This is a genomic window from Alkalibacterium olivapovliticus (genome assembly GCF_003003275.1).
Lineage (GTDB): Bacteria > Bacillota > Bacilli > Lactobacillales > Carnobacteriaceae_A > Alkalibacterium > Alkalibacterium olivapovliticum.
This window is the reverse complement of record NZ_PVTO01000015.1, coordinates 1-57,671: the sequence shown is the minus strand read 5'-3', so window position 1 is coordinate 57,671 and position 57,671 is coordinate 1. Positions and strand designations below refer to the sequence as shown.

Below are 57,671 nucleotides of genomic sequence, written 5' to 3'. Positions count from 1 at the left end.
GAACTGGCTAAAACACAGTACGTCACTCTCCCCTCTCATATTATCGAAAAAATACCGTTTACTATGAAGGAATTTACGAAAACTGCCGGCAAACTAAGTTTTATCTGATGAAAAATATTGCCCTGTGATTTCTCAGCACATCCTTTTTCTGTTTGCTCAAGTTTTGACCCTGTTGTCATCAGCCTTAAAAAAAGGTACACTTATTTAGACAATTTTTTAAGTTACAGTAAAGGATGTTTCGGATGAAAAGTAAGTTATGGTTTTCAAGTCTCTGGGTATTTCTACTCGGATTTATTTTAATGATGATGGGTCTGGATGTACTTTACTTTATCGGGATAGCGGTTTTTTTTATTTTCACTTTGTGGTCCACACCACAGGCTGCGCCCTACATCACCAAAGAAGCACATGAGCAGGAAAAAAAGAAAACTAAATGGACTATGGCGTTAGCCTTTGCCTACATTTCAGCTGGATTCCTGGCGCTGATTCTTCAAACGTTTGTACTATAATCCATATAAAAAGACATAAGAGCATTTGCTTTCATCCCTTTTTTATAAAAAGGATGAAGCAGCTCCTATGTCTTTTTTATGCGTTTCTTAGTAAATCCAGCTCTTCGGAAGTCAGCTCGCGGTATGCACCTAATTCTAACTGATCATCCAGTTTTAATGGGCCCATTTCCAGACGTTTCAGGTAAGTGACTTCTTTTCCGACAGAATGCATCATGCGCTTGACTTGATGAAATTTGCCTTCCTGTATCACTAATTTGATTACAGAAGTGTTAGTGTCTTCATTTACAGAAACGATATCCAGTTTGGCGGGTAATGTCTGATAGTCATCTTCAAGGATCACACCCTGTTCAAATACTGTCTGATCCTCTTCCGTCACGATCCCGTCAATTTCTGCATAGTACAGCTTATCAACATGGTGCTTAGGTGACAGCAGACGGTGTGTTAACTTGCCGTCATTTGTCAGAATCAGCAGCCCTTCCGTATCAATATCCAATCGGCCAACTGGATGAGGTTCCTGCAGACTATCCTGCATTTCCAGCAGGTCAAGGACTGTTTCATGCATATTATCCTCAGTTGCACTGATAACGCCTTGAGGTTTATTCATCATTAAATAAATGAATTCCTGATAGTCCAGCGTCTCTCCACTAACGGTTACGTGATCGACATCCAAATCGACATGTATTTTAGGATCAGTGACGATTTCATTGTTGACTTCAACGATTTTTTTCTTCAGTAATTTCTTGACTTCTTTACGTGTGCCTAACCCACTATGGGCAAGCAGTTTATCTAGTCTCATAAAAACTCCTTTAAAATACGGTATGCTTGTTTTTGATTCATTAGATTGTTGTTTTTAACTGATTCTCAATTTATTTCTGACACGTGCAGCTTGTCCACCAATCAGACGGTCAGCGAGTTTCGTTTTAAGAACGAGGTAACCGTAAATAACAATGCCGACAATAGCTAAAATCATGAGCGCTATAAGTGAGTGCACTTTGATTTCATAATTCAGAACAAAGCCTAATCCCCATTTTGCTATGAACGTCCCTATTCCCATGACAATGGAAAAAATAAGAATCAGAAGCGATCGTCTAAATAAACGGTTAGCTGAATAATGTGTGTGCTGATGCATAATTCGCATCATCAATCCACAGCTGACAGCAAATCCTGTGATGGTGGATAAGAGCATGCCGTATGGACCCAAATAGGCAACAAAAATGACTTGAGTGACGATTTTTACAACTAGTCCCAGGAAAAGAGCTTTAATTGCTGGTCTAGTTAGATTTGCTGCCTGCAGCATGTTACCAAGGACAGCATAAAGTGCTACGAAAATACTCATGATTGCTGATACTTGAGTGATGCCTGTTCCTAATGTGTTGTTTCCGTAGAAAATCGTATATAACGGTTCAGCAACCACCATCATGCCGATAGCAGCTGGGAACATGGCAAAGAGTAAAAGCTGAATTCCTTTCGAAAATTGTCTGCGTACTTCATTCATGTTCTTTTTAGCAATCAAGTCACTGATCAGGGGAACAGAAGCGATAGACATAGCCGTTCCAAATGAAGTGAGGACCATAATCAGTTTGTGTGCATTCGCCTGCGTGATTCCGTATGTTTGTTGGATATCAGCTTCGCTCATATTCGAAAATGCCGACATGATTGGGCCATATGAAATCTGATCAACAATCTGGAAAACGATAATGCCTGTTGCAATAACAATAAACGGAATCGACGTTTTGATGATATTGATGATCAGCTGATTAGGCGATACAGACACTTCTCCTTTGCTCTCTTCCGGTTCATAATTGAATGCCGTGTTCATCCGCTTCAGCACATACCCTAGGTAAAGCAGTGAAAACAGTGCTCCTATGAAGGCTGCAAACGTTGAAAAAGCAACGGCTGTAACCACTTCACCGGAATTGACCTGCCTGATGACAAAAACCGTCGACAGTAAAAATATAATACGGGAAACTTGTTCCAGAATCTGTGATATTGCCGATGGAGCCATTGTATTATGTCCCTGAATAAACCCTCTGGTCACACTCTGAGCCGGTATAATCAGTAAAGCTGGCGTAAGCGACCGCATGACTAATATAGCTTCATCTGTATTGGCAGATGGACTTGCTCCAGCTAGTAACGGGGCAATCAGATACATAATGATGGCCGACAAAACACCGGTAAACGCCATTATCTTAAGTCCCTGCTTGTAAATCGATTTGGAAACTTCATATTCTCCCAATGCATTATAGTAGCTAACTTGTTTTGATATGGCACTCGGCACACCTGCTGTAGCCAGAGCCAGGAAAAATCCATATGGTGTGTATCCCATTTGGTAAAGTGCATTTGCAGCATCCCCAGGACCCTGTCCGCCCATCCATGCGTACCATGGAATAATATATAAAGCGCCGAGTATCCTTGATATCATACTACCTGCTGTCATCCAGGCCGTTCCGCTGACCATTTTCTGATCATGTGACATTTCTTTGCCTATTACTTTTGATGTATCTGAATCCATTTACTGAAACCTCTTTTCAATCGTTTCCACTTTGCTTAAATTGTAAAAGTGGGGATGCTGCTTTTTCTTTAGTTTTGGTCGAAGAAAAAAGGAGCCTGATGCTCCTTTGTAACAGAGTCTATTATACTTCTTTATCTCAAAAGGTGCAATCTTTTAGACAAAAGATTCACCTTTTTCTCCTGTTCTTCGTCAAAATGTCACATCATTCATTCTTTAACTGCTGGTGGGCAAACGATCGGTACAAGGGGTGTGTCTTTAATAGTTCGTCGTGTTTTCCGACACCTGTCAGCTGCCCGTTTTCAATAAAGAGAATTTTATCCGCATCAACGATTGTACTTAAGCGGTGGGCAATGACGAATGTCGTGCGTCCATCCATGAGTTTCTTCAGTGCATCAGACACTTTTTCCTCAGATTGACTGTCGAGACTGGCGGTTGCCTCATCCATCATCAATACTTTTGGATCTCTTAAAAATGCTCTAGCAATATTGATTCGCTGTCTCTGTCCTCCAGACAGTTTCAAGCCTCGTTCTCCGATAGGCTCATCCAGCTGTCCGGGAAATTGTTTGACAAACTCTTTCGCATAAGCCATTTCAAGCACTTCCCACAGTCTCTCATCTGACACGGATTCTGCATCCGGTAAGCCGTAACTGACATTTGACCGAATAGTTCCAGACATCATAGCATTTTCCTGAGAAACATATCCTATTTGACTGCGCCATGAGTTTAAGGCGATTTGTTCAATTGGGTCATCACCTACACGTATTTCACCACTATCTGGTGTATAGAAGCGTTCCAGCAAGGCGAAAATAGTGGATTTACCGCCACCACTTGGTCCGGCAAAGGCTATTTTTTCTCCAGGACGCGTTTCAAACGATATCGACTGAAGTACTTCTTTTTCTGCTTCATACGCAAAACTCACCTGATCAAAAATTATGGGTAAATCAGCAATATTCTTCTCTTTCCCCTGTTGTCTGGCTTCTTCTTGCTCATCCAGTATTCCGGAAATCCGTTCTGTTGCTCCAGCTGCTTTCTGCATCTGCATGAAAAAGTTCATGAAAGTGATAACCGGGAAAATAATCTGGAACAGGTATAATAGAAAAGCAACGAGCTGTCCAGTCGTCATTATGCCCTGAGCAACTCTCACACCCCCATACCCAATTACAAATACCATGACTCCCATCATTAGTGTATAGATCAGAGGACTGATAATCGCCATATATTTTCCTTCTTTTAACCCGATCTGATAAAGTTTCGTTATGTCCTCCTGCCCTTTATCCTGCTCATATTGTTCGGCAGTTGATGATTTCATCAGTCTGATCTCAGCAATCGTCTGTTGGATTTTACCTGAGAATAAGGCTGTTTCGTCCTGCATTTCTCTGGATACTTTAGCGATCTTTTTACCTAGAGGACGCGTCATGATCAAGGCTAAGGGAACTGCCGTCAGCATGACAATCGTCATCTGCCAGTCCATCAACACAAGAATGATAAATATTCCAGTGAGAGACAAGATCCCATTAATAAACTGAGGGAAAAATGATGAAATAAGATTCTGAACGATTGTGGTATCATTTGTAATTCGACTGACTACTTCACCTGAAGCATGCTGATCAAAAAACGAAACAGGAAGTTTGATTACTTTATTCCATAAAAATGTTCTGAGTCCGGCAACTACTCGCTGGCCTATCTTATGCAGAACATAGTTTGAAAATCCATTAAATATAACCTGGAAAATAAATATCCCAATAATCAGCGCGACCATCCAAGGCGCAAACTGATCAAATTCGATGCCATCAATAAACTGTTGTGTTGCCAGTGGAATCATCAATTGGGTCAAAGTCGTCAACAGACTTCCGGCCAGTCCAATGGCTATCAGCCCTTTGGATATTTTAGTCGACCATACTAACTGCATAAACTTTTTCAAATCCTGCTTCGTAGGCGGTTTTGTTTCGGGTATCTTCTGCATATGTTTTCCTCACTTTTAGTGTAAAGCAGAAAAGGGAAGGCAGTGCCTCCCCTACTCCTACTCTTAGTCTTAATTCGCTACGACATTAACCAGTTTCCCTGGAACAACGATGACTTTCCGAACCGTTTTCCCTTCCAGATGTTCCTGCATTTTCTCATGTGTTAACGCCATTTCTTCCAAAGCCTCTTTTGAAATCGATTTAGATGCTATTGCCCTTGCACGCAGTTTACCATTAACCTGGAACACGACTTCCACTTCATCTGTCACCAGTTTTGCTTCATCGTAGGTTGGCCACTTCTCATAGGCAATACTGTTCTCACCTTTTGTAATCTTAGCCCACAACTCTTCAGATACGTGAGGCGCTACAGGTGCAAGCATCTGCAAGAACCCTTTTACGTAATCCAACGGCAGTCCTTCTGCTTTATATGCAGCATTGACAAAGACCATTAGCTGAGAAATACCAGTATTGAACTGCAGATTTTCAAAATCTTCCGTTACTTTCTTAACTGTCTGATGATAGACAACCTCAAGTGACTGATTATTATAGGTGGTTATACGGTCTCTGACCTTATCTTCTTCATCTACAAACAGGCGCCATACTCGGTCAAGGAATTTACGCGAGCCTTCCAGTCCATCTTCACTCCAGGCAATTGCTGCATCAAGTGGTCCCATAAACATTTCATACACACGCAATGTGTCTGCTCCAAATTTTTCAACGACTACATCCGGGTTTACAACATTGCCTTTTGATTTAGACATTTTTTCATTGTTTTCTCCCAATATCATACCCTGATTAAATAATTTCTGGAATGGTTCTTTGGTCGGAACCAATTTCAGATCATACAGGAATTTATGCCAGAAACGGGCATAGAGCAAGTGAAGAACCGCATGTTCTGCTCCTCCGATATACAGGTCGACCGGTAGCCATTGTTCTAGTTTTTTCGGATCTGCCAGCTGTGTTGTATTATGCGGATCGATAAATCTAAGGAAGTACCATGAGCTTCCAGCCCATTGCGGCATCGTATTTGTATCCCGTTTGCCTTTCATTCCTGTCTTCTCATCGACTACATTTACCCATTCTTCTATAACAGCCAGTGGCGATTCACCAGTTCCTGATGGTTTGATTTCTGTCGTTTTCGGTAGAGATACAGGCAACTCTTCTTCAGGAATTGTGCTCGTTGTCCCGTCTTCCCAGTGAATGACAGGAATCGGTTCACCCCAATAGCGCTGACGGGCAAACAGCCAGTCTCTCAAACGGTATGTCGTTTTTGTCTGACCGATTTCTTTTTCTTCAAGGTAGCCGATAATTTTATCAGTCGCTTCCTTCTGATCAAGTCCATTGATAAAATCGGAATTGATGTGAACGCCGTCTCCTGTATACGCTTCTTTTTCAACGTCTCCACCTTCAATAACCGGACGAATAAGCAAATTATACTTTTGAGCGAACTCAAAATCACGATCGTCATGAGCTGGAACTGCCATGATCGATCCTGTCCCGTATGATGCCAGTACATAATCAGCAATCCAGATTGGCATGTCTTCATTCGTCACAGGATTAACTGCATAAGCTCCTGTAAATACGCCTGTTTTATTTTTATTTAAATCCGTCCGCTCGAGATCTGATTTCTTGTTGGCTTCATTACGGTAAGCTTCAACAGCTTCTTTCTGCTCAGGCGTTACAATACTGTCGACCAGTTCAGACTCAGGTGCCAGTACAGCATACGTTGCGCCAAAGAGTGTATCAGCACGGGTTGTAAAGACGTCAAATGAATAATCTGTTCCTTTTACATCGAACCTAATTTCTGCTCCTTCAGATTTACCGATCCAGTTTCTCTGCATGTCTTTAATATGCTCTGGCCAATCAACTTCTTCCAGATCATCCAGCAGGCGGTCAGCATAAGCTGTGATTTTCAGCATCCACTGGCGCATAGGTTTACGGTAAACTGGATATCCCCCACGTTCTGACTTGCCGTCGATAACTTCTTCATTTGCAAGGACAGTCCCTAAAGCAGGGCACCAGTTGACAGGTACTTCTGCCTCATACGCGAGATCGTGTTCGACTAATTTAGTGAAGATCCACTGCGTCCATTTATAATAGTCAGGATCTGTTGTGTTAAGTTCCCGTTCCCAGTCATAACTGAAGCCAAGTGATTTGATTTGACGTTTAAATGTTTGAATGTTTTTCTCAGTAAATTCTGCCGGATCATTTCCTGTGTCTAGAGCATACTGTTCAGCTGGCAGTCCGAAAGCATCCCAGCCCATTGGATGAAGGACATTAAATCCCTGTGCACGCTTCATGCGTGAGACGATATCTGTCGCAGTGTACCCTTCAGGGTGACCAACGTGCAGACCTTGTCCTGACGGGTATGGGAACATATCGAGTGCGTAAAAATACTTTTTACTTTCATCTTCTGTTGTCTTGAATGTTTGATCTTTATCCCAGAAATCCTGCCATTTCTTCTCTATCGTACGGTGATTAAAAGACATTTTGTTCTCTCCTTTGTATTTAAAAAGCCCTATAAATAACAGCAAAGCTGCTACTTATAGGGCGTGTATGATCGCGGTACCACCTATATTTACCGTATACTTAAAAGATACGGCCTCAAATCCTTAACGCGGATAACGGCTTTAAGTACTTGATTCCCTAAAGCAACTTCCAGGCGAGTTCAGCAGGTTTCCTGTGTATTTTCACCATCCATACACTCTCTAGAAGGAAAGACGCGCTTACTGATCCTGTTCAGTCTTTATTTATCTTTAACCTATTCTACCAAAGCCGGATGAAACCCGCAATCTTATTTTAGTTTTTCTATTTCGTTTGCCACAAATTCAACTTCTGTTCCCACAACCACCTGAAGATTATTCTTACCTGCTTTTCTTAGGCCTGGAACATTGGCTTCTTTAATGCGTCCCTCGTTAACTTTGTCCATATCGACTATTTCCAGACGCAGGCGAGTTGCACAGTAATCCAAGCTTGTGATATTTTCGTGTCCACCCAGCCCATCTAGAATGATACGGGCCTTTTTCTGATATTCGCTTTCGTTGGATACATCCGCAGTGTTTGCTGAAGAAGCAGTTGGAGCCGCCGGTGCAGGTGTATCGCCTGCAAATGACCCATCATCCAAATTAGCTTCTTTCCCACGACCCGGTGTACTCAAATTGAATTTGCTGATGGCAAATCTGAAACCGAAGTAGTATATAACTGCAAAGGCCAGTCCCTGAAGGATAAGCATATACGGCTGATTTGCTAATGGAAGGTTGAAACTCAAAAGACCATCAACAAATCCGGCACTGAATCCAAATCCTGCTGTCCACCCGAAGAAGGCAGCGATAAATAAGGATAAGCCAGTAAACAAAGCGTGCAGCACATATAATGCCGGTGCTACAAACATGAATGAAAATTCCAGCGGCTCAGTTACGCCTGTAAAGAATGACGCAAACCCAGCGGCCAGCATCAATGAACCGACTCGTTTTTTCTGATCACTATCTGCCATATGGTAGATAGCCAATCCGCCAGCCGGAAGACCAAACATCATAACTGGGAAGAATCCACCCTGATACATACCAGTGACTCCGAGTTCTCCCGTTCCTGCCCAGAAGTTTCCGATATCATTTATTCCAATCAGGTCAAACCAGAAGACTGAATTAAGCGCGTGGTGTAAACCGGTTGGAATGAGCAAGCGGTTGAAGAAACCATAGAGACCTGCTCCGACAGAACCCAATTCACTCATGAAAGTCCCAAAAGCAACTAACGCTCCAAACACTGGTGGCCATATGAGCAGGAAGGCTCCAACGACGACCAGAGAAACGACTGAAGTAATGATTGGAGGTAACCGTCGCCCTCCAAAGAATGCTAGTGCCTGAGGAAGTTTTGTGCCGCTGAACTTATTGTAGACAGCTGCTCCAATAAGTCCCACTAGGATCCCAGTAAATGCTGTTTCAATACTTTCAAATGCAATATCAACCTCTTCTACGGGAATATTCTGTAACATCGACACTGTTCCTGGTTCCAACATGGACGTTGTCACAAGCCAGCCCACTAACCCACTTAGTGCGGCTGCACCATGTTTATCTTTTGACATCCCCAAAGCAACACCGATAGCGAATAATATTCCCATATTATCTATCAGGGAAGACCCTGCGCCAATCAGGAATGCGGCCAGCTGACTTTCGCCGCCCCATCCACTTGGATCAATCCAGTACCCGATACCCATCAGTATAGCTGCTGCCGGCAATACGGCCACTGGCAGCATTAACGAACGACCAAGACGTTGTAAATATTTCATTTGTTCCTCTCCTTTTTTCATCGGATCACATTCTTTATCTTTATAATAATTTCTACCCACTGTTACATAAAGAATATGTCTCCTTCATTATAGGTAAAACGCTTTCTTATGTCTATACCTATTTCGATTATTTATAACCGTATTAACCAAAAAAACCTCTCTGTGCTTCTTCAGTCACGGCCCGAGTATATCGAAGCTTTTGTCTGAAAAAGTACAGAAAGGTATAGTACGAATGATTACCTCGTGACTACTAAACTCTGATTAACAAAGATTAGATCACTTGTCAGATAATTTAATTCTTTTAATTCTTTTACAGTCAGGTTATACAGTCTGGCTACATGAGATAATGTCTCTCCAGCTGAAACAGTATGTGATGATTGACTGCTGTCTGAAACGGGTTTGGTTTCAGTTGTCTGCTTAAATACGAGGCTCTGATTGACAAAAATGATATCACTTGTCAAATTATTCCATTCCTTGATTTGAGACAGTGTCACTTCAAAATCTTTAGCTAATTGAGAAAGTGTGTCCCCTGCTTTAACTACATAGTTTGACTCATCTGTTTTCACAGGTGCAGGCTGAGGAGTTGGTGCTGCAGGTATAGGCCTTTCTGCTTTTTCTGAGGTAACGACTAGACGCTGACCAATAGAAATCCGATCCGCATTCTCCAGTTTGTTTAATTCAAGCAGCTGTGCCACTGTCATATTATGACTTCTAGCTATCTGACTCAGTGTATCGCCTGCTTTGACCGTGTAATTTCCGCTCACTGGCAATACTGGCGCTGGCGTTGGTGCAACAGGCTTAGGTGCTTCTGCTTTTTCTGTGGTAACGACCAGGCGCTGACCAATGGAAATCCGATCCGCGTTCTCCAGTTTGTTCAATTCCAGCAGTTGAGCCAATGTCATATTATGACTTCTAGCTACCTGACTCAGTGTATCGCCTGATTTGACCGTATAATTTCCGCTCACTGGCGTGGCAGGTGCTGGCGTCGGTACAGTTGGTTTTGGCGTTTCTGCTTTTTCAGCAGATAATACTAGGCGCTGACCGACAACTATCCGGTCTGCATTCTCCAGATCGTTTAATTCTCGTACTTCAGCAACTGTCATATTGTGCGTTCGTGCTATCTGGCTTAATGTATCGCCTGATTTTACTGTGTATGATGCGCCACTAGGTTGCGCGGGTGCAGTCGGAGCAGGTTTAGGTGATTCTGGTTTCGACTCTGCTAACTGTCCTTTAGTCACGATCAACCGTTGACCAACTGATAAACGATTAGAATCACTTAAGCTATTTAGTGACATCAGTTCATTTACTGTCGTGTTATGTGTACGGGCGATCTGGGTCAACGTATCCCCTGATTTAACAACGTACTCTACTTGCACGACAGGTTTTTGACTTTCCACTGGTTTTTGAGGTTTATTGGAAATGCCACTGACCATCAGTTTTTGACCCACGAAGATGCGGTCATTAGTCAAATTATTATCAGCACGTAGTTTAGCCACAGTTGTCTTAAAGTCACGGGCAATCTGGCTTAACGTATCACCACTCTTGATTGTATAGACAGAGGTTTCTGAAGTCTGGTCTAATACAGGCTTCTGGACTTCTGGTGCAGCTGGTTTGTCAGCTGGGACGGTTAAGACCGCTCCTATTCTGATCATATCCGTTTTAAGATTGTTCAGTGTTCTAAGATGCGACACGGTGGTTTTAAATTCCCTCGCCAATCCATAAAGTGTATCACCGGACTTGACAGTGTACTGGGCAGTCCCTTTAGGTGTTTCGCCTGTGCTATCACTGATGGGTGGCGTTACCGTCGTATCAGCAGCCTTCTGAACGCTCAATGTCTGACCGACATAGATGGTGTCAGCTGTCAGGTTATTAACTGCGCGTAATTCCGCTACAGTTGTATTGTAGGTTCTCGCCAGTTGATAAAGCGTGTCTCCTCTTTTAACTGTAATGGTTTGAGTATTTGTATTTTCTGCAGGTGGAACAACTGGTTTTTCGACTGGTACAGCTGAGGTGATTGTTAATTTCTGATTTACGAAAATACGGTCAGACGACAGAGTGTTTGATTGTCTAATGGCATTGACGGTTGTATTAAATCGTCTTGCAATTCCAGTAAGCGTATCGCCACTAACGACGGTATACGAGTGATTATTCACTTGACCAGAATCAACTGGTACAGGAGTTCCTGTTTCAGGCTTGGACGTCTCTGGCTTTGTTTCGGGTTTTGTATCTTCATTCGGCTGTTCAGGAGCCGGCTGAGCTACAGCAAGCTTAGGCACAGTCAGCGTCTGATTAACAAAAATCAAGTCAGTTGATAAATGATTGGCCGCTTTTAAAGCTTGTACAGTTGTTTTGAATTCACGTGCAATCTTGCTTAATGTGTCTCCTCTGACTACCTTATAAGTCGTCGTTTCATTATAAGGATTTGTCGGATTGGATGGCGTCGGAGCCGGTGCTGGCGTAGGATTCGGTACTGGTTTAGTAACGGTTCCGGATGGAACATCAAAACGTGTTAAATCATATAACTGAATCAGATTATTTAATTTGCTTGCATAGGTCGGGTCAGTTGCATATCGTCCCTGTAACCATGCTGTCGCATCACGGTAACTATTCGTTCTTTCTACCCATGCTCCTGCATAAAATTCAGGATTCCAGCTCAGGCCTCTTCTTAGAAGACGTGCATTGTCATTTAAAGACGCTTCATAACTAGGGTATTTTTTAAAGTGATCTATAATAGTGATCCACCCTGTGTGTGAATAGTATTCTTTTGTTTGTTTTGCAACACTTTGCCCGTTGTAACTGCCTTTAATCCCAAACAAGTTGTAATTAGGGTGTGCAGACAAACTGCTGCGTCCGTATCCTGATTCCAGACTTGCTTGTGCGATCATAACTGAAGCATATAATCCATTTTGAGCCGCCACCTCTTGAGCATAACCCGCAATCTGGTTAATAAACGCAGTGGGTGTCGTAGCTTGATTTAGGTTGCCAGGTGTTGTTGGTTGTGGCGTCTTAGCTTCAGATACACCAGCTGTATTGATTGCAAGAACTTGACCGACCGATATTCGATTGGCATTCGCAAGATTATTTAAACTAGCTAGTTTAGTTGCTGTTGTATTATATAACTGGGCTATTTTCCCAAGCGTGTCACCTGATTTGACTACATAAACTATTGGTTTAGCATCAGTCTTTACCGGTGTTTCCACTTTTGGTGTTTCTTTAGGTGTTTCAGCTTTAGGTGTTTCAGCTTTAGGTGTTTCTTTTGGTGCTTCTACTTTTGGCTCTTCCACTGTCACTTCTTCTTCAAGTTCTTCTATTACTTCTTCAACCACTGCAGTTTCATCAGTATCTGAATTGTCCTGTTCTTCTACTACTTCTTCAGTTTCCACATTATCTAATGTTTCAGCTGTTTCTTCTTCTTCTGCTACTTCTTCAGTTTCATCTACTGACACCACTTCAACAGTTTTGTTTAAGTCTTCATTAATTAACTGTTGTTCAATCAATGCGTTAAATATAGTATCCAGCTGTTCAACTGACATATTTTCACTATCCAGTTGTTCCAGCACGTTTTGTCCACCAGCTAATTCGATCATCTTAAGTAATTGAGATTTTATGTAGTTTAATTCGTCTGCGATTTCTTCCGGGAGTTCATCATTTGAACTGTCTGATTTCTCTAAACTCTCGACAGAAGTCTGGGATTGTTCTTCTGTTGATATGTTTAAAGCTGTATACTGTTCATACAGGTTTTGTAAAAAATCATGATCAATATCTAGCTCTTGAGCTTCGACTGCACTAGTAAACGTTCCTAACGTAATAACGCCAGCGAGAAGACTTGATGAAAATAATAAAGATTTTCTAATCCCTTTCGATGGTGCAGGAGACAATAAAGTTGGTTTTGTCATAATTTTTCTCCTCTCGTTTCAACTTAACGATTGTTGTCTCTATATTATACATTGACTGGATAAGAAGAGATATATAAAATATGACCATATTCACATTGTTACCAATCTGTAATATACAGGGACACAATATAACCAATCGTTCTCCCCCTTTTTATGAACATGTTAATTATTTAAAGGTTTGACCTATTAACCTTATACTATTTTTTTGGAGGCGTATGATATGCTGGAAACAGCTTTACACTATTCACATTATTTACTGGACAAAGCGGTCAAGACAGGCGATATCACAATTGATGCCACTGTCGGCAATGGACATGATACACTAAAACTGGCCCATTTAGTCGGATCAACCGGGAGGGTAATAGGCTTCGATATTCAAGAACAAGCAATCCAAACGACACTTGAGAAAGTTATTGCAGATGGTTTTAAGAGTCAGGTTGACCTTCATCTTTCAGGTCACGAGGAAATCGGTTCCCTCTCATTAGAAGATGAATCGGTATCTGCGGTAGTATTCAACCTTGGGTATCTCCCTAGAGGCGATAAATCTATTGTGACAACCCCAGCAACTACTTTAGAGGCAATCCAACATTCTCTCCCACTTTTAAAAAAAGACGGGGTATTACTCATCATGGTTTATTACGGACACGAGGGAGGACGAAATGAAAAAGACGCTGTTTTGAGTTTAGTTGAGACCCTCCCTCAAAAAGATTATAATGTCCTGCGATATGGGTTTATCAATCAGGTCAATTCTCCTCCATTTCTTCTGGCTGTTGAAAAAAAATAGCAGTCCGGTCTGCGCGAACAAAAAAACGACACCTCTATGATAGGGGTGTCGTTTTTTATAGTGCCTATTTTGATTTGATATACGTTTTCCCAATTGCGGCAGGTGCTTCTGAACGGCCAATTAATCCAACCAATACTAAGATAGTTAACAGATAAGGTAGGATTTGAAGCCAGATACCGGGAACATCCTGTACGATCGGAATGTAGTGACCAATACGAGCCAGACTTTGAGCAAACCCAAAGAATATCGCCGCTCCCATCGCACCAAGCGGATTCCATTTACCGAAAATCATAGCTGCCATTGCGATGAATCCCTGTCCTGCAACGGTTAAAATACCGAACTCATTATGAATAGCTTGAGCCTGAATCGCTCCCCCCATTCCACCTAAGAAACCAGAAATCAGTACACCCGCATACTTCATAGTGTACACTTTGATTCCTAAAGTTTCGGCGGCATGAGGATGCTCACCTACAGAACGCAGACGTAATCCAAAACGCGTTTTGAATAGAATGAACCATGCAATGACTGCAATGATTATCCCAAGATAAGCAGGTCCGGAAGTATTACGGAAAAAGATCGGACCAATTACGGGTATACGGTCTAATAAAAATATGTTTGAACGACCAAATGCACGGGGCAAAGGACCTGTCTGCGCTGCTCCGAATATTGCACGTGTAAGAAACACGGCTAAAGCTGGAGCTGCCAGATTAATTACAGTACCTGATACAATATGGTCGGCACGTAAATGAATCGTTGCGACTGCATGAAGAAGTGAGAATAACAGTCCAATTATCCCACCGGCAATCAATCCAACCCATGGCGTCATAGCTCCAAATGTACCAAAAAATTGAATATTAAAAATAGCTGACATGAAAGCACCCATAACCATGATACCTTCTAGTCCAATGTTTACTACTCCCGCACGCTCAGAGAAGGTTCCTCCAAGAGCTGTCAAGATCAATGGAGCGGCATACATTAACGAACTGGATACAATTAATTGCAATAGTTGCATAATGTCCATGCCTATTCTCCTCCTTCTGTCGCTTGTTTGTTTGTCTGAATTTTATTAATAAAGAATCGAATCAGGTAATTTGCTCCAACGAAGAAAATGATCGCAGCAATAACGATACTGGCCATTTCATCTGGAACTCCAGCCTGGTTAGGTAAAAAGCCAGCGCCTACCTCTAAGATTCCGAAGAGAATAGCTGAGAAGAAAATACCAATAGGATTTCCTAATCCGAGTAAAGCAACCGCAATCCCGTCAAATCCGACATTTGGCAGTCCGCTTTGAGTGAAGATATTCCCGAACGTTCCTAAACCGTGTACAGCCCCACCTAAACCGGCAAGACCGCCACTAATAACCATCGATAAGATGATATTTCTAGCTGCACTCATTCCAGCATAACTTGATGCAAAGGGGTTTAATCCTACCGCTCTCACTTCAAATCCAGCTGTTGTCTGTGTCATAAATACCCAATAAAGAGCAACGACAACAATAGCGATGAACAATCCAATATTCAAACGAGACCCGGCTGTTAAAGTCGTCAGCCAATCCAGCCTCAAACTGGCATTTTCTCCTATTCTTTCAGTCGTATTTCCTGTAGATAAGACATTTCTGATCAAATAGTTTGTCACATGTAAGGCAACATAGTTCAGCATAATCGTAACGATAACTTCATTCGTTCCAAAATATGCACGCAGTGCGCCGGCCATTCCAGCCCATACAGCACCCGCAATCACACCAACCAGCAGACTTAACGTCACCAGCAGTATTCTAGGCAAATCGGGAAATGCCAAAGCTACCCATATAGCGCTGACCCAACCGACTAATACCTGACCGGCAATCCCAATATTGAAAAATCCAGCCTTGAAGGCAATGGCAAATCCCAGTCCGGTAAAGGTCAGTACAGTCGCCTGCCTCAATGCTTCACCGAAGAAGTAAGGACTCGTGAAGACGCCTGTCAGCATAGCCTGATAAGCAAGAATAGGGTTGTATCCAAAAACAAGCATCAATAAAGCTCCAAAAATAAATCCTAAAATAATTGAAAGGATAGGAACTAATAAATTATTTAATCGATTACTACTTTGTGTTAGCAACGGTATCCTTCTCCTTTCCCTCTGCATCTGCCACTTCTTCGTGTGCCTTATCCAAAGAAACACCCGCCATCAATAGGCCAAGTTCTTTTTCGTTTGTTTCATCAGCATTGACTACTGCGATAATATTGCCATCATACATAACAGCGATACGGTCAGATACATTCATAACTTCATCCAGTTCATAACTCATCAGGATAACACCTTTTCCGTTATCCCTCTGCTCGATCAGGCGTTTGTGAATGTATTCGATTGCTCCCACATCCAGTCCCCGAGTCGGCTGAGCCGCTATCAGGAGAATGGGATCCCGGTAAATCTCACGAGCAATGATCGCCTTCTGCTGATTTCCTCCTGATAAAGAGGCTGCTGTATGCTCTTCACTAGGTGTGCGCACATCAAACTCTTCAATCAGTCGTTTCGCATGTTCCTTAATTTCCTTATGATTCAAAAATCCGTGATTACTGAACGGTTTTTGATAATAAGTCTGTAATGACATGTTCTCTTCCAGCTTCATCTCCAGAACTAGTCCATACCGTTGTCTGTCTTCAGGGATATGACCCAATCCTGTTTCGGTGATTTTACGCGGTTTTTTATTGGTAATATCTTTGCCGTCGAGTTTGATCGTGCCTGAATCGACTTTCGTCAGCCCTGTTATAGCTTGAATCAGTTCTGACTGACCATTCCCATCTACTCCTGCGATACCCAGGATTTCACCGGCTTTCACCTCAAGATCGATTGCCTTGACTGCATCATAACCTCTTGCTTCTTTGACAGTTAGTTTGTTGATTTCAAGAACGGGTCCCTGAGGGTTAGACGGTTTTTTATCCACTTTAAATGAAACCGAGCGGCCAACCATCATATCTGCAAGTTCCTGTTGAGAGGTACTGGCTACATCTACTGTATCGATACTTTTTCCTCTTCGGATAACAGTACAGCGGTCTGCAACCTGCTTAATTTCATCCAGCTTGTGTGTGATCAAAATAATCGACTTACCTTCATTTACCAGTGCTTTCATGATATCCATCAGTTCATCGATTTCCTGAGGTGTCAGTACACCTGTCGGTTCATCAAAAATCAGAATATCCGCCCCACGGTATAGCGTCTTCAGTATCTCTGCACGCTGCTGCATGCCTACTGATATGTTTGAGATACGCGCCTTAGGGTCAACTCTTAAACCATACTGATCTGACAGCTTCTGAACATCTTCCTCAGCAGAAGACTGGTCCATAAAACCAAATCGGTGTTTCTCTTTCCCCAGCATGATATTTTCAGTTACTGTAAATTTATCCACCAGCATAAAATGCTGATGTACCATCCCAATCCCTAACTGATTCGCAACATCTGGTGATGATATATTGACTTTATCACCATTCACCCAAATTTCGCCTTCTGTTGGTTCAAGTAATCCGGACAGAATATTCATTAAAGTAGATTTACCGGCACCATTTTCTCCAAGCAGAGCGTGAATTTCACCTTTGTTGAGGTCTAAATGAATATTATCATTCGCTTTAAAATTACCGAACTGTTTTGTAATGCCTTTCATTTCAATGACTTTATTCGTCTCTGACATAAAAGGTCCCTCCTTTGCTTCATTCAATTGATATTAACAGTTATTTTATTATACCGTACATTCAACCCATCGTAAATTCGAGAATATAAGCCTTTACTAAGAATTCAGTTAAATCTGAAGTGAAGAAAAAAAAGCGCCAGCCCAAAGACTAGCGCTTAAATTATTAACTTGGGCCTATTCAAGTTTTGATTCTTTGTTTACTATTCTGAGTATGTGAATTCTGGAACTTCAATTTCACCGTCTAAGATAGCTTGACGTGCTTCTTCAACAGCAGCCCATGCGTCGTCAGACATATTTCCGCGAGTAAGGTCTACCCCTTCTTCTTCTAAACCGTAAGCGATTGTTTCTCCGCCAGGGAATCCTTCTTCAATTGTCTGGTTTGCAGAAGCTTCAATTGAAGATCCTACACCTTTAAGTGTTGAAGTCAAAGTGAAGTTTCCACCATCCCAGTTACCTTCTTCTTCTTGGTCACGGTCGACACCGATTAGCCAGATCTGTTCGTCAGAATCAGATTCCAGACGGTTACGAGCTTCTGTGAATACGCCATTACCAACAGCACCAGCAGCGTGGTAGACAACGTCAGCACCACTTGCATACATACCAGCAGCGATTTGCTGTCCGATACCTGCATCACTGAATGACTCAGCATATTGAGAATCTACCTCGATGCTTTCGTCAACATGAGCAACACCTGCAATAAATCCAGTTTCAAAACGGTCGATTACCGGTCCGGCAATCCCCCCGATGAAGCCTACACGGCCAGTTTCAGTTGTTTCAGCAGCAGCCACACCAGCTAAGAAAGCAGCTTCGTGGTCACGGAATGTTAGAGAGATCACATTATCGCGATCAGAAATATCATCAACAATACCAAAGTTCTGTTCAGGGTTCTGATCAGCAACATCATTTACTGCATCCAGTAACATGAATCCAATACCATAAATGATATCATACCCTTCAGCATTTGCCTGATTCAAGTTAGGAATGAAATCAGCTGAGTCATTTGACTGGTAGTAAGCAAAATGTTCGTCGCTTAATCCAAGGTTTTCAGCCCATTCGTTCATACCTTCCCAAGCTGACTGGTTAAATGAACGGTCATCCACTCCACATTCATCAGTAATCATTGCTATGCGGAAATCGATATCTTCTGTATCTTCGCCATCATCTTCTGCAGTTTCATCTGATGTATCTTCACCAGTATCTGTTGCAGTATCCTCTGTATCATCTTCGATTGTATCAGTTGTATCGCCGGCATCTTCCCCCTGGCATGCAGCTAAAACAAATGCAGATGTTCCTAAAGCTAATAAAGATCTTAATTTAATTGTTGACAAGATAATTCCCCCTAATATATGTTTATGTATCTTTAGAAAAGACTGCCAGTTTCTCATTTAAATTTAATAGGCATTTTTAATTGAGTACGCTAACAGTCTTTCCTTTCAAGGTAATAGTAACACTATCGTAATAAAAAGAAAAGTTAGAATTTGATTATCAATCGTATTAAAAAATTATCATAATGTTATCGGTCAAGTAAGAGCGTCCGGCAATTCTCCTTCTTCATCAGTGGATTCGCTTGTCATCAGTACTTCTCTAGGCTTGGATCCTTCAGACTGACCGACTACTCCATTCATTTCCATTTCATCGACGATTCTAGCCGCCCGATTATACCCGATCCGAAAACGCCTCTGGAGAAGGGAGATACTGGCAGTTTGCATTTCGATTACGAGTGACACAGCTTCGTCATAAAGTTCATCGTCCGAATCTGCTGCATTCTGCTGCGGCTCGTCTTTCGGAATCATTTCTTCTACATAGTTTGCTTCCTGTTGATCTTTAACGAAGCTGACGACTGCTTCTACCTCTTCGTCAGAGATAAAGGCTCCCTGAACGCGAGTGGCTTTGTTGGCTCCCATAGGCTGGAAGAGCATATCTCCTCTTCCCAGCAGCTTCTCAGCACCGTTGCTGTCCAGTATTGTCCGGGAGTCCGTTCCACTTGAAACAGCGAATGCGATTCGTGAAGGGACATTAGCTTTGATTATTCCGGTAATAACATCCACACTTGGTCTTTGAGTAGCTAGAATCATGTGAATACCGGCTGCACGTGCCATCTGTGCTAAACGAATGATGGCATCCTCCACCTCATTTGAAGCAACCATCATTAGGTCAGCAAGCTCATCTACAATAACAACAATAAACGGCAGCGGAAGGAGTCCTTCATCCGTTTCCTGATTCTTACGTTTAACGAAAGCGTTATAGCCTTCCATGTTACGTGAGCCGCTGGCTGCAAAGAGCTCATAGCGTCTTTCCATCTCCTGAACGACTTTCTGCAGTGCTACAGCCGCTTTCTTCGGATTAGTGACAACAGGAGTCAGTAAGTGTGGAATGCCGTTATACACGTTCAACTCGACCATTTTAGGGTCAATCATCATCAGCTTCAATTCATTCGGTTTAGCTTTTAGGAGCAAGCTGGTTATCACACCATTGATGGCGACTGACTTCCCTGATCCTGTTGCACCCGCTACTAGCAAGTGAGGCATTTTGGCCAGATCGGCCATCGCCACGTTCCCAGCAATGTCTCGACCAAGTGGAACTTCAAGCAGTTTATCTTTGTTTTTAACTTGGCCTTCGATAATATCTCTGAAGGATACAGTACTGACTTCTGAGTTAGGGACTTCAATTCCAATCAGAGCTTTACCTGGAATTGGTGCTTCCATGCGGATATCTTTAGCTGCAAGAGCCAGTGCTATATCATCAGACAATCCTACAATCTTACTGACTTTTACACCCGTTGCCGGTTGAATTTCATACTTTGTTACAGCAGGACCCAAGTTTGCTTTAGTCACTTTGGCATTCACACCGAAACTTTCGAATGTCTCTTCCAGCTTTTTAACATTTTTCTGGATGATGTCATACTCGTTTGATTGATCGATTGCCTCAATCTGGTTAAGGAGAGAAACAGGCGGTAATTTGTAGGCCTCATTTTCTTCCTCGCCGATTTCAAATTCAACTGGGGAACCATCCCCTTTATCACCTTCACCCTGATCTGTATCTGGTGATTTCCCTGAAGGTTTTTTCTTGCTAAGTTTGTCCTGTATTTCCTGGTACCCTTCTATTTCAAGTGCTGTCTGTTCACCTTCCGCATACTGCGCCCCATTTTGTTCAGTGACCGGCTGTAATTCAGCAGCTGGTGACGCTACAGCTTCTTTTAAAGATTCTTCTTTTGACCCTTTTGTTTTCTTCGATTTTTTAGGTTTTTTATTACGCTTCTTCAGCTTGTCTTTCATACCGGAAACCATTGACAATACGCCATTTTTAATCCAGTTAAATACAGCTCTCATCGCTTTTCTAATTTTTTCAAAAAGATGTCTGTACGAGAATTGGAAAAATGTCATAATCCCAATAAAGACAAGAGTAACGATCATAATGTAAGTCCCTGCCATTGCAAACAAGAAGAAACTTGCTCCGAAAAAGACAGCTCCGATCATGCCTCCGCCGATATTCCCACCAATGCTGTTACTTGTGAACTGTGGCCATATAGCCTGCCAAGTCGCGGTGACACTATTAGTAGAATCTGTAATGACTGGAAGGACCCATCTGGAATGCACAAATACCAGCCAGGCTGTGTAAAGCAGTGCCGCTCCTCTTGTCCGTGGTCCTTTAAAACTTGGCCATTCTCCTTTAAGTAATAAGTAGACGCCAGTTGCCAATAAAATAATAGCTAAAAATGCATAGGTTTCGCCTACAAACAATCTAAATGTGTTAGTAAAAAAGCGTCCGACAAATCCAAAGGATCCTAGTGCCAGTAAACTGATAAAAAAGACAATAAATCCAATCAGCTCCGGAGCTACTTTATGCGTCTTTTTCTTTGGTCTGCCTCGTTTTTTTGCTCGTGCCATGCTCAATCTCCTTCCTTTCATATCTGTGTCATTATAGCATGAATTCCCCCTCTAAGGTAGGTGGCTCTTACAGACTCCACCAAATTTCATCCTACTTCAAGTAGCTATCAACACATAAGATACAACAGCTTATTTGTTGACCTTATTCTATCATTACCAGTAAACTGAACGTGTGAAATAATTAAACAAATAGCAGTCTCTAAAAGACACATTAACTAAAGGAGGTTATTGATATGGGGTCACTCTTTAAGGAATTTTTTAATAAGGGTCAGTCGAACGAATCAAATGCCGAGGTGATATACACTAACGATCCACTCGACAACAGCTCTACTCAAAAATGTCGGGCAACCATTTCTGGTCGTGTCCAGGGAGTCGGCTTTCGCTTTACAACGAAACAGGCTGCCGATGAGATCGGTGTTCGCGGGATTGTACGGAACGAATCAGATGGAACAGTTTATGTAGAAGCAGTCGGAAGCCAAGAGCAGCTGTCGCGTTTCATTGAAGCATTGAGGAAAGGACCAAGCCCTTCTTCAGATGTGGACAAAGTTGTCATCACTTATGACAAAAACATTGAAGAAAAAACTAATTTTTCTCAAGCCAATTGAATTCTGTCTTCCTTTATTGTATAGTGTTCAATAGCGTGTCAGAGTGATTACGCAACTAACTTACATTTAAGGGATTGAACTAATTTGAAAAATAGAACTAAAAGATGGCTGCTTTCGGGCGGGATGTTGACCATGGTACTCTTCTTGTCAGGCTGTATGAGAGTCGATGAGGGTGGAACTCCAACAGGTGCCATGTCACAGTTTTTATATGACTACCTTGTACTGCCGACCCAGGCTGTCATCGAAATTTTAGCTGATTTGTTTGGAGGAAACTACGGATTGTCAATCATTGCGATTACCATTATCGTGCGAATCCTTATTTTACCTCTTTCGATCAAGCAGCAGCGGACTACACTCGAACAACAGACAAAGATGGCAGTCGTAAAACCCGTAACCGATGAAATTCAGGCTGAAATGAAAGAAACAGACAATGCTCAGGAGAAACAGGAACTGCAAGCAGAACTAATGGAAGTTTACAAGGAAAACAACGTAAACATGTTAGGCGGATTATCAGGCTGTTTACCCCTTCTGATTCAAATGCCTGTATTCACAGCAATGTTTCAGGCTATTAGAATGTCAGAATCGATTCAAAGCGCTACTTGGTTGGGGATTCAGCTAGGGGAACGTAGTATTATCCTGGCTTTGCTGACTGGTGCAGTCTACTATGTTCAAACGAAAGTCATGTCAGCCGGCATGCCGGAAGACCAGCGTAAACAATCCAGCACCATGATGCTGATGAATCCGGTCATGATCTTAATGTTCTCAATTACTGGTCCAGCTGGACTGACTTTATACTGGTTCGCCGGTGGATTTGTCGCAATTGGTCAATCCCTGCTGACAAATTTATACTACAAACCGAAAATCGAAAAAGAAATGAAAACTAAACATGGCGATAAACAAGTTGTTGAACGTAAAAAGCCGTCTCGCAGAAAAATCGATGCTCAAGAAGTCGATTCCAAGCAATCTACTCGTGTTACTGCAGCTCCTTCAGCTAAAGATAAACGCCGCAATCAAAGCCCGTTTGAATCTAAAGGCGGACGCAATGCCGGTAAGCAGCAGCGCAACAACAACTAATACTCTCATATGAAAAGCAGAGGCTCTCGGGCCTCTGCTTTTTTCTTTGTTCTGATACGGGTGTAAAGCGGTCAGTTCCTGACCGTTTCCCTTTAGATTGGTTTTAATGATGTGGCAAATCCTTTGAGAGGATTTGCTTTCCTTCTTTCGTTACTTCTTTCATTCGTTAACCTACGGGTCTTATGTCCTACTCAAGTCTAAAAGGACTTTTAAGTTCAACATATGATGCTGCATTTGTATGACTCAGTCTTTGGTTTATGGGCTAGTACGACATATCTTTGCTCTTTTTGTCGGTCTCCTGTCTCCGGCTGTTAGCGAGCGCGACATATACGCCTCCTTTTGTATCACTCGGATGCCACCTTTGACGTGAGCACTACATATAGACGCTCTATTTGTCGGTCCCGTGCCTCCGGCTGTTAGCGAGCGCGACATATACGCCTCCTTTTGTATCACTCGGATGCCACCTTTGACGCGAGCACTACCTATAGATGGTCTATTTGTCGGTCTTGTGCCCCCGACTAACAGCGAGTGCGACATATCCGCCTCCTTTTGTATTACTCGGATGCCACCTTTGACGTGAGCACTACATATAGATGGTCTATTTGTCGGTCCCGTGTATCCGGCTGTTAGCGAGCGCGACATATACGCCTCCTTTTGTATCACTCGGATACCACCTTTGACGCGAGCACTACCTATAGATGGTCTATTTGTCGGTCCCGTGCCTCCGACTATCAGTGAGTACGACATATACGACTCCTTTTGTATCACTCGGATGCCACCTTTGACGCGAGCACTACATATAGACGCTCTATTTGTCGGTCTTGTGCCCCCGACTAACAGCGAGTACGACATATACGCTTCCTTTTGTATTACTCGGGTGCCAGTCCTGAGGCGAGCACTACCTATAGACGCTCTATTTGTCGGTCTTGTGCCCCCGACTAACAGCGAGCGCGACATATACGCCTCCTTTTGTATCACTCGGATGCCACCTTTGACGCGAGCACTACCTATAGATGCTCTATTTGTCGGTCCCGTGTATCCGGCTATTAGCGAGTGCCACATATATTGCTGTTATAGAACTCAATCGTCTTAACGTATAACAGTATTATCTATAATAACGTCCTCTGGCATAGCCAGTTTTAATGTAAGTAGCATCCAGAAGACTGGTAATGCTCCTTTTATATACGCTTCCCCCTATCCAATCATACACTAGTGAACTGGTCAGCTTTTCATCAGGATACAACAGCCTCAAATCCTGTATGTTTTCCAGTAAACAATCCTGCCTGGAAATGGTGCGCTGACAGGCATTGCATCTACTAGTTCGCTGGGTCAGACGTAAATCAAAACTTTTGCAGATGCCACAGGTGAGTCCTTTTTTCAGAGTGTCCCATTTATAGGCAGGCAGCTGTTTCTGATAGGGTACCTCATCTCTATGGTGTTCAATCAAATGATTAGCTAGTGATCTGCTCTGATGAGAAATCATGTTACCCTGACTGTTCACTTGTTTAAGATAATGGCTAAGCTGGGATGGGAAAATAATTTGTTCATCCTGTTCAGCTCCGTAAAGCATAAATGTCGGATGCGTAAATACCACAGCTCCTTTCAGAGGGGTCCCTATTCTCCATTGCTTAAACAACTGACTCAGTAACGTTAATGATTTACTGAGCTGAATTTTCGGATTCAGAACATCGTATCCGTTGTTTTTCCTGTAATAATCGACGCCACAGGTGTAATCACCTTTATAATGCTTCACTTCAAACAAATAAATCAGATCCGGCGTTAAAATCAATGAATCAATCTGCATAGTCGTTCCGTTGACAGACAGAAGCAGGTCATTCAACACTAATCCCTCACTGGTGACTGTTTCTTTAACCGTCTGATCAAATAAACATTCCCCTTCAAATCCGGATACAAGTGCTCGATAATAACTGCTGCTATCTGCAGAAAGCGTGGAACGACCATTTAGAATCTCCAACCCTCTCAGCAATTGTGACTTCTTTCTCTCTTTTAAACTATTCATCTCATTACCTCCCTTCCTAGTATATTGACTATCTATCTAAAATTTCACGAAAATAATGCCTGACAAAACTAATTTTACACATAAAAAAAGACCCAGCACTCGGCCGAGTCTTTCCGCTTATTTCTCTACTGTTTCATTTTTCTTTAGCTTCGGTAACTCGATCCTGAAAATCGAACCATGATCCATAACACTTTCAGCCCAAATTTTTCCGTGGTAGCCTTCAATCAGCTGTTTAGCTATCGATAAGCCCAGGCCGTTCCCGCCTCTGTGACGGGAGCGCGCTTTGTCTACACGGTAAAAACGGTTGAAGATCTTGATTGTATCTTCCTGCGTCATTCCTTCACCGAAATCCTGAATAGCAATCTGTACGTTCGGACCGTGGTCAGATACACTTAAGTGAACTTCCTGACGATCAGTCGAATATTTGACCGCATTATCCAGTAAGATAATTAAAATCTGTTCCAGGTGATTACGGTAGATATTAACAAGGATATCATCTTCAAGATCATCATCCAAAATGAATGAAACCTCAGGATGTACCAGTTTAAAGTTATTATAAGTCTGATTGATGATTGCTCTGATTTCAGTGCGCTCATTTTTGTAATGAATTTCTACTTGCTCAGCTCTTGAGAGATCCAGCATTTCCTGAACGAGACTCTTCATGCGTTCGATCTCCTGCAATGAAGCGTCCAAGGACTCTTCCAGTATGACCGGATCATCTTTCCCCCAGCGGTTTAAGAGTTTCATATGCCCTTCAACAACTGCTACAGGTGTTCTAAGCTCATGAGACACATCTTCAACGAACTGTTTCTGCTGTTCGATATTCCGCTGCATCCGGTCCAGCATCGCATTATAGGCATTTGCCAGTTCCGTCAGTTCATCATTACCATCTCCGACATCAATACGCTCCAGAGATTCAGGATCTTTCTCAATAATATGCATCGCTTCCGTCAGGCGACGAATCGGCTGAAGGAAGGAAATTGCAATAATATATCCGATGACCCCACTGAAAAGCAGTGCTATAAGCCCCGTTAAGAGGATTGCCCCCAGAACTCTTCTGAAAAGCTGATGATAGGATGCCAGTGTATTAATGACTTGAATATAGCCAATTTTCTCATTGTTCAAAAATGAATAAATAGGTGTAACAGCTGATAAGGATTCCCCACTTGGGCCTTCCTGTATGCTTTCAATCTGTAGGTTTTCTCTGGATTCAAAGCCCACATCGACTGAATTTGTTTCATATAGCAATTCCTCATTCGGACTATATACTCGGATAACGATCGTGCCTTGGCTCGCACGCAGAGGGGTACTTCTTTGATTTTGAGTTTCTTCCATTATGGGCATCTCAGGCGTTAAGTACAATTCCTGCTGATCCAGCGTTTCTTCAACATCTTCTTCAGTCAGTTCATAAAAATGCTGTCCGAAACGTTCGGTCAAATTATAAACCACATTCCTGACAGCTTGTTGTTCATTATCAATCATTATTTGCTGAAACGTTATAAAAAGAATAGTTGAAAAGATAGTGTACGTTAGAAATAACGCAATCGCAGCCCCAATTGTCCACTTCCATCTCAAAGAAATACGTTTCTGCTGGTTCACTGCAGTCGTATCAAAGGCTGCTTGTGATTTCACGTACGCATCACGTATCCAGTTCCTCGAACAGTCTGAATGTAGCTTTCTTTTCCTGCTACATCTATTTTATTACGGAGGTATCTAATGTAAACATCCACTACATTTGTTTCCACTTCTGTTTCGTATCCCCATACTTTGTTTAAAAGGACTTCACGAGATAACACGACATTGACGTTTTCCATTAATTCTACTAATAATTCATACTCTCTCTTTGTCAATTCGATGACTTCATCTGCACGTTTCACTACACGGTTTTCTTTCTCGACCGTAATGTCTTTATAATTGATCGTGGTTTGACGGCTGATATTTTCTTCTGTCTCGATTTCGATACGACGGAGTAACGCACGCATACGCGCCAGTAATTCCTCAATGGCAAATGGCTTGACAACGTAGTCATCTGCTCCGTGATCAAATCCGGACACACGATCAATTACAGAGTCACGTGCTGTCATCATGATGATTGGCACGTTGCTGACCTGACGGATACGGCGGGCAACATCAATTCCGTTCAGTTCCGGTAACATTAAGTCCAGTAATATGATATCCCAATCTGCGTCATCGTTGATTGCAGCTTCAAGACCGGCACGTCCATCAAAGCGGACTTCCGTTTTGAATCCTTCATGATTCAGCTCGAGCTCGACAAAACGAGCCAGGTTTTTTTCATCTTCAATTATTAAAATATTCGCCATTATATTCACTCCTAGCATAATTTACCTGTTTCAATTTAGTTATAGGATACTTCCTTTAATTCCTGTCACAAGGCTCTTTCAGTGTACCATAGTTTGAGCCTTTAGGGAACGAACGATAGTATCTTTAGGACTATTGTAACAGTAAAATAGTAGGTTTTCTAATCGAAAACCTACTATTTATTAGTCTTTATTTAATTTAATGAGAATAAGCTGATCAATCCCAGCTTTCTTCTCCTTTATTTCCATACCAGTCAAAGTGGAATGTGCCTTCTTTGTCGACACGTTCATATGTGTGTGCACCAAAGTAGTCACGTTGAGCCTGGATAATATTAGCCGGTAAACGTTCTGAACGATAGGAATCATAGTATGCAATTGCTGATGAATAGGCCGGTACTGGAACACCCGCCTGGACAGACAGACCAACCAGATCTCTGACAGACTGCTGATAACGTTCAGCAATGTCCATGAAATACTCATCTAACACAAGGTTTTTAAGCTCTGGCTCGCGTTCGTATGCTTCAGTGATTTTCTGCAGGAAGCGCGCTCTGATAATGCAGCCTGCGCGGAATATTTTAGCAATATCCCCATATTTAAGCTTCCAGTCATACTCTTTGGAAGCTGTCCCCATTTGAGCAAATCCTTGAGCATAACTCATGATTTTACTAAAGTAGAGCGCCTGTCTGATTTTTTCAACAACTTCTTCTTTATCGCCCTCAAACGGCTTAGTAGCAGGTTTAGGCAAGACTTTGCTGGCAGCCACACGCTCTTCTTTCAATGCAGAAATATAACGAGCAAATACAGATTCAGTAATCAGTGGAAGTGGCAATCCTAAGTCCAGTGCGCTCTGGGACGTCCATTTTCCTGTCCCTTTGTTTCCCGCACGGTCCAGAATGATATCGATCATATGCTTATCTGTTTCAGGATCTTTTTTAGTTAAAGCGTCAGCTGTAATTTCGATAAGGAAACTATCCAGTTCGCCAGTATTCCATTCTTTAAAGACATCCGCAATTTCTTCATTAGATAATCCGACCATGTCTTTCAAAATATGATAAGATTCAGCAATCAGCTGCATGTCGCCATACTCGATTCCGTTGTGCACCATTTTGACATAGTGTCCTGCACCATTAGGTCCGATGTACGTGACACATGGTTCGCCGTCAGCAGGTGCTTTAGCGGCTATTTTTTCAAGCATCGGAGCAACGAGGTCATATGCTTCTTTTTGTCCACCCGGCATGATGGCAGGGCCTAACAACGCGCCTTCTTCTCCACCAGAAACACCTGTTCCGATAAAGAAAATGCCTGAATCTTCAAGTTCTTTGCTGCGACGGATCGTGTCCTGATAGAATGTGTTTCCTCCATCAATTAGGATGTCTCCTTTATCCAGGAAAGGCAGCAGCTGTTTGATGACTGCATCTGTCCCTTTACCTGCCTGAACCATCAATACGATTTTTCTGGGTATTTCTAAAGAATTCACGAACTCTTCCAGTTCAAAAGCAGCTGTCAGATTTTTATCTGGATTCTCATTAATAACGCCTTCTGTTTTTGAGCCGGTACGGTTGTATATGGACACAGAGTATCCTCTGCTTTCAAAGTTCAAAGCCAAGTTTTTACCCATTACCGCCATTCCAATAACGCCAATTTCTTGCTTACTCATATTATATCTCCTCTCAAATTTGAATGCAGTCCCTTTTTTGTTAGAACGCCCACTGCATCAGTCACTCATTATTATATTAACAAAATTTGAACACATTTGAAACTCTCTTGTCATCACATCGATTATTCACTTGCAAAAACCACTTACTTTCAGTACACTAATACGTGAAAAGCAATCACGAAAGTTGGTGTACACTTATGCCTAATAAAGAAAGAAAAAAAGGATCAACAAGCGCAGCTACAAAAATCATTATCTGGGTACTGGTCTTGTCAATGGCTATCCCGGCATTTGCTTCAATCTTAAGTATTATCCTTTAAACTGAATAATAAAATCCTCTTGCCCCCTTTTAAAAGGAGTGGGTATAGAGGATTTTTTAATGTCATTTTTTCTTTTCTGAAGCCAGGTTGAGTAACTCTTGAGCCGTTTCGATTGTCAGTTGTGTCAGTACTTCACCAGAAAGCATGCGAGCAATTTCTTCTGTTCGCTCTTCATCCACTATATGTTCAACAAACGTGCTCGTCCGGTCATCTCTGACTTCTTTACGAATGTACAGATGCTGATCTGCCCTAGCGGCTACCTGAGGCAAATGCGTAATACATAAAACCTGTGAGTGATGAGCCACAGAATGTATTTTATCGGCGATAGCCTGGGCAACACGACCGCTTACGCCTGTGTCCACTTCATCAAAGATAATACTCGTAATCCCTTGAGAACGTGAAAAAATCGTCTTCATCGCCAGCATCATTCTTGAAAGTTCGCCTCCTGAAGCCACTCGGGCTAACGGTTTGAGCGGTTCCCCAGGATTTGTTGCAACGAAAAACTCGATTCTGTCTTTACCCGTTTCCGACAATCTGGCCATGGAACTACTGTCATCAGACATTTCTTTAAATGTTACAGAAAATTTTACTTTTTCCATGTACAGCTCTTTCAGCTGTTCTAAAATAGCCTTTTCCAGTTTGTCAGCCGTCTTCAGTCTCATGTCTGATAATTCATCAGCTAATCTCAATGCTTCCAATTTCAGCTGGCTGGTTTTCTTACTGAGCTGATCTACTTGTTCTTCTCTATTCTCAAGCTTGTTTAATTCTGCTTCTGCCTGTGCATAGTGCGTCAGGATATCATCAATAGAATGGCCATATTTTCGTTTCAGCTGCTGAATCAAATTAAGCCGTTCTTCGATTTCATTCAGTCGTTCTTCATCATATTCCAACTGGTCCATTTCGCTATACAAATCACTGGAAGCTTCCTGTAGCTGGAAAAATGCCGCAGATAAAGTCTCGGCGATTTGTTTGAACTTATCATCCATGTCAGATATACTATCCATTTTTTCCATAGCCTGACCAACCAGGTCCAGCCCACTCATATCTTCACCCTGCAGTATCGTGTAACTCGAAGACAAAGCTTCAACAATGTTCTGATGATTTGACAATTTCTGTTCTTCTTCTTTCAGTTCCTCTTCTTCATTCGAATGAAGTTCCGCAGATCTGATTTCTTCGACTTGATACTTTAAAATATCCATTCGCTGTATCAGTTCCTGTTCGTTGACGACCCATTCTTTACGCTCTTTTTCAAGTTGTCTATATTCCCGATATACTTTCTGATAAGCTTTTTTCTTAACTTCCAGTTCTTTCGGACCAAAGTAATCAAGCAGTTGAATATGATTCTCGGACACCATCAATTCCTGGTGCTCATTCTGCCCATGTATATCGATCAGCTGGCTCCCTATTTCTTTCAGCACAGCAATCGTCACCATACTTCCATTAATTCGGCAGACATTACGTCCGGTTGTGAAGATTTCTCTTTGGATCAGTAATGTGTTAGCCTCTTCTTCAATAGCATTTTGATGCAGAAGACTACTCAGTGATTCTGAAGGTTCGTAAGAAAACTGACCTTCCAGGATACATTTTTTCGACCCGAAGCGGACGAATTCACTCGATCCTCTTCCACCTGCCAGCAGCCCGACGGCATCAATGATGATCGATTTCCCTGCCCCGGTTTCCCCTGTAAGGACTGTCATCCCTTTTTTAAATTCTAGAGCCAAATCCTGTATTATCGCAAAATCTTTAATCATTAACGATTCTAGCAAAGACAAACCTCCTGTTCCTTAATTACATTAGATAAAGGATATGATTCTTCTCTGAAAACGCTCGGCACTCTCTTCTTCCCGACAAATCACGAGGACTGTGTCGTCACCGCAAATGCACCCGAATACTTCCTGGTAATTCGCTGACTCCACTAGAGTTCCTAATGCAAACGCATTGCCTGGGAGTGTCTTGATCAGGACAAACTCTTTTTGAGTATCAATCGATACAAAAGCGTCTTTCATCAGTCGTTCAAGTTTCTTGGAAACATCGTAGTTCATTTCCGGCGGAAGGTTATACTGATAACCTCCGTCTTTTGCTGGAACTTTGATTAGCTGCAGTTCTTTGATATCTCTGGAAATTGTTGCTTGAGTAATATCTATTCCCCGTTTTTGAAGGATGTCAACAAAGTCTTCCTGTTTCTGGATGACATTCTGTTGAACGAGTTGACGTAATAACTGGTGTCTTTCTTTTTTCTTCACTTTGATTCACTCCTATGCATTCATGCCAATACCTAACACAGTATAATTATACAGTATATTCATTCCAATTATACTTTATTTTCACCTGACTTCCAATAAAAGAACTCCTAAAGACTATTAAAAATCTGCATAGAAAGAATACCTTTATAAATAGAGGGAGTCATTTACAATAAGCTCAATCCATTCCTCTTTTGTTTTAGACTTAGGTGACTGTTTTTTTATATAAGCTAAAAACTCTTTATTTCCTTTTCCGCCTTTAATTGGTGACGGTACTATTTCAGCAACAGTCCAATCCAAATCATACAGAAAAGAGATTATATTTTGAATAACGTACTGATGAACCTCGGGATCTGTAATGATTCCTCCAGCTCCCACATCTTCTCGTCTGGCTTCAAATTGCGGCTTAATTAGCGCGACAATTTCCCCTCCATCTTTTAAAATAGTATTTAAAACAGGGAAAATCCGTTCAAGTGAAATAAAGGATACATCTATTGTAGCGAAATCAGGACGTCCACTGGAGAAATCCTCTAAGGATGCTGTTCTAAAGTTCGTCTGTTCCATAACAACTACCCGTTCATCAATTCTAAGTTTCCAGGCTAACTGATTTGTCCCTACGTCCAGTGCATATACTAAGCGTGCACCGTTTTGAAGACTGACATCCGTAAAGCCGCCCGTAGAAGCTCCAATATCCAGTACGGTCTGATCCTTAAGATCTATGTTGAAATGGTCCAATGCGTGCTGCAGTTTCTGTCCTCCCCTACTCACATAAAGTTGTTCAGCTCCTTTAACATACAACAACGTATCACCTGCCAGTTTTTCTCCGGCCGTAAAGATCATTTCTTCTTTACTCGTGTAAACTTTTCCTGTCATGATGAACCGTTTGGCTTTATCCCGATCTTCTGCCCATCCCTGTGCGATCAGCAAATCATCCGCGCGTTCTTTCTTCATTTCGAACACCTCATTATTTACTGCTGATTTCTAGAGAATGGATGAAAGAAGCCAATAGCTCATCATCATAATCTGTTTCTCTTGAGTAAATCTGCTGATTCAATTCCAGCGCTCTAGTCAGTCTTTCTTTGAATAAACTCTTCGCTTCATTTAGACCTAGCAAAGCCGGATAAGTACTTTTCCCGTTTTTTGCATCGGCCCCTGTCCGTTTTCCTAGTTCTGTCTCGTCACCCTGGACATCCAGAATATCATCACGAATCTGATACGCCAGGCCAAGAGCATACGCCATCTCTTCAAGGTCTTTGACAGTCTCTTCTTTGGCCTCAGACAATAATCCGCCAGCAAAAAATGCGAAATGGATCAGTTTCCCCGTTTTTCTGGCATGAATGGACTCCAGGTCCTCAACTGTTAGGGTGGTGTGTTCACCATTCATATCAGCCTGCTGACCACCAACCATTCCTTCATTTCCAGAGTTCAAGGCTAGTTCTCTGATCAGCTTCAGTTTAATCTCGTCAGCTGCTTCACCTAGTGTCATCAGCTCGAACGCTTTAGTTAAAAGGGCATCGCCTGCGAGTATAGCTGTTGCTTCAGAGTACTGAATGTGATTAGTTGGTTTCCCTCTTCTTAGATCATCATCATCCATAGCCGGCAAATCATCGTGAATCAGTGAATACGTATGGATCATTTCCAGCGCTGTACCGTATATGAAAGCAGGTTCCACGGGTTTACCAAACGCTTTAAGAACGGCGAAAAGAATAAGTGGTCTTAATCGTTTCCCCCCAGCAGACAATGAGTAACGCATCGCTTCTTCCAACTGCGTTTGGCTGTGATCTGGAATGGCATCAAGCATAAACAGCTCAAAAAGCGCCTTATAGTGACGATTCAATTCTTGAAATTTCATAAGTTACTCCTTTGATTTTTTATAAAACACCTGTAGCTCTACCCTGCTGAAGCAGAGGATCGCTTCGAAGGGAAGTCACCATTATACCTTCGCACTTAATTAGAGCGAGACCGGTTTTACTCTGAGTCATCAGTTAAATTAGTACTGTTTTCTTCGTTGACCATTTTAGTCACTGTTTTCTCTGCATCTTCTACAATCCCTTTGCAGTATCGGCTCAGTTTAATGCCTTCCTGAAACTGATCCAGTGCTTCTTCAAGAGGCACATCCCCTTGTTCCAGTTGTTGAACGATTGTCTCCAGTTCTTTCATGGCCTCATCGAATGTTTTATCTTTTTCCACAGTTATTTCTCCTCACTGATTATGTTAGTTGGGTCGTTCTTGCTGACAGCTGTTACGTTAGCTGCTATTGTTCCATCCGAAACCATCACGTTAATGTGGTCATCTTTGGTTACCTGACTGGTTGATTTAACGACTTTTCCTTCTTTTTTAGTTATGCCGTAGCCTCTGCCCAGAATATTTAGAGGGGAAAGATGGTCCAGTGATTGAATCAGATAATTCAACTGACTAGTCTCTTGTTTAACGATATGGTGGGAAGCAGATATTAATTGCTGAAGCAATCTTTCATTATCTTTTTTAGATTGTCTGATCAATGACTCCGGACTGTAAGCCTGCAGTTGTCTGTCAAGAAACTGACTTTTCTGCTGACTGGTTTTTATCCTCTGTTCTGTTGTTCTGATTAGAGAATCCGTTAACTGATCCAGATTCTGACTGTATCCGTCATAGAGTCTGGCAGGCTGTCTGAAAATATAGGACTGATTCAGTCGTTTGAGTCGTTCTGTTTCCTGTCTCAAGATCGTCTGCATGGCTTGCGCCAGTCTCTGCTTAGTGAGATCAATTTTACCCAGTTCTTCTGTCAGCACTGGTACGGCCAATTCTGCCGCTGCAGTTGGTGTTGCTGCTCTAACGTCAGATGAAAGATCAGCTAATGTCGTATCGGTTTCATGACCTACCGATGAAATCACTGGTGTAGTCGCTTGTGCTATTGCCAACGCCACTTTTTCTTCGTTGAATGGAAACAGATCCTCAAACGATCCGCCTCCTCGAGCAACGATAATGGTATCGAATTCACCATTTTTATCTGCCTTCTTGATGCTTTTTACTATCGAGTCTGCCGCTTTGTCTCCCTGAACAAGCGTTGGGAAGAGCGTCAGTTCGACGATCGGAAATCGTCTTTCGATTGTCGTCTGAATATCTCTGATTACTGCTCCGCTCGGACTGGTGATGACTGCTATTTTTTTTGGAAATCGGATCAGCGGTTTCTTAAGTTCAGAATTAAACCAGCCTTCTTCAGCTAATTTCTTTTTAGTCTGTTCATAAGCGGCATATAACTGGCCTAATCCTTCAGGTTCAATGTGTTCGATGTAAAGCTGATACGTGCCGTTCTTCTCATAAACAGATAAGCGTCCAATAGCCAGGACACTCATGCCCTCCTCGAGATCGACTGCCAGCTTTCTGCCTTCACGTTGAAACAAGACCACTGACAACTTGGCCCCTTTATCCTTGATACTAAAATACTGGTGCGAGTTTCGGCGATGAGGATTGTAGTTGGAAATTTCCCCTTTTACGAAAACCCGTTCCAGATAAGGATCGTAATCAAATTTTCGTTTTACATAAGTGGTTAACTGCGATACCGTTAAGTAATCTTGATCCATCGATTAATCCTTCCTTTATACGTTATGTACAGTGAAAATAAAAAGAGCAAAAAAATAGAATGTGAACGACACTCTATTTTCCCGCCCTCTCTTGCTGTCTGCGTCACCATTTGATTTCTATGACCCCACATACTGTGAGGTCACGACAGAAAAAAGTGCTCAAACTTTATTTTCATCAGCTATACTTTGCAGTACACCGTTAATAAATTTACTTGCCTGTTCATCATTGAATGTTTTAGCCAACTCGATTGCTTCATTCATGACGATACGTTTATCCATTTCTTCTTCAAACAATAACTCATAAGTGGCTAAACGAAGAAGCAATAGGTTTGTGCGTTCCAGCCTGCTTAAAGACCAGTTCTTTAAATGTCTTGTAATCGTTTCGTCAATCACTTCACTATTCTCACGTGCACCAACTACCAGTTTCCTAAGGTAGTGAAGCGCATCCTGTACGATTTGCTGTGTATTTTTTTCTTCAGGCAATACTTCTTTCATAGCTTCTTCTATTGTTCTCATGTCATCAAATGACAGCGTACTTTCTAAAGCAAGTCTGATAGCCTGATCGATCGTTAATTCTTCATGTGTAGATAACTGGAAAAGAGACTGAAAGGCTTTTTCCCTAATCACACGCCTTACTGTAGTCACTATTCGTCATCTTCTTCCGTGTCCAATTCGAACAATTCTTGGATAGTAGTTTTTTCAGGTACGATATCTGCAATATGAATATTCACTTCAGCCAATGTGATTTCTGTCATATGCAGTACTTGTTCACGCACGCGCTGCTGGATTGTTTTTGCAACTTCGGGTACATTTACGCCAAATTTAAAATAACAGTAAATATCCAGTTTCAATCCATCTTCTTCGGTATTTAAATGAACCCCTTTTTTATGGTTGGTTTTACCGAACACGTTTTTCATTCGTTTAGAAAACTTACCCTGCATGGCATAAACGCCGCCCACTTCATTAGCGGCAATTCCTGCAATGATCTCCACAACTTCAGGGGCAACTTCGATTTCACCTAGCAGATTACTTTGATTTGTATCTCCAGTTTTTTCAACCATTACCGTTCCTCCTTCTTTATTACATTAATGATCAGGCGCGTGAGACGTAGCTGCTCTCATCGGTATTAATAATCAGAATGTCATCTACATTTATAAACAGAGGGACAGTAATGACCGCACCTGTTTCAAGAGTTGCTGATTTAGATCCGCCTCCGGACGTGTCTCCTCTAATACCGGGCTCTGTTTCCACTACTTTAAGCTGAACTTTTTTAGGCAGATCCACACCAAGTACTTCACTACCGTACATCATGATTTCGACCTGCATATTTTCTTTCATCAGTTTCAATTCATCTTCGATACGTTCTCCTGGAATTTCAAGCTGCTCATATGTTACAGAATCCATAAACACGTGGTTTCCGCCATCTTCATATAAATACTGCATCGAATTTGTTTCAATATGCGCCGTATCCATCTTTTCTCCAGCACGGAATGTTTTATCCTGAATAGCACCAGTGCGCAGATTTTTTAATTTTGAACGCACAAATGCCGGACCTTTACCCGGTTTAACATGTTGAAAATCCATTAATCTCCAGATACTTCCATCATATTCAATCGTCAGTCCAGTTTTGAATTCACTTGTTGAAATCATTTAATTTCCTCCTAATATAAAATACCCTGAGTTGAAAAAGTATTTTAATTCTCTTTCTATTGTAACATGATTTGAACCGAAAACCTATTTTCAATTCGTCAAAAACCGCATTTTAACTGGTTATAATTGTATCAGTTCTTTCGTTACACTCATCAGGTTTTTATTGCCATTTTCAGTGATCAGAAGGTCATCTTCGATTCTTACGCCACCCAGTCCCGGAATATAAATCCCCGGTTCATTGGTGATCACGTTTCCGCTTACTAATACTTTCTCATTCCGGAAGTTTATGCCGGGGCCTTCATGGACTTCAAGACCTATGCCGTGACCGGTAGAGTGACCAAATGCTTCACCATACCCTTTTTCTTTGATATAATCTCTAGCAATATCATCAAGTGCTTTACCAGTGACGCCGGCTTTAGCATGTTCCGTCACTTTTAAATTAGCATCAAGTACGATCTGGTGAATTTTCTTGAGTTCTTCACCTGGGTCTCCTAGAGAAAAGGTTCTAGTCATATCAGAAACGTAACCCTTATAGTAACACCCGAAATCTAAAGTGATCATGTCTCCATTTTCGATTTTTTTATCGCTCGCTACCCCATGCGGCATTGCAGAACGTTTTCCACTGGCAACGATTGTGTCAAAGGATACACCGGATGCTCCTTTTTCTCTCATTAAAAAATCCAGCTTATTGGCCACTTCGATTTCAGAAACGCCAGGCTTAATAAAGTTAAGTATTTCTTCAAAAGCAAATTCAGTAATTTTAATCGCCTTCTGAATGGTTTCCACTTCAGAATCTTCTTTGATTTCTCTTAATGATTCAACTAGTCCACTGACTGGTATCAACTCACAGGTTAGTAAAGAACTAATTTGTTCATACATTGCAAAAGTCACAAACTCTTTTTCGAATCCCAGCGATTTTATGTTTTCCTTCTCAACGATTGCTTTAACTTCTTCGTAAATTGGTCCCGTGTTTTTAACGATCTCAAACTCGACTGCCTGATCCGCTGCCTGTTCGGTGTACCTGAAGTCAGTTACGAAAAAAGCTTTACTTTGTGTAATCACACTTAAACCAGTTGATCCTGTGAAATTTGAAGCATAACGCAAATTGTAAGGACTAGTTATTAGGAGAGCTTCTACTCCCTCACTTTTCATTTTTTGTTGTATATCATTTACTCGAGACATCTAAACACCCTATCTTTTAGTTTATCTTGCTGTCAATCTTCCGTCTTTTTCATTATAGCAAAGCTCAATTGAAAAATAAACGAATGGGTGTTTTCCTTTCTGCTAAGTATGACCCATTTACCAAGATTTTCATAAAAATAAGAGGCTGTTATAACAGCCTCTATGTCTATCTTTAATTAGATAACAGTTGCAGAAGTGGTCACTCTATCGTTTGGTCTCTCTTTATGTGATCTTCTCCATCTTGTTCAAAGGAGTCAGAATCAATTTCCAGTATCTCTTCCGGCTCACTTTTTCTTATAGGTACTTCAATCGTCTTTTGACTAGTGTAGTGGTTATTCAGTGTTGCACTTATCACATAGCGATTATCTGATACCTTTTCAATTACCGTTTTCCCATTACTAAACAGAATTTGTTTGGGGTAACTGTCTCCTCCTTCACTTAAGAGGAGAGTCTCAGTCATTGCTATCAGAGCTTTGGCTTCATAACTGTAGCTAGTCTGTTTATACTGAACGACCTGGTTTTTGACAACTGTTGCTGATGCTGTCATAAGAAATGTAAGAAAAAGCAGTAGAAGAAGTGTCGATATCAAACTGCTGCCACTTTCACTCCTGACTAATCTTCTATAGTGTTTATTCATTTAAACCCTCTAGTTTAAGTCTTGCAGAATATGATTCATCATTTTGAAAGGTGACCTCAATTCTAAGGTGTGTATGGTCATGCTGCACTTTCAGTGTTTTTAGTTTAGTTAAAAGCGGCTGGTGTCCAGTTCTGTTGACCGTTCTGCGGTACATGTCATTGTATAAATTATAGGAAATCGATTCATTCTGAATAACGCCATCTTTTATCTGCTTAACGTTGAGTGTACTGGCTGTCTTACTAACCAGTACTTTATCTCTCAACTCATACTCCATCTGGTTAAGGAAGAGATGCCATTCAATTTGTCTGTCTTCACTAATAGTTGCCTGGACCGACTGAATTTGAGTCAAAGCTAGCGAGAAGAAGAAAACACACCCCACCATCACGTTTAAAGCCACCAATAGTTCAATCAATGTCAGGCCATCTTCATTCTGACCATTTGATCGAAAGCAGTTCAACTTCTGTTTCGTTACCATCCTCTCCTCTGATATAAATTCTGTTGGAGCTCCCGGTAGCCTCTGCTTTTCTAGTCCCCGAACTCACTTGTTCAACCGTCTCTTTCATTTCCCAAAACAGTGCACTTTCATACAGAAAACGGCTAAGTTCGACATCTTTTTTTGCCAGTTGTCTGACTTCAAAGATATCTATAAAAAACGGAACAGTTCCTGCCAGCACTAACATCAACAGACTGATACTGATCAGTGCTTCCAGTAATACATAACCATCACTCTGGTTATTTCTTTTTAACCACAAATCGTCCACTTCCCAGCTGGAATACATAATCGATTATACCTTCAGGTGTATGAAATGAAATGGTTTCAAACTGCCCAATATTACCTGATTTTCTTGAAAAGCGAAACTCCACAGTCTTGTTTAACAGTATAATATGATCCGGCAGTGTCAGTACATGTTCGATAGGATGATTTGCTTCTCCCGCGACCCTGAACGTAATTTCCCCTCTAGAGGGCAGAAATGTGACAACGGTCCATGCATCATTTAACACAGAATAATTTTGAGCCAATGTAACACTCGACTGAAAGGATTCAAAGAAAAGGGCAGTTTCGGACTTTTTCGTTAGGTAATTAAAATGAACCGTGGGTAAGGTGAGAAGCAGCGTTACAACTGATAATACCAGTAAGCTCTCAATCAGTGTTAGGCCATCCTCTTTGTATAGGAGACTTTTAACGGTGACCTTTCCCATTACTGCGTATTTTTAGTCACGATTCCATTGACTATGGTGTACTCGTTCTTTGCGCGGAGAGCTTGATTTTCAGTCAGATACTTCTCTGACTTTAACGTATCAAAACTTGTCGGCTTTTGATTTTTATCCATAATATATAAGTCAACCTGTGACTGCAGGACCGTTTCGATGGCCTCATTACTTTTAAGTTCGGCACTTTCCTGCCTACCGGACAAGTTAGGTATAAATAACAGCAGCAGTGCCGATATAACAAACAGAACAAGTGACATTTCAATCAATGTAAACCCATCATCATGGCTGATTTTTTTTACCATTTTTTTTATCACACTTTTTTCCTCCTTTTATAAAGTATCCATAATACTGAAAGTCGGCAGTAGTAAAGCAGCATAAATCGCAACAATCATCAAAGCTACACCTGTAAAGACCAGCGGTTGGATCCATGCCATTATCTGTTCCATTTTCCTGTCGAAATCTTCTTCACAACTTACTGAATACAACTCAAGTTCATATCCCAATTTCCCGGAGGTTTCTCCCTGCCTGACGACTTCCTTGATTTCTTCGTTAAGAAATGCGAATAAATCAAGTGATTCAGAGAATGACTTTCCTTTAAGCATTTCCTGCTCGACACACTGGCCAATTTCATTTACTAAATCTGAACTTTGCTTGCTTTTCATAATCGTCACCACTTCCAAAAGACTGCAGCTCCCCTTGAGCAACTGTCCCCACTCATATGAGAAATACTGGCTCCAATATAGCTTTATAAGTGGTGTTCTCATCCATTTGACCAATTTGTTTAATCTGAACACTGGTGACTCTTTTTGACTGATAAACTTCAACACAGCAATCGACGAGACAAGCAATACAGTAAGTGATAAAAGGCCAACCGGTGCATGGTAAACCAGCTTCACTATCAGTCTGGTACTTAGCGGCATCCCCTCAGATTGAAAAGATGTGATTTGTTCGATATGAGGAATAAGGACATAGCGCATTGTGAATAGCATAATGATTATGAATCCAATCAGCATAATAGGATACTGCACTATAGCAGCGACTTTTTTTCGCTTTTCTGACTGCTTAATGAGCTGCCTGCCTGCTCTGGTAATAGCCTGATTAAAATCCCCATGATACAATGCGAAATAGAGTTGTGTACAGGTATGGTCAGGAAATTCACATTGAACCAACGCTTCGGACAATGATGCCCCCATGCTCACTTCTCTGTTAATGGTATCGACCCAATTGTCAGAGTCGTTTTTTGACAAGGTATTCATAAAATGTAAGGAGTCTTTTAAGGAAAATCCCTCTGAAAGCAGACGGCCCAGTCGACTCAAAAAGAGCCCCTGCTTATATAAGTGTTTACTGGTTCGAAATGAGATACCGGTGGTACGTTTTTTCAGAAATATACCCATACATTTTCACCTTCTCCAGTAAATGATTAAAATCTCTTTGCCCTTTTTGGTTGTTAGCTGATTCGCTGCAGTTTGTATTAAACCAGTCTTTTAAAGGGGCTCCCGTTTTCACTTCAAACAGAGCCGCTCTTTTCTGATCTCTAGGGTAATGAGAACAGTATGTCTGGCAGTTGCTCTCACACAATGAGCAATAAAGTGGAATCAGATTCTGAAAAGCGACCCCGATCAGTGTCTGTTCCAGTATAGTCTGGCTTATCCCTAGCTCTAGAAGCCTTGAAATGACGCCTCTACAGTTCTTAGCATGGATAGATGCCACAATCAAGTGACCAGTCAAAGCGCCCCTCATGACCATTTTCGCCGTCTCTTCGTCACGTATTTCTCCTACAATAATGACATCAGGATGATGACGGAGAGAACTTTTCAGCAAATGTTCATACGAGATGCCAGCTGTTTCATTCACTTGAGTCTGAAGAAACGTGACTTCTTCAATTTCTACAGGATCTTCGACCGTTATCACCTGCTGCTTCTCTCCGTCCAGTCTATTTTTGACTAGATGATACATAGTCGTCGTCTTTCCAGAATCAACAGGTCCAGCAAACAGCAGCAGTCCGGACTTCGCATCAACAAGTTTTTTCAACACCTCCCATTCATATCTGAAAAACGCCCCTATTTCCTGTTGATTAGCGTCTTTTTGTTTCAACAGCCTGATTACGAGCGACTCCTGACTCTGGTAATTGCTGATTGTAGAGAACCGAAGATCAACTGCTTTTTCTTTAAGGTGAAATGTCATCGAACCACTTTGAGGTCGTCTTTTTTCACCAACGTCCATATTCGAGCGGTACTTAAAGTAGGAAATCAATCGGCTTCCTTCTTCTCTATCCAGGTAAAACTGTTTATCCATTTGACCGTTTAACCTAAAGTAGATATCATAATGTTTCTGTTCGGGTAAAATATGGATATCACTTGTGCGAAAAGAATCCGCCATTGTCAGTAAATGCTGTGCAAACACCTCAGTATCCAGTTAGCCACACTCCTTTCTACATTCATTTAACAGCTACTATATATATTGTGCTTCTATCTAAAAACTGACGAAAAAAACCTGTAAAAAACAGATTAATTTCTGCTTTTTACAGGTCTTACCGTAAATATTTAGTATTTTAAGTCTATTTTTTTTACATTTCCGCATTATGATAGACTTCACTGACATCATCATCATCTTCAAGAGCATCAATCATTTTCTCGAACAGCTCGGCTTTATCTTCAGGAACCGGAATAGTCGTTTGAGGAACCATTGTCAGTTCAGACTGATCCAGTTTAAATCCTGCTTCTTTTAAAGCATCTCTGACTGAAGCGTAATCGTGGCCATCTGTATAGATTTCAAAGACTTCATCAGACGTTTCAAGGTCTTCTCCACCTGCTTCCAGAACCTGCATCAGCATATCATCTTCACTCAAATCGAGACCTTCACGACTGATTGCGATATATCCCTTACGGTCAAACATATAGCTGACTGATCCTTTCTCACCAAGTGATCCGCCATTACGATCAAATCCAAGTCGAATGTTGGTACTTGAACGGTTCAGGTTATCCGTCAGCGCATAGACAAGCACTGCAATTCCGTTCGGTCCATATCCTTCATACAATACTTCTTTATAGTCTGCTCCCTGACCTGCATCTGTTGCACGTTTAATTGCTCGATCGATATTGTCATTAGGCATATTATTTGTTTTCGCCTTGTCAACTGCGAGACGCAGTGACGCATTCGTTTCAGGATCAGGGCCACCATCTTTTGCAGCTTGATAAATTTCTTTAGAGAGTTTCTGGAAAATCTTTCCTCTTTTTGCATCTTGTGCACCTTTACGATGCTGAATATTTTTCCACTTCGAATGTCCTGCCATCTAAATTCCTCTTTCCTGATCTTTTATGTCATAAGTCCTTAGTTATTATACCAAAAATACAGGTCGTTTCAAGGTTTTCCGGTTACGCTTTCACACTACCCTACTGCTTTGACGCGCGTAATATTCTCTCATGAAACTCGTTTACGCCTTTTCTTTCTCTTTGGATTAGTGGACAACAGGCCAATCACGATGCCTACTGCTGCGCCAGCCAAATCCAGCATGACATCTTCCATCAAAGCTGTACGGTTCGGATGGAATGATTGTCTCAGCTCATCAAATGAGGCATACCCAATTGAGAGCATTACTGCCAGGATAACTGTCAAGTAAGGATTGTTTACTCTATTTCTCAACCCTAAATACCAGAAGAGTCCCAAAAAGAAGAACGAGACGAAGTGAGCGCCTTTACGTATGAAGAATTCAATAAATCCTATGTATCCACTTGCATTGACACTTATCTCACTTCCCGCATACATGAACTCTACTCTTTCCAGCAACCCCCTTAACGGTTCATTTTCGAGCCACTGATGGAGTATAGGCTGTACTGTCTGATCCTGATAACTCATGGATGAACTATAGTAGAGAACCCCCATTACGACGAAAGCTAAGATTAAATAAATATTATCTGCGGTACTTACTTTATTTTTCATAATTTCACACCTTTTCAATCAATAGTCTTATTCTAACTTAAGTTACTTTATATAGAAAGAAAAAAACGATACAATTGAATTATTATATTAAGGGGGAGAAATAATGCAGAAACAATTAACATGGGATATGGACACGATTTTCAAAGGGGGAAGTGATTCCAAGGAGTTAAAAGACTTTATCGATGGAATAAAAGAAACCATTTCAGATGCAAAATCACTTATCAATCAGTGGTCACCAGAATCAGACAGGGACTCAACCGGAGACTTGATTGCTTTTCTAACTAAGCGGGAGACAGCCTTTGATTATTTGGGAGAAGCTTCAACATTTTCAAGAGGACTTCTGTCGGCAAATGTTAATGACTCTAAAGCGGCTAAGACAGTCAATCAGCTCAGCCAGCTCGGCAGTCAGCTAAGTGACGTTGAAACACAATTTATGAAGAAGTTAAAATCTATTCCTGATGAAAAATGGGATACGTTACTGACACACGACCAATTAAAAGCCAGTGCATTTAATCTGAACGAAAAAAGAGAAAAAGGGAAAAAACTGTTATCAGAAAATGAAGAACGCATCATTCAACAATTATCCTTAGACGGACTGGAAGGCTTCAATAATGTGTACCAGTCTCTGGTGAACAGCATTCGTATACCGTTTGAAAAAGATGGTGACGTAACCGCACTTTCAGCTGGTCAGGCTGCAAATAAATTGAGTGGTCATCCTGATCCGGCAGTCAGAGAGTCCTTACTGACGACCTGGGAAATGGCCTGGCAATCTAAAGCGCCTTTATTCGCAAATACCCTCAATCACTTAGCCGGATTCCGTTTACAGACTTATAAATTGAGAGACGAACCGGACTTTTTGACGCCAGCACTTGAGTACAACCGACTGCAAAAACAGACGCTTGACACAATGTGGAATACCATCACAAAAAACAAACCCAAGCTAGTCGACTTTTTAAATCGAAAAGCAGCTTTAATGCATAAAGACAAACTGGGTTGGGCTGATGTGACCGCTCCTTTGTCCCTAGGCGATTATGAACCTAAAGAGTATTCATTTGAAGAAGCTCAAGCCTTTGTTATTGAACACTTTGGATCATTCAGTGAAGATATGAAGGGCTTGGCACAAACGGCTTTCGATCAGGCATGGGTTGAAGCAGAAGACAGAGAAGGCAAACGTCCCGGCGCTTACTGCTCAAACCTGCCGAAGAGCAAGCAGTCACGTGTCTTTATGACATTTTCAGGTTCAGCAAACAATGTCTCTACACTGGCACATGAGCTCGGACATGCTTATCATAGTCATGTTATGCGAGATTTGCCGCACCTCAACCGCCGATATGCCATGAACGTGGCAGAAACAGCCTCAACTTTCTGTGAGATGGTTATCTCAAGTGCGACTGTTGATGCTGCCAATTCTGTGGAAGAAAAAATTGCTTTGCTGGACAGTAAGATTTCAAGAGCTGCCGTGATGTTCATGAATATTCACAGCCGTTATCTATTCGAAACACGTTTCTATGAACAGAGACAACACGGTCTGCTTGATGAGAACGAACTGTCTACCTTAATGGAAGAAGCTCAAAAAGAAGCATTTCAGGATTCTCTTGAATCGTATCACCCTATGTTCTGGGCAAGCAAACTTCACTTCCACATTACAGGAGTGCCGTTTTATAATTTCCCTTACACTTTCGGATTCCTGTTCAGCTTGGGCATATACTCTTATGCTAAAGGACAAAACAAGAACTTTGAATCAGACTATCGTAATTTGCTGAGAGACCCGGCCAGCATGACAACTGAAGATTTGGCTAAAAAACATTTGGATGTCGACCTGACTCAACCAGATTTCTGGCAGTCAGCTATCGATGAGATTTTGACAGATATCGATGAATACATGGCGTTAACAAGTAAGTTTATCTAATTACTCACTAATAGTTAAGAGTAAGACTAGCTGAGTTAAAAACAGAAGAGCAGACCTTTTAAAGGTACTGCCCTTCTGTTTTTTTCGCCTCTACTTTTATCTCCAAAACCTACTGCTAAAATGCCTCCCATATCACTGCTTAGATTATATTCATTGAACGATCACTAACTGATACGAATCAGGTTTACTACTTAACAGTAAAGAGCAGGTCCACTAATTCAGCGGCCTGCTCTTTTTTTACTTATCTATGTGGTCAAATTTTTACTTCGCTTATTAATATCTTCCATATCCTACTAGTCGTTGTGCCCAGTAACCATTGTTAATCCTTGTATGAGCTACGCCTGTACTAGACTGCGATCCGATAAACTGGCCGCCTCCAGTATAGATGCCGACATGAGTCACCCGTCCGCCTCCTTCTGAAAAGAAGACTAAGTCGCCCGGTTGTGGATTTGTCACTTTTTGAGCTGAAGCGTATTGTCCAGCGGCACTGCGTGGCAATGATTTGCCGACTTGTCTGAATACTAAAGATGTAAAACCGGAACAATCCAGTCCGCTAGGTGTACTTCCGCCGTAAAGGTAACGTGTACCTACTAAAGCATTAGCATGTGGAGCTAAACTTGACCAGGAAGTACCCGAACTTGGTGCTGGTGGCGGAGCTGGTGTAGGAGTCGGTTTAGGAGCAGCTGGTGCTGGCGTTGGTGAGGGTGCCGGCGTGCTGGCTTCTTCATTCGAATCGTTGGATTCATCATTAGATTCTGACGTGTTATCAGTGTTTGACGGTGCCGTATTAGCAGATTCATTAGATGAATTCCCGCTTTCACTGCGGTTTGAATCGTTGTTCGAACTCGGCTGAGAAACGGGTTCAGATTCAGGTGATTCACTTACTTCTTCTCTTTGAGATGAAGCCAACGTTACTTCTGCTTCTTGAGCTGCTTGTGCCTCTTCCTCTTCACGTGCGAGCTGTTCAACTCTTCTTTGTTCTTCTGCTTCACGCGCTGCTTGAGCCGCTTCTTCTCTGGCAACCAGTAATTGTCCCACAGCCTGTTCTGCTTCTGCTTTCTGAGCTAAGAAACGGTCGCGATCAGATTCGGCAGTTGCTCGCTGTGCTGCGATTTGTGCTACGAGAACTTCTTTTTCTAAACGCTGTTGTTCTAAATCTTCAGAGATGACTTCCAGTTCAGCTGCCAAAGCGTTCTGCTGAATGATGGTCTGTTCAGTTCGATCCTGTTTTTCGACTACTTCTGCTTTGTCTCTTACCTGTGCTTTAACTAACTTGCGGTTGGATGACACCAGACTTGATACAACATCGATACGTCCGATAACATCTGTCAGTGATTCAGCTTCAATAATAAATTCAATGTAGTTGACCGTCTGTCCATCAACTTGAATTTTTCTAGCCTGATCTTCCAGCTGTTCTGTTCTTTTTTCAATTATAAGTTCAAGCTCTGCAATTTCTTCCTGGAGCAAGTTCATTTCTGCGTGAGCAGCTTCCAGTCGACCAACCACTTCTGTAATAGTGTCTTCATTAGAGGTGATTTCTCTATCTAGTACAGTCAATTCTTCTTCAGCATTTTGTACTTCTGATTGTAGAGAACTGATTGTTTCTTCCAAATTATGTACTTTACTTTCAGTTTCTTCTATTAAACTTAAGTTATCATTGATCGCTTCATCATAATCATCTGCGAATACTTCAGGAGCAACTGCCAGACTTGTTAAGAGTAACGTGCTTGTCAGAGATGCAAGTAAAAATTTCTTGATCAAAAAAATTCCCTCCAGTAATGTAATTCAATTTATGTGAGTAATAGTTTGTTTGTTCATTAACTTAACTGAGTAGAGTATACCATTAAACTGAGAGGTATAAATTTCAAGTATATTAGACTTGCGTATCACTTACGCATCTCTAATATGACGAAACAGCTTGATAACTTGCAATTTGTAAGCAAAACCACTATAATTTCTATGATTCCATTAATCAGGAAAAGATTTTGTAACACAGTAATTAGGAGGACTAATCATGAGCGACTACCGCGTTTTGCTTTACTATAAATATGTTGAAATTGAAAATCCGGAAGAGTTTAGAGTGAATCATTTAAATTTATGTAATGAACTAGGCTTGAAAGGCCGTATTCTTGTGTCTGAAGAAGGCATGAACGGGACTGTTTCAGGCACCATTGAACAGACGGAATCTTATATGAAAGCCGTTAAATCAGATGAGCGCTTTGCTGATATGTTCTTTAAAATGGATCCTGCAGAAGGCCATGCTTTTAAAAAAATGCATGTCCGATACAGACCGGAAATTGTTTCTTTACAGTTAGGTAAAGATGATCTGGATCCGAATCAAATTACCGGCCAGTATCTGGAACCTGAAGAGTTCAAAGCTGCTTTAGAAGATGACAACACAATCGTCTTGGATGCTCGTAATGATTATGAATATGATCTGGGTCATTTCAGAGGAGCCGTCAGACCTGATATTCGTTCGTTCAGAGAATTGCCTGAATGGATCAAAGAGAACAAAGAGAAATTTATGAATAAACGCGTTGTTACCTATTGTACAGGAGGGGTCCGCTGTGAGAAATTCAGTGGATGGCTTCTGAAAGAAGGTTTTGAAGATGTCGCGCAACTCCATGGCGGTATTCATAACTATGGTACGCACCCAAAAACACAAGGCGAATTGTGGGATGGAAAAATGTATGTCTTTGACGAACGGATCAGCGTGGATATTAATCGTGTCGATAAGACGGTTATTTCAAAAGACTGGTTTGATGGTACTTTATGTGAGCGATATGTGAATTGTGCGAATCCGAAATGTAATCGTCAGATTATTACTTCCGAGGAAAATGAGCACACATACCTCAGAGGATGCACTCATGAGTGTCGTGTTTCTCCAGAGAATCGCTATGTTAAAGAGCACAACTTAAGTCAGGAAGACGTGTCTGACCGTTTGGCTTTAATTGGGGAAACATTACCTGAGACCGTATAGACTTTAACCTTTGCGAGATTGGACTACCCATTTTCGCAGAGGATTTTTTCTGTATAACACCGGTTAACATTTCTGTCACAGTCCTTCTATTTTATAGTCGTTTAAATACCGATTCGTTTTAATTCCATTGAGGTTTTGCTATAATATAGCCAGTCACAGTAAATAAACTTATTTAATAAGGAGTTCATAATGAAACGATCTGAAGTAAAAGAATCCAGACAAACAGAAGAAACGAATGAACCCTCGATTTTTTCATCGTTCGTTTATTATTTCGATATTTTTTATAGAGTTATTAAAGCATTAGTCATCATGATAGTTGTCGTCCTGTTAGTAGGAGGATCTTTGGGTGCAGGAACTGCACTTGGGTATTTTGTTTCTCTAGTTAACGGGAGTGAAATCCCCGAACCTGAAATGATGGTAGAGCAGATTTACGATTATAATCAGACTTCTACCATGTATTATGAAAGCGGCGAAGTCATCAGTGATTTAAGAGCTGATTTAATGCGGACCCCTGTCGGATTAGAAGACATGTCATCAAATGTTATAAACGCTATTGTCGCGACAGAAGACGAGTACTTTTTCGATCATGATGGAATTGTTCCGAAAGCCATTGCCCGTGCCCTCGTACAGGATATTACTGAATCCGGTGCGTCAACTGGTGGATCGACACTGACTCAACAGCTGATAAAACAGCAGATCATCGGCGGGGAGGTTTCTCATGAGCGTAAAGCAAACGAGATACTGCTGGCCATGCGTATTGAGAACTATATGGAAAAAGACGACATTTTAGAAGCATACCTCAACGTGTCCCCTTTCGGCCGTAACAATAAAGGTCAAAATATTGCCGGTGTCGAAGAAGCTGCACAGGGTATTTTTGGCGTATCAGCTGCTGAGATTACTTTACCTCAGGCAGCATTCATTGCAGGATTGCCACAGCGTCCAAACATTTTTAGTCCTTACACAAATTCTGGTGAAGTTAAAGAAAATCACGACCTCGGACTTAGTCGGATGCGTGAAGTACTGTTTAGAATGTACCGTGAAGATATGATTACATTTGAAGAGTACCAGGAAGCGAGTGAGTATGATTTACCTCAAGACTTCCTGAACCGCGAAGAAATCGATTACGAAGATATCTCATTTGTATACGATCAAGGTGAATATGAAGCGAGACGAATACTTGTGAGACAAGCCATGGAAGAAGACGGCATCACGAATGAAGATCTTGAAGAAAATCCTGATCTTGTTAGTGAATATGAAGAAGAAGTCCGCTTTACCATTCGTAACAGAGGGTATCAGATTCATACCACTATCGACCGTGAAGTGCATCGCGTTCTAGAAGAAACGGTTAGAGAATATCAGGACCAGTTGGGACAGGAACGCTCTTTCAACTGGGAAGATGCAGATGGAAATACTCAAACTACTACACTACCCGTCCAATACGCGGGATCATTAATTGATAACGAAACTGGCCGCATAATTGGATTTATTGGCGGTCGCGACTACGGACTCAGCCAATTTAATAATGCATTCCAGATGAACCGCAGTCCTGGATCTGCAATCAAACCTTTAGCCGTTTATGGTCCTGCGATTGATGCGGGTATTCTTACTCCGGCATCGATCATTCCGGACACTGAAGCCGAAGTGCGTGACGTTTACGATCCAGCCATTGGTGACTGGACTTATTATACGCCGACCAACGTTGGTGCTACTACTAACGAATGGATTACTGCTAGACAATCATTAGTAGAATCAAAAAACATTGCTGCATTTAAAATACATTCAGCTTTACAGCAGGAAGAAACGGATCTTCAAGGCTATATCAGACGTATGGGAATCAGTGAAGATGATTTTTCTGATGCAGAGATAGATTACCCTTCCTTTTCAATTGGCGGTACAGATGGACCAGCACCAGTTGGACTAGTCAGTGCTTTTTCTACAATAGGGAATAACGGACAGCATGCAGAAGCTTACATGATTGAACGGATTGAAGACAGTAATGGTGAGGTCGTTTATCAACATGAAGTTGAACAAACTGAAGTATGGAGTCCTCAAACAAATTATCTTCTGTTAGACATGCTCCGTGGTGTTCACACAGAGGGAACTGCTGAAGGCACGATCGATCTTCTGAACTTTGAATCTGACTGGGTCTCGAAAACCGGTACAACTCAAGACCGAAATGATGTCTGGTACCTCGCGAGTACTCCTAAAGTATCTTTCGGTACCTGGATGGGCTATGGGACCAATGAAATTTCTCTTGGAGATGATTTCGGACTTCATCCTAGTCGAAGAAACCGTGACATGTGGGCCAGAATTATGAATGCCGTACATGCAGTAAATCCGGATATATTAGGTGTTGGAGAAACGCACTCACGACCAGATGGCGTTACTGAAGATTCAGTTATTGTCGATACTGGTATGAAATCAGGTGAAGTGGAAACACCTGATGGCGACTCATTCAACTACTCCGGCAACACTCATACTGAACTGTTCAAATCGGATAATGTACCGGGAACAACGACTTATGATTTTGCAATCGGTGCTACTGATGAAGAATTGGAAGAATTCTGGAGCAGTTATACATCTTCAGCATCTGATGAAGATAACGAAGATGATGACAGTGAAGAACCTGATGACGACGAGGAATCGGAGGACGAAGATACCTCCGACCCGGAGCCTGAGGCGGATCTAGAACCGGAGCCTGAACCAGAGCCCGAACCGGATCCAGAACCAGAACCAGAGCCAGAGCCCGAACCGGATCCAGAACCTGAACCAGAACCAGAGCCTGAACCTGAACCTGAACCAGAACCTGAACCTGAGCCAGATCCCGAAGATGATGACACTTCTGATGAAGAGGAGCCTTCCAACGGAAATGGCTCTTCTTCGCCTAATGGGAACGGAAACGGAAATGGAAATGGCGACTCTGACGATGATGATGAAACAGAAGATGATGATGATTAACCATACGCGCTAGAACAGAACAAAAGCTCTCTACCTTGGAAATGGGTAGAGAGCTTTTTGGATTAGAGGTGAAAAAGAGGAGCATTCCAATCGAATGCCCCTCCATCTTTATTATTTAGTTGTTCCCTTATTTTCAATGTGATATGGTAATTTGACCGTTTTTTCATCAGTTTCTTCTTTGTTCATCAATTTAGTCAGTAGTCGCATCGCTACGGCACCAATGTCATACAAAGGTTGAACAACTGTAGTCAGCTGAGGACGGGTCATTGCTGTAAGTTTAGAATTGTTCGAAGTTACGATTTCAAAGTCTTCAGGAATGGAGACTCCTCTATCTAAAGCAGCATTTAATACCCCTACAGCTAACTCATCATCAGCCAGTACTACAGAAGTCGCCCCTGCTTTAACCAGCTGCTCATAAACAGCTTCTCCTACTTTATAGGTATACTCTGACTGTAACACCAGATCTTCATTGTATTCAATAGATGCTTCTTCTAAAGCAGCTTTATAGCCATTCATTCGGTAAACCCCATTAATAGGTTCTTCATGACTTTCAGACACGAAGGCTATTTTTTTATGGCCATTATTTATCAGTAACTCAACACTGTCTTTAGTAGCCAGCTCATAGTCGATATTCACGCTGCCGACTTGTTCGTCCGGGTCAACAGTTCCTGCTAAAACCACCGGTGTGCGGGAACGAGAAAATTCTGCTCTCAACTCTTCAGTAATTTTATTTCCCATAAAAATGACGCCGTCAACTTGTTTTGCAAGTAACGTATTCAATACCTGAACTTCTTTCTGTTCGTTCTCATCTGAGTTGGCTAGAATGATATTATACTTGTACATAGTAGCAATATCATCAATCCCTCTTGCTAAGGACGAAAAGTATAAATTGGTGACATCGGGAATAATAACACCTACTGTAGTCGTTTTCTTGCTGGCTAGTCCACGAGCAACTGCATTAGGACGATAATCCAGTCGATCAATTACGTCAAGGACTTTCTTTCTTGTTGTCGGTTTCACGTTAGGGTTACCGTTCACCACGCGTGAGACTGTAGCCATTGAGACCCCTGCTTCACGTGCGACATCATATATAGTAATTGTTTGCTTATCCATTTAAATATCTCCTTTAGTCATTGTAGCCCTCTTTATGAGAGCGCATACTTCTCATAATAGAGTAACAAGAAATGAAACCAATTTCAATCATTAACGTGTATTTTCATGAAATTTTCTAAAACTCTTTTCAGAAAAGGCTTTCTTATTACCTATTCTATCATTTTCTGTCTTTAAAGAGAAGTTTTTGGTAAACTAAATGAATAGTTTATCATTTTAAAGGTAGGGTGAAGTATGAAACCAATAGAACAACTAACCAAACATATGACTGAACAGGACCTTTCTTTTATATATATCGACAATCCGTTTACCATCAATTATTTAACTGGGTATTTAAGTAATCCGCATGAACGTGTTCTCGCACTTCTTCTTACGGGAAGTAAATCAGCTTTAATTGTTCCAAAGCTCGAAGAACAGGATGCGAAGCATGGAGCGGCTGTGGATATGGTCTTTAGTTACAGTGACCATGAAAATGCTTTTGAAAAAATAGGTTCTTTCATATCCGACACTCCTGGCGTAATAAAAAATATTGGGATTGAAACAGATTACCTTATTATTGACCGATATAATCAGTTGAAAGAGCTCTTCCCTGAAGCTGAGTTTACATCGATTACATCACCTATTCAAGATATGAAAGTAATCAAATCAACTGATGAAATCACTCTAATGAAAGAAGCCGGAAAATTTGCTGATATTGCTTTGAAAGTGGGTATAAATGCACTGAAAACGGGCATAACAGAAGAAGAAGTAGTTGCGCTGATCGAATATGAACTAAAAAAATCAGGCATTAAAGAGATGAGTTTTGACACTATGGTTTTATTCGGAGATCATGCGGCCAGCCCACATGGTACGCCTGGTAAACGACAACTCAACCCTCATGAACTGGTTTTATTTGATTTAGGTGTCGTTTATAACGGCTATACAAGTGATGTTTCCAGAACAGTTGCATATGGGGAAGTCAGCTCTGAACTAGAAAAGTTGTATACTATTGTTCTAAACGCACAGAAAACGGCACAGTCAGCAGTAAAAGCAGGAATGACAACGGGGGAAATAGACGCTGTCGCTCGAGACATCATCTCAGAAGCCGGATATGGAGAAGCTTTTACACATCGTTTAGGTCATGGTTTAGGACAATCAGTTCATGAATATCCTAATATTGCACCGGGTACTGACTTACTGATCAGAGAATACATGTGTTTTTCGATTGAACCAGGTATTTATCTGGATAATATAGCCGGTATTCGGATAGAAGACTGTATCGTTGTAACTGATTCGGGAGCTGAGTCATTTACACAGACAACCAAAGATTTGATCGTAGTTCCTGTTAAATAATAAGAGCCGTATAAAAAACCTTATCGAGTCATTTCAGCCAGTAGTATCGATCACTTACTACAATGGATGGACTCTGATAAGGTTTTTTAATAGAAAAAATCTTCTTTCTCAAGCTGCTTTTCTTTTGATTTCTGCATTACCGTTAGCGTCCCATCCGTTTCTAATATGACTGCCGCTATTTCATCCAGCGAAACATATCCACCTTTACGAATGGCCTGCATGATTTCAATTTTTGTGATCCGCTCTTTTTTCATTTTGGTTTCGTCATAATCATCTCTGTAATAAATCAGTGAGGGTTTTGATTTCAACAAGGAGCGCACTTTGCTGGACCGGACAGATAACCAAGTCGAAAGGTACTGCAAAAAGACTAGCAAACAAAAGGCTATAATGCCCTCCCACAGCAATGTTTCATGATTCACTATGATGTGTTAGCCAGTACCGAACCGAGTGCAACTGTTACGATAAAATCGAACGCGTTCATCTTGGATAAGGTTCGTTTCCCTGATAATCTTAAGACGAACACTATAAAGGCATAGCTTCCGCCCCCACCCCCTATCATTCTAATAAACGTATTGACTGTCATCCTGTTCACTTCTTTCTTGATCCTATTCTTTAATACTTTTATGACTTAACAGGTCTTTAGCACCTTATCTACACTTTTTAAGATAGCAGTACTATTTCTAATCATTATCTACTTCTATGGTGTCTGTCGATCCGTTTTCAGCAGCGTTTAAAAGCATGGCAGCATATTCCTGGAATTTATTGGATGAGGTTGTTGCACCGGAAACTGTATCGATTTGTCCAGCATCCTGGGAAGTGACCAATTGATTATTGAGTTCTTCAACGTATTCCTGCGGACCAACACCTGTCTGCTCTGCCATTGCCTCCTGGTACTCTTGGTCCTCAGTTTTAACAGCTCCTTCTTCGTTGTATTCGTTATAATCAGAAGTAACGATTTCGCCGTCTTCTACATCGATAGTGAATACTGCTCTCCATCCATTATCGTCATAGTTCGCTTCGACAAGTTCATATGTTCCATTTTCAAACGTCCCGTGTCTCACATCTACCTGAGTGGTACCATTTTCTCCTGCCCGTCTTCTCCGCATGCAGACAGTATCAAACCAGATACTGATAAAACAAATAATCCACTTATAACTTTCATCGTCTTGTTCCTTTCCACATGAATTTTGAGTAATGGTCAAATGAAATGAATAAAAGGATGCGAGGTAATCGCATCCTTTTATGTAAATCTCATATACTCACCAAATTAATACTGGCTGTTTCCGTCTTTATTCATTGTACGTGGTGATCCTTCAGGTAATGAATGATCATCTTGAGATACTTTTTTTCCTTCTTTTGCGGCATCATCTAAAGATTCTTTAGCCTCTTCCGCCGCATTTTTGGTTATCTTTTTATCTCTTTCCACACCGTCTTTCAATGCATCTTTCAAACCTTCTGCTGTATCTTTAGCTTCCTGTTTGATTTTGTTAAGATTCTCTTCTGTATCTCCGTCAGAACCCACTTGATTTGTTAACTGTTCATAAGTTGCTGAAGCATTATCCAGATACTCAGAACCAGCTTTTTCCACAGTGCCTTTTAATTTTGTTCCTTTATCTTTAACAATAGACATATACTCTTTAGCCTGCTGCTTAGTCTTGTCGGCTTGTCCAGCTATATCTTCACGCATATCCTTACCTGATTTAGGTGCCAATAATAAGGCCGTCAAACCCGCTACTGCTGCTCCTACGAATGTGCCCAATACAAAGCTTTCAAGATTTTCATGTTTGTTATGTTTATACATACTAACAACTCTCTCCTTTTGTTATCGATTTGCATTCTCTGTTATCCTCTTACTTTTGAACCAACTTTTTTGGCAATCCCTATTGAGGCGCCTTTTTTTGAAGCGCTAGCCAAATGTGACGTCAAGTTGCGTGTTGAATCATTTAAACTTGATACAGATTCTCCCAGGTCCCCGACTGCTTGGAACAATGGATCTGTTAGTCCTAGCTTGCCATTCACATCATCTAAAGTTGTGTTGGATTTATTTAATAATCCTTCAACCTCGATAAGTAAATGATCAGCGTCTTTGGTAATCGTATTTAGACTTTTGTTTGCTTCTTCCACCGTAGTGTTAAGCTCAGTAACGACACTTGCTACTTTGAATAATACATAACAAAGGCCTAATACTAGTACTGCAAATGCTCCTGCTGCTATTAATGCTGCTATTTCTCCACCTGTCATAATAATCCCTCTTTCTTCTTTTCTGTATACCATAAGATTACCACTACACTGTAAACGAATGCAAACATGACGCCCTTTTTAACACTATAAACTTAAAATTGAATCTTTGAAAAAAACTGGTAGAATAGTGATAGACTACTTGTTTTAATCGATTGACAGGAAAGAAAGGAAATGACTATGTATTTTTCAGCTGAAGACTCACCGACTACCCCTGAAGAACAATTAGGATTTTTTATAGAATTCTGGCGGGGGATTGACTGGCGGGCAATTGCCAGTTCACTTATTGTGCTGCTTATGCAGATCGCTTTGGCCCTCATTATCTTTTTTATTCTTAAAAAAGTAGGCCACTATGCCATTGAAATGGTGTTCAAGCGTTACATGAAAGAGAAGAAAACAGTACCAAACCGTTTAAATACACTCTACAAATTGAGCAAGAACAGTTATCATGCGATTCTGTACTTTTTCCTGGTTTACACTATATTGGAACTGCTCGGGGTACCGGTCGGCACCTTGGTCGCCAGTGCCGGTGTAGTTGGTCTTGCACTCTCGTTAGGTGCTCAGGGATTTGTATCTGATATTGTCAACGGCTTTATGATTCTTCTGGAGAAACAAATCGATGTGGGAGATGTTGTCGAATTGAGTGGTGTTTTGGGGACAGTTGAAGATGTCAATCTGAAAACGACAAAAGTGAAAGATTTTGACGGAACTACTCACTTTATTCCAAATCGCTCAATCACAGTTATCAGTAACCGTTCCAGAGGAGATATGAGGGTCATGCTCCATATCCGCTTATTCCCGCAGACGGATCTGCATTCAGTCCGATCAGTAATGGAACGGATTAATCAGGAATGGATTCCAAAATGCGATGAAATAACGATCCAACCCAAAGAAATTGCTTTTGTACCCATTGGTTCAGGTCAAATAGCTGCACAAGTCATTATGTACTCTAAATCCGGAACCGAATTTGGCATGCAGAACTTGTTCTATGAAAAATATGTGGATGCATTGAGAGAAGCTGGCATCGACTTGCCAAAAATCAATCTTGATATTCAAAATCCTTAAATCAATAAAGATAAACCCGTTAAAGCAGCAATTATGCTTTAACGGGTTTATCTTTATTGCTTAATCGTTTCTTTTGGTTCTACGTCAACTGACGTTGGTGAAGAATAATAATCAATAAATATGAGAGTAAATACCAAGGGTGCCTAGGCTGTCTTGGTATTTACTTTTTT

At 41.4% G+C, this 57,671-nt stretch carries 52 protein-coding genes and 1 other annotated feature (1 of these 53 running past the window's edge); of the genes, 10 read left to right on the top strand and 42 right to left on the bottom strand.

Annotated elements, in window-relative coordinates; all coding sequences use genetic code 11:
- Positions 1–108, top strand: the end of a protein-coding gene (locus CLV38_RS08530; protein ID WP_106194074.1) for an NAD(P)H-hydrate dehydratase. It extends 741 nt beyond the left edge of the window; only the last 108 of its 849 coding nucleotides appear in the window; its start codon lies off the left edge, out of view; its stop codon occupies positions 106–108.
- A gap of 134 nt (positions 109–242) precedes the next feature.
- Complete coding sequence (locus CLV38_RS08525; RefSeq protein ID WP_106194070.1) at positions 243–506, top strand: hypothetical protein; 264 nt, start codon at positions 243–245, stop codon at positions 504–506.
- Between the two features lie 76 nt (positions 507–582).
- On the opposite strand, the gene CLV38_RS08520 is transcribed toward CLV38_RS08525, so the two are convergent.
- The 6 genes from CLV38_RS08520 to CLV38_RS08495 all read right to left on the bottom strand — a co-directional run bounded on the left by CLV38_RS08520 (position 583) and on the right by CLV38_RS08495 (position 13,160).
- Positions 583–1,302 (bottom strand): 16S rRNA pseudouridine(516) synthase, encoded by a 720-nt coding sequence (locus tag CLV38_RS08520; protein WP_106194066.1) that lies wholly within the window; start codon positions 1,300–1,302, stop codon positions 583–585.
- Positions 1,303–1,356: 54 nt separating this feature from the next.
- Positions 1,357–3,018 carry a putative polysaccharide biosynthesis protein gene (locus CLV38_RS08515; protein WP_106194061.1) on the bottom strand — a complete coding sequence of 554 codons (1,662 nt, stop codon included), beginning with the start codon at positions 3,016–3,018 and terminating at the stop codon, positions 1,357–1,359.
- Positions 3,019–3,220: 202 nt separating this feature from the next.
- Positions 3,221–4,981, bottom strand: a complete 1,761-nt coding sequence (locus CLV38_RS08510; RefSeq protein ID WP_106194057.1) for an ABC transporter ATP-binding protein — start codon at positions 4,979–4,981, stop codon at positions 3,221–3,223.
- A 69-nt stretch (positions 4,982–5,050) separates the two neighbouring features.
- Positions 5,051–7,468 (bottom strand): leucine--tRNA ligase, encoded by a 2,418-nt coding sequence (gene leuS, locus CLV38_RS08505; RefSeq protein WP_106194053.1) that lies wholly within the window; start codon positions 7,466–7,468, stop codon positions 5,051–5,053.
- A 54-nt stretch (positions 7,469–7,522) separates the two neighbouring features.
- Positions 7,523–7,729, bottom strand: a binding site (T-box leader).
- Positions 7,730–7,773: 44 nt separating this feature from the next.
- The gene (gene nagE, locus CLV38_RS08500; RefSeq protein WP_106194094.1) at positions 7,774–9,264 is read right to left on the bottom strand and encodes an N-acetylglucosamine-specific PTS transporter subunit IIBC; all 1,491 of its coding nucleotides are present in this window, start codon (positions 9,262–9,264) and stop codon (positions 7,774–7,776) included.
- Positions 9,265–9,500: 236 nt separating this feature from the next.
- A complete protein-coding gene (locus tag CLV38_RS08495) occupies positions 9,501–13,160 on the bottom strand; it encodes a LysM peptidoglycan-binding domain-containing protein (RefSeq protein WP_106194049.1) in 3,660 nt (1,219 codons plus the stop codon).
- 220 nt (positions 13,161–13,380) lie between these two features.
- On the opposite strand from CLV38_RS08495, the gene mnmM reads away from it, so the two are divergent.
- A complete protein-coding gene (gene mnmM / locus CLV38_RS08490; RefSeq protein WP_106194046.1) occupies positions 13,381–13,944 on the top strand; it encodes a tRNA 5-(aminomethyl)-2-thiouridylate-methyltransferase MnmM in 564 nt (187 codons plus the stop codon).
- Between the two features lie 64 nt (positions 13,945–14,008).
- On the opposite strand, the gene CLV38_RS08485 is transcribed toward mnmM, so the two are convergent.
- The 5 genes from CLV38_RS08485 to CLV38_RS08465 form a co-directional block, all read right to left on the bottom strand.
- Positions 14,009–14,965, bottom strand: coding sequence for an ABC transporter permease (locus CLV38_RS08485; RefSeq protein WP_106194042.1), 957 nt, complete (start codon positions 14,963–14,965; stop codon positions 14,009–14,011).
- Between the two features lie 2 nt (positions 14,966–14,967).
- Entirely contained in the window at positions 14,968–16,041 is a 1,074-nt protein-coding gene (locus tag CLV38_RS08480; protein WP_245920570.1) for an ABC transporter permease, read from the bottom strand.
- Positions 16,025–17,608, bottom strand: coding sequence for an ABC transporter ATP-binding protein (locus CLV38_RS08475; RefSeq protein ID WP_106194036.1), 1,584 nt, complete (start codon positions 17,606–17,608; stop codon positions 16,025–16,027). The genes CLV38_RS08480 and CLV38_RS08475 overlap by 17 nt, the downstream gene beginning before the upstream one ends.
- A gap of 200 nt (positions 17,609–17,808) precedes the next feature.
- The gene (locus tag CLV38_RS08470; RefSeq protein WP_425427781.1) at positions 17,809–18,927 is read right to left on the bottom strand and encodes a BMP family lipoprotein; all 1,119 of its coding nucleotides are present in this window, start codon (positions 18,925–18,927) and stop codon (positions 17,809–17,811) included.
- Between the two features lie 201 nt (positions 18,928–19,128).
- Positions 19,129–21,495 (bottom strand): DNA translocase FtsK, encoded by a 2,367-nt coding sequence (locus CLV38_RS08465; protein ID WP_106194029.1) that lies wholly within the window; start codon positions 21,493–21,495, stop codon positions 19,129–19,131.
- Between the two features lie 233 nt (positions 21,496–21,728).
- Here CLV38_RS08465 and CLV38_RS08460 point away from each other — a divergent pair, with 233 nt between their 5' ends.
- Positions 21,729–22,100: an acylphosphatase gene (locus tag CLV38_RS08460; protein ID WP_106194026.1), complete on the top strand. Its 372-nt coding sequence runs from the start codon at positions 21,729–21,731 to the stop codon at positions 22,098–22,100.
- 84 nt (positions 22,101–22,184) lie between these two features.
- A complete protein-coding gene (yidC, locus tag CLV38_RS08455) occupies positions 22,185–23,174 on the top strand; it encodes a membrane protein insertase YidC (RefSeq protein ID WP_106194023.1) in 990 nt (329 codons plus the stop codon).
- A 255-nt stretch (positions 23,175–23,429) separates the two neighbouring features.
- Here yidC and CLV38_RS08450 read toward each other — a convergent pair whose 3' ends face one another.
- From CLV38_RS08450 to CLV38_RS08335, 24 genes are all read right to left on the bottom strand, one after another.
- Positions 23,430–23,921 (bottom strand): hypothetical protein, encoded by a 492-nt coding sequence (locus tag CLV38_RS08450; protein ID WP_146129005.1) that lies wholly within the window; start codon positions 23,919–23,921, stop codon positions 23,430–23,432.
- A gap of 358 nt (positions 23,922–24,279) precedes the next feature.
- The gene (locus CLV38_RS08445; protein ID WP_106194017.1) at positions 24,280–25,194 is read right to left on the bottom strand and encodes a nuclease-related domain-containing protein; all 915 of its coding nucleotides are present in this window, start codon (positions 25,192–25,194) and stop codon (positions 24,280–24,282) included.
- Positions 25,195–25,311: 117 nt separating this feature from the next.
- On the bottom strand, positions 25,312–26,826 hold the full coding sequence (locus CLV38_RS08440) for a HAMP domain-containing sensor histidine kinase (RefSeq protein WP_245920569.1): 1,515 nt from the start codon (positions 26,824–26,826) through the stop codon (positions 25,312–25,314).
- Positions 26,823–27,515, bottom strand: a complete 693-nt coding sequence (locus CLV38_RS08435) for a response regulator transcription factor (RefSeq protein WP_106194014.1) — start codon at positions 27,513–27,515, stop codon at positions 26,823–26,825. The genes CLV38_RS08440 and CLV38_RS08435 overlap by 4 nt, the downstream gene beginning before the upstream one ends.
- A 214-nt stretch (positions 27,516–27,729) precedes the next feature.
- Positions 27,730–29,169 (bottom strand): NADP-dependent phosphogluconate dehydrogenase, encoded by a 1,440-nt coding sequence (gndA, locus tag CLV38_RS08430; protein ID WP_106194011.1) that lies wholly within the window; start codon positions 29,167–29,169, stop codon positions 27,730–27,732.
- Positions 29,170–29,548: 379 nt separating this feature from the next.
- Positions 29,549–31,252, bottom strand: a complete 1,704-nt coding sequence (recN, locus tag CLV38_RS08425) for a DNA repair protein RecN (protein ID WP_106194009.1) — start codon at positions 31,250–31,252, stop codon at positions 29,549–29,551.
- Positions 31,253–31,279: 27 nt separating this feature from the next.
- Positions 31,280–31,729 carry an arginine repressor gene (argR, locus tag CLV38_RS08420; protein WP_106194006.1) on the bottom strand — a complete coding sequence of 150 codons (450 nt, stop codon included), beginning with the start codon at positions 31,727–31,729 and terminating at the stop codon, positions 31,280–31,282.
- Between the two features lie 144 nt (positions 31,730–31,873).
- Positions 31,874–32,677 carry a TlyA family RNA methyltransferase gene (locus tag CLV38_RS08415; RefSeq protein ID WP_106194004.1) on the bottom strand — a complete coding sequence of 268 codons (804 nt, stop codon included), beginning with the start codon at positions 32,675–32,677 and terminating at the stop codon, positions 31,874–31,876.
- A 13-nt stretch (positions 32,678–32,690) separates the two neighbouring features.
- Positions 32,691–33,578, bottom strand: a complete 888-nt coding sequence (locus CLV38_RS08410; RefSeq protein WP_106194002.1) for a polyprenyl synthetase family protein — start codon at positions 33,576–33,578, stop codon at positions 32,691–32,693.
- A 116-nt stretch (positions 33,579–33,694) separates the two neighbouring features.
- Positions 33,695–33,916, bottom strand: a complete 222-nt coding sequence (locus CLV38_RS08405; RefSeq protein ID WP_425427780.1) for an exodeoxyribonuclease VII small subunit — start codon at positions 33,914–33,916, stop codon at positions 33,695–33,697.
- Between the two features lie 2 nt (positions 33,917–33,918).
- Positions 33,919–35,289: an exodeoxyribonuclease VII large subunit gene (gene xseA / locus CLV38_RS08400; RefSeq protein WP_106193997.1), complete on the bottom strand. Its 1,371-nt coding sequence runs from the start codon at positions 35,287–35,289 to the stop codon at positions 33,919–33,921.
- Positions 35,290–35,448: 159 nt separating this feature from the next.
- Complete coding sequence (gene nusB, locus CLV38_RS08395; RefSeq protein ID WP_211295451.1) at positions 35,449–35,934, bottom strand: transcription antitermination factor NusB; 486 nt, start codon at positions 35,932–35,934, stop codon at positions 35,449–35,451.
- The gene (locus CLV38_RS08390; RefSeq protein ID WP_106193994.1) at positions 35,934–36,350 is read right to left on the bottom strand and encodes an Asp23/Gls24 family envelope stress response protein; all 417 of its coding nucleotides are present in this window, start codon (positions 36,348–36,350) and stop codon (positions 35,934–35,936) included. Before CLV38_RS08390 ends, nusB begins: the two co-directional genes overlap by 1 nt.
- A 31-nt stretch (positions 36,351–36,381) precedes the next feature.
- Complete coding sequence (efp, locus tag CLV38_RS08385) at positions 36,382–36,939, bottom strand: elongation factor P (protein WP_106193992.1); 558 nt, start codon at positions 36,937–36,939, stop codon at positions 36,382–36,384.
- Positions 36,940–37,059: 120 nt separating this feature from the next.
- Complete coding sequence (locus CLV38_RS08380; RefSeq protein ID WP_106193990.1) at positions 37,060–38,121, bottom strand: M24 family metallopeptidase; 1,062 nt, start codon at positions 38,119–38,121, stop codon at positions 37,060–37,062.
- 199 nt (positions 38,122–38,320) lie between these two features.
- Positions 38,321–38,758, bottom strand: coding sequence for a hypothetical protein (locus CLV38_RS08375; protein ID WP_106193988.1), 438 nt, complete (start codon positions 38,756–38,758; stop codon positions 38,321–38,323).
- Entirely contained in the window at positions 38,751–39,233 is a 483-nt protein-coding gene (comGF, locus tag CLV38_RS08370) for a competence type IV pilus minor pilin ComGF (RefSeq protein ID WP_106193986.1), read from the bottom strand. The genes CLV38_RS08375 and comGF overlap by 8 nt, the downstream gene beginning before the upstream one ends.
- A complete protein-coding gene (locus tag CLV38_RS08365) occupies positions 39,184–39,510 on the bottom strand; it encodes a hypothetical protein (protein ID WP_106193983.1) in 327 nt (108 codons plus the stop codon). Before CLV38_RS08365 ends, comGF begins: the two co-directional genes overlap by 50 nt.
- Positions 39,491–39,958, bottom strand: coding sequence for a competence type IV pilus minor pilin ComGD (gene comGD / locus CLV38_RS08360; protein ID WP_106193981.1), 468 nt, complete (start codon positions 39,956–39,958; stop codon positions 39,491–39,493). Before comGD ends, CLV38_RS08365 begins: the two co-directional genes overlap by 20 nt.
- On the bottom strand, positions 39,958–40,284 hold the full coding sequence (gene comGC, locus CLV38_RS08355; RefSeq protein ID WP_245920568.1) for a competence type IV pilus major pilin ComGC: 327 nt from the start codon (positions 40,282–40,284) through the stop codon (positions 39,958–39,960). The genes comGD and comGC overlap by 1 nt, the downstream gene beginning before the upstream one ends.
- Positions 40,285–40,299: 15 nt before the next feature.
- A complete protein-coding gene (comGB, locus tag CLV38_RS08350) occupies positions 40,300–41,364 on the bottom strand; it encodes a competence type IV pilus assembly protein ComGB (RefSeq protein ID WP_106193978.1) in 1,065 nt (354 codons plus the stop codon).
- Entirely contained in the window at positions 41,312–42,373 is a 1,062-nt protein-coding gene (gene comGA / locus CLV38_RS08345) for a competence type IV pilus ATPase ComGA (protein ID WP_245920567.1), read from the bottom strand. The genes comGB and comGA overlap by 53 nt, the downstream gene beginning before the upstream one ends.
- A 163-nt stretch (positions 42,374–42,536) precedes the next feature.
- Entirely contained in the window at positions 42,537–43,262 is a 726-nt protein-coding gene (locus CLV38_RS08340; protein ID WP_106193976.1) for a YebC/PmpR family DNA-binding transcriptional regulator, read from the bottom strand.
- Between the two features lie 128 nt (positions 43,263–43,390).
- Positions 43,391–43,909, bottom strand: coding sequence for a VanZ family protein (locus CLV38_RS08335; protein WP_106193973.1), 519 nt, complete (start codon positions 43,907–43,909; stop codon positions 43,391–43,393).
- Between the two features lie 103 nt (positions 43,910–44,012).
- Between CLV38_RS08335 and CLV38_RS08330 the strand changes: the two genes are divergently transcribed.
- The gene (locus tag CLV38_RS08330) at positions 44,013–45,818 is read left to right on the top strand and encodes a M3 family oligoendopeptidase (protein WP_106193971.1); all 1,806 of its coding nucleotides are present in this window, start codon (positions 44,013–44,015) and stop codon (positions 45,816–45,818) included.
- A gap of 273 nt (positions 45,819–46,091) precedes the next feature.
- On the opposite strand, the gene CLV38_RS08325 is transcribed toward CLV38_RS08330, so the two are convergent.
- The gene (locus CLV38_RS08325) at positions 46,092–47,579 is read right to left on the bottom strand and encodes a C40 family peptidase (RefSeq protein WP_106193969.1); all 1,488 of its coding nucleotides are present in this window, start codon (positions 47,577–47,579) and stop codon (positions 46,092–46,094) included.
- Between the two features lie 253 nt (positions 47,580–47,832).
- On the opposite strand from CLV38_RS08325, the gene trhO reads away from it, so the two are divergent.
- A complete protein-coding gene (gene trhO / locus CLV38_RS08320; protein ID WP_106193967.1) occupies positions 47,833–48,798 on the top strand; it encodes an oxygen-dependent tRNA uridine(34) hydroxylase TrhO in 966 nt (321 codons plus the stop codon).
- Positions 48,799–48,987: 189 nt separating this feature from the next.
- On the top strand, positions 48,988–51,756 hold the full coding sequence (locus tag CLV38_RS08315; RefSeq protein ID WP_106193965.1) for a transglycosylase domain-containing protein: 2,769 nt from the start codon (positions 48,988–48,990) through the stop codon (positions 51,754–51,756).
- A gap of 111 nt (positions 51,757–51,867) precedes the next feature.
- Here CLV38_RS08315 and ccpA read toward each other — a convergent pair whose 3' ends face one another.
- On the bottom strand, positions 51,868–52,869 hold the full coding sequence (gene ccpA, locus CLV38_RS08310; RefSeq protein WP_106193962.1) for a catabolite control protein A: 1,002 nt from the start codon (positions 52,867–52,869) through the stop codon (positions 51,868–51,870).
- Between the two features lie 231 nt (positions 52,870–53,100).
- Between ccpA and CLV38_RS08305 the strand changes: the two genes are divergently transcribed.
- Positions 53,101–54,198: a M24 family metallopeptidase gene (locus tag CLV38_RS08305; RefSeq protein ID WP_106193960.1), complete on the top strand. Its 1,098-nt coding sequence runs from the start codon at positions 53,101–53,103 to the stop codon at positions 54,196–54,198.
- 86 nt (positions 54,199–54,284) lie between these two features.
- Here the strand turns inward: CLV38_RS08305 and CLV38_RS13875 are convergent, their stop codons facing one another.
- The 5 genes from CLV38_RS13875 to CLV38_RS08285 all read right to left on the bottom strand — a co-directional run bounded on the left by CLV38_RS13875 (position 54,285) and on the right by CLV38_RS08285 (position 56,472).
- A complete protein-coding gene (locus CLV38_RS13875) occupies positions 54,285–54,518 on the bottom strand; it encodes a YetF domain-containing protein (RefSeq protein WP_342751971.1) in 234 nt (77 codons plus the stop codon).
- A 98-nt stretch (positions 54,519–54,616) separates the two neighbouring features.
- Positions 54,617–54,781: a DUF421 domain-containing protein gene (locus tag CLV38_RS13870; protein ID WP_342751970.1), complete on the bottom strand. Its 165-nt coding sequence runs from the start codon at positions 54,779–54,781 to the stop codon at positions 54,617–54,619.
- Positions 54,782–54,878: 97 nt separating this feature from the next.
- Positions 54,879–55,304, bottom strand: coding sequence for an FMN-binding protein (locus tag CLV38_RS08295; protein WP_146129004.1), 426 nt, complete (start codon positions 55,302–55,304; stop codon positions 54,879–54,881).
- Positions 55,305–55,465: 161 nt separating this feature from the next.
- Positions 55,466–55,999, bottom strand: coding sequence for a YtxH domain-containing protein (locus CLV38_RS08290; protein WP_106193954.1), 534 nt, complete (start codon positions 55,997–55,999; stop codon positions 55,466–55,468).
- Between the two features lie 41 nt (positions 56,000–56,040).
- Positions 56,041–56,472, bottom strand: a complete 432-nt coding sequence (locus tag CLV38_RS08285; RefSeq protein ID WP_245920566.1) for a DUF948 domain-containing protein — start codon at positions 56,470–56,472, stop codon at positions 56,041–56,043.
- Positions 56,473–56,610: 138 nt separating this feature from the next.
- Between CLV38_RS08285 and CLV38_RS08280 the strand changes: the two genes are divergently transcribed.
- Positions 56,611–57,501 (top strand): mechanosensitive ion channel family protein, encoded by an 891-nt coding sequence (locus CLV38_RS08280; RefSeq protein ID WP_106193949.1) that lies wholly within the window; start codon positions 56,611–56,613, stop codon positions 57,499–57,501.
- The last annotated feature ends 170 nt before the right edge of the window (positions 57,502–57,671 follow it).

What these genes read in the sequence shown, in the direction of transcription:
- CLV38_RS08375 (WP_106193988.1), bottom strand. Translation starts at nt 38,758, where the DNA reads ATGAATAAACACTATAGAAGATTAGTCAGGAGTGAAAGTGGCAGCAGT.
- CLV38_RS08285 (WP_245920566.1), bottom strand. Translation starts at nt 56,472, where the DNA reads ATGGTATACAGAAAAGAAGAAAGAGGGATTATTATGACAGGTGGAGAA.
- CLV38_RS08460 (WP_106194026.1), top strand. Translation starts at nt 21,729, where the DNA reads ATGGGGTCACTCTTTAAGGAATTTTTTAATAAGGGTCAGTCGAACGAA.
- CLV38_RS08315 (WP_106193965.1), top strand. Translation starts at nt 48,988, where the DNA reads ATGAAACGATCTGAAGTAAAAGAATCCAGACAAACAGAAGAAACGAAT.
- comGD (WP_106193981.1), bottom strand. Translation starts at nt 39,958, where the DNA reads ATGGGAAAGGTCACCGTTAAAAGTCTCCTATACAAAGAGGATGGCCTA.
- mnmM (WP_106194046.1), top strand. Translation starts at nt 13,381, where the DNA reads ATGCTGGAAACAGCTTTACACTATTCACATTATTTACTGGACAAAGCG.
- CLV38_RS08515 (WP_106194061.1), bottom strand. Translation starts at nt 3,018, where the DNA reads ATGGATTCAGATACATCAAAAGTAATAGGCAAAGAAATGTCACATGAT.
- CLV38_RS08475 (WP_106194036.1), bottom strand. Translation starts at nt 17,608, where the DNA reads ATGTCAGAGACGAATAAAGTCATTGAAATGAAAGGCATTACAAAACAG.
- trhO (WP_106193967.1), top strand. Translation starts at nt 47,833, where the DNA reads ATGAGCGACTACCGCGTTTTGCTTTACTATAAATATGTTGAAATTGAA.
- xseA (WP_106193997.1), bottom strand. Translation starts at nt 35,289, where the DNA reads ATGGATCAAGATTACTTAACGGTATCGCAGTTAACCACTTATGTAAAA.
- CLV38_RS08340 (WP_106193976.1), bottom strand. Translation starts at nt 43,262, where the DNA reads ATGGCAGGACATTCGAAGTGGAAAAATATTCAGCATCGTAAAGGTGCA.
- CLV38_RS08380 (WP_106193990.1), bottom strand. Translation starts at nt 38,121, where the DNA reads ATGTCTCGAGTAAATGATATACAACAAAAAATGAAAAGTGAGGGAGTA.
- comGB (WP_106193978.1), bottom strand. Translation starts at nt 41,364, where the DNA reads ATGGGTATATTTCTGAAAAAACGTACCACCGGTATCTCATTTCGAACC.
- CLV38_RS08280 (WP_106193949.1), top strand. Translation starts at nt 56,611, where the DNA reads ATGACTATGTATTTTTCAGCTGAAGACTCACCGACTACCCCTGAAGAA.
- CLV38_RS08495 (WP_106194049.1), bottom strand. Translation starts at nt 13,160, where the DNA reads ATGACAAAACCAACTTTATTGTCTCCTGCACCATCGAAAGGGATTAGA.
- CLV38_RS08465 (WP_106194029.1), bottom strand. Translation starts at nt 21,495, where the DNA reads ATGGCACGAGCAAAAAAACGAGGCAGACCAAAGAAAAAGACGCATAAA.
- CLV38_RS08335 (WP_106193973.1), bottom strand. Translation starts at nt 43,909, where the DNA reads ATGAAAAATAAAGTAAGTACCGCAGATAATATTTATTTAATCTTAGCT.
- comGF (WP_106193986.1), bottom strand. Translation starts at nt 39,233, where the DNA reads ATGGTAACGAAACAGAAGTTGAACTGCTTTCGATCAAATGGTCAGAAT.
- leuS (WP_106194053.1), bottom strand. Translation starts at nt 7,468, where the DNA reads ATGTCTTTTAATCACCGTACGATAGAGAAGAAATGGCAGGATTTCTGG.
- nagE (WP_106194094.1), bottom strand. Translation starts at nt 9,264, where the DNA reads ATGAAATATTTACAACGTCTTGGTCGTTCGTTAATGCTGCCAGTGGCC.
- efp (WP_106193992.1), bottom strand. Translation starts at nt 36,939, where the DNA reads ATGATTTCAACAAGTGAATTCAAAACTGGACTGACGATTGAATATGAT.
- ccpA (WP_106193962.1), bottom strand. Translation starts at nt 52,869, where the DNA reads ATGGATAAGCAAACAATTACTATATATGATGTCGCACGTGAAGCAGGG.
- CLV38_RS08445 (WP_106194017.1), bottom strand. Translation starts at nt 25,194, where the DNA reads ATGAATAGTTTAAAAGAGAGAAAGAAGTCACAATTGCTGAGAGGGTTG.
- CLV38_RS08305 (WP_106193960.1), top strand. Translation starts at nt 53,101, where the DNA reads ATGAAACCAATAGAACAACTAACCAAACATATGACTGAACAGGACCTT.
- CLV38_RS08415 (WP_106194004.1), bottom strand. Translation starts at nt 32,677, where the DNA reads ATGAAGAAAGAACGCGCGGATGATTTGCTGATCGCACAGGGATGGGCA.
- CLV38_RS08410 (WP_106194002.1), bottom strand. Translation starts at nt 33,578, where the DNA reads ATGAAATTTCAAGAATTGAATCGTCACTATAAGGCGCTTTTTGAGCTG.
- CLV38_RS08295 (WP_146129004.1), bottom strand. Translation starts at nt 55,304, where the DNA reads ATGCGGAGAAGACGGGCAGGAGAAAATGGTACCACTCAGGTAGATGTG.
- CLV38_RS08450 (WP_146129005.1), bottom strand. Translation starts at nt 23,921, where the DNA reads ATGTCGTACTCACTGATAGTCGGAGGCACGGGACCGACAAATAGACCA.
- CLV38_RS08510 (WP_106194057.1), bottom strand. Translation starts at nt 4,981, where the DNA reads ATGCAGAAGATACCCGAAACAAAACCGCCTACGAAGCAGGATTTGAAA.
- CLV38_RS08390 (WP_106193994.1), bottom strand. Translation starts at nt 36,350, where the DNA reads ATGGTTGAAAAAACTGGAGATACAAATCAAAGTAATCTGCTAGGTGAA.
- CLV38_RS08330 (WP_106193971.1), top strand. Translation starts at nt 44,013, where the DNA reads ATGCAGAAACAATTAACATGGGATATGGACACGATTTTCAAAGGGGGA.
- CLV38_RS13870 (WP_342751970.1), bottom strand. Translation starts at nt 54,781, where the DNA reads ATGACAGTCAATACGTTTATTAGAATGATAGGGGGTGGGGGCGGAAGC.
- gndA (WP_106194011.1), bottom strand. Translation starts at nt 29,169, where the DNA reads ATGAGTAAGCAAGAAATTGGCGTTATTGGAATGGCGGTAATGGGTAAA.
- CLV38_RS08525 (WP_106194070.1), top strand. Translation starts at nt 243, where the DNA reads ATGAAAAGTAAGTTATGGTTTTCAAGTCTCTGGGTATTTCTACTCGGA.
- CLV38_RS08435 (WP_106194014.1), bottom strand. Translation starts at nt 27,515, where the DNA reads ATGGCGAATATTTTAATAATTGAAGATGAAAAAAACCTGGCTCGTTTT.
- CLV38_RS08290 (WP_106193954.1), bottom strand. Translation starts at nt 55,999, where the DNA reads ATGTATAAACATAACAAACATGAAAATCTTGAAAGCTTTGTATTGGGC.
- CLV38_RS08520 (WP_106194066.1), bottom strand. Translation starts at nt 1,302, where the DNA reads ATGAGACTAGATAAACTGCTTGCCCATAGTGGGTTAGGCACACGTAAA.
- CLV38_RS08485 (WP_106194042.1), bottom strand. Translation starts at nt 14,965, where the DNA reads ATGGACATTATGCAACTATTGCAATTAATTGTATCCAGTTCGTTAATG.